A 55611-nucleotide genomic window follows, 5' to 3' on the forward strand; every position below is an offset into this window, starting at 1 on the left:
GCTTCCGCACAACTGGCACCCCGCGCGCTGAGCACGCGCCGCTACCGCAGCGATCCTCGTCCGCCCGTCAACCATGGGACGGCCAGCCGCTTACGCGGCACCGGTTTGGGCGCTCAACAATCGGTTCTTCATCGGATTTTGACCATGAAAAGCAGTCAACCACTCGCCGTACTCATCACTCCCGCAAATCCAGCACTAGATGAACTTGAACGATCCTGGCGTACTGCGATCTACACCGACCAGGACGGTATAGGCCCTATGGGAGCGCTTCACGAGGCTGGAGACGCATTGGTCGCCGTGGCGCAGATGAATGATCACGCGACGACCGTTCTAGGAAGCGGAGTGATGATTGGGCCAGGACTTTTGCTCACTGCCACCCACGTGCTCGATGAGTTTCCATCCACAGAAAGTGGGCCGGTATTTCTCACGTTCTTGCCGGATGGCGCTCGCGCGTGGCTTCCAATCGATGCGACGAATCTGGTTGGCCCAAGTGCCTTCAGCCAAGAGCGCAAGGTACGTTCTGACCTGACGCTAGTGAGTTGTACTCTGAACTCAGATGCGCAAGAGCGCCGCCCTCTCATGCTTGCCCCGCTGCACATAGCACTTCCTCTAGTAAATGATCGCCTGTGGGCCTTCGGTTATCGCCACGGAAGGGTTGACGGGACGGTCGCCGGAGTCATTCCCTACGTCTCATCGGGGCTCGTTACGGCTGCATTCCCGGATGGTCGCGGTGAACGTCTTCCGTCGCCGTGCATCGAGGTTGCTATGGACACGGTTGGCGGAATGAGCGGCGGTGCAGTGGTGAACTCAAACGGTGACCTCGCAGGCATTGTCTCGTCGTCGTTTGAAGGCGGGCCGACCTATGTCACCCTGATCTGGGATGCCCTGCGTCTAAAAGTGAAAAGTGCGGTTCGTCCTCTAGTGAATCGTGGCGCAATCAGCTTGTTCTCTGCAAAGAACTCAGGATTTGTACGAATCAAGGGAAAGATCAAGCGTCGCAGGACTGGCGACATTGTGATGGATCTGTCGTCAGCGGAAATGGATCTTCTTGCCCAGTCGGTCCATCCAAGCGCAATTCAAAGAACTAATCTCGACGGCGAAATACTGTTGAGTGAAGCTGAGGTAGAACAGTTCGAGGAGCAATGGGGTGACGAACTAGAGACGGAGGCCCTTGATGCGGCCGTAACATATCTGGAGGCGCTGCCGCTTGCAGCCGTACAACAGAGATTTCTATCCGAGTTCGATGCATCACAAGGATGGCTAGAGTCTGTGCGGGCTGTCACCGTTGAGGATTTCCAGGGGTTGGAAGATCCAGAGATACTTTCTGTGCGCACAAAGGACCAGTCGGCTGTCGTCTCGTATGCCTTTGAGCTCCTATCGGTCGTATGGACGATCCAAGTCCCGAGCGCAGATTTCCCTGCAAACGCGGCGGCTTTCAGCGAGCACTTTGTCAATGTTCAAGTGGATGGAGAGATCACCAGCATGGATGTGATTCAGCGCCTCTACTTTGAAGCTGAGCTTGTCATTGACTTGATTTCTCGAGAGCACACGCAAGTCTCAATTTCCAAAGTAGGCGTGTTTCGAGAATGCGGGTAGCCGACCCTGCACGTGTGCTGGAAGCCGCGAAGGATGAAGTGGAGGCGCGGGAGTCGCCCGTTGAGCTGGCGCAATGACGCGATCACCCAGTCGCCCGCGGCGCCGCGACCTTAGCGACTGAACCGCCCCCGTCGCGCCGCTGTAGCGTGACTACTATTGCCCCCGGGGCCCTTACTCGACTTCGTTCGCCGGCAATAGGGCAGGCCGTTGGTATGCGTCCGGCAAACCCATCTTGAATGCGGCTTCGGAGCAAAGGATGCTCGTATCCACTACGACTGTTGGTGGACACGTGCACACTATTGCTCCTCAGGCGTCGGGGGACCGGCGACGTCGCCGTTTACATAGCGACGAATTCAAGGCCCATGCGGTCGCTTCAGCCGCCCAGCCCGGTGTCTCCATGGCATCCGTGGCGATGGCGCTGGGCATCAACGCAAACCTTCTGCGCCGCTGGGTGCGTGACGTGGAGGGGTCGCCTGGCGGAATGGCGGAAGGCACCGCTCGCAAGGCTTTGCCCAGTTCTGGGGCCGCGTCGTCGTCCTTCGTGCCCGTGCAACTGCCTGCGCCGGTCACACCGGCGAGCGAGATTCGCATGGAAGCCAGGCGAGGTTCCACGACCGTCGTGGTGACCTGGCCGGCGGCACTAGCCACCGAGTGCGGCACGTGGCTGCGCGAGTTGCTGCGGTGATTCGCATCGACGTCATCTGGCTGGCGGTCGAACCGTTGGACATGCGCGCCGGCACTGAGGCGGCATTGGGCCGCGTGGTGAAGGTGTTCGGCGAAGCCCGTCCGCATCACGCCTACCTGTTCGCGAATCGGCGAGCCAACCGCATGAAGGTCCTCGTGCATGACGGCATCGGCGTGTGGCTGGCTGCCCGACGACTTAACGCGGGCAAGTTCGTCTGGTCGAGTGACAGCGCGCATACCCTAAGTCTGAGCCGAACGCAGTTCGATGCGCTGGTGTTGGGCCTGCCGTGGCAGCGCTTGGGAGAAGCCGGCATCATCCGCGTGATCTGAGCCAAGACCCTCGAGGCTTGGCAATTGCTGGATATGCCGATGTGATCGGCGCAGGGGTGCGAGACGATCACACTCCATGATCAGCGCGCAGCAGCTGGAAGCCTTGGACCCGCAGGTGCGGCAGGCGATGTTGTCGTTGATGGCCGAGGTGGCCGCGCGCGACGAGCAGCTACGCGCCAAGGACACGTTGATCGAGCAGCGCGAGCGTGACGCGGCGTTCAAGCAGGCGCTCATCGACAAGCTCACCCACGAAGTGGCGGTGCTCAAGCGCATGAAGTTTGCCGCGACGAGCGAGAAGTTCGCCGGCAGCGCCGAGCAGAAGAGCCTGCTGGAGGAAACGCTGGACGAAGACCTGGCCGAGCTCTATCGGGAGATCAAGAGGCTGGGTGCCGACGGCGATGCTCCCGGTGACAAGGCTGGCAAGAAGACGCCCAAGCGGCAGGCACTGCCGCCGTACCTGCCGCGACGCGACGTGCACCACGAGCCCGAGTCCACGGTGTGCGGTTGCGGCTGCCAGATGCAGCGCATGGGCGAAGACGTGGCCGAGAAGCTCGACTACCAGCCCGGCGTCTTCACGGTGGAGCGCCACGTGCGCGGCAAATGGGTCTGCCGCCACTGCGAGACGCTCGTGCAAGCTGCCGTACCGGCGCATGTGATCGACAAAGGCATCCCTACTACGGGCCTGCTGGCCCAGGTGCTGGTAGCCAAGTTCCTGGACCACATGCCGCTGTACCGCCAGGAGGCGGTCTTCGAGCGCGCCGGTCACCTGATCGCCCGTTCGACGCTCGCGCAGTGGGTGGGCGAGTGCGGCGCGCAGCTCCAACCGCTGGTGCAGGCGCTGGCCGACGAGCTGCGCAGACACGCGGTGCTGCACGCCGACGAGACACCGGTGGCGATGCTCAAGCCGGGCAACGGCAAGACACACCGAGCCTATATGTGGTCTTACTGCACCCCGAGCGGCAACCCGACGAAGGCGGTGGTGTTCGAGTTCAGCGAGACACGCAGCGGGGAGAACGTCCGCGAGTTCCTGCAGCTGGAAACCCCGAGCGCATGGAAGGGCACCCTCGTCACCGACGGGTTCAGCGGCTACCGAGCTTGCTTCGACAAGGGAGTGACCTCGGCGCAGTGCATGGCGCACGCGAGGAGGAAGTTCCACGAACTATGGGCCAACCACAGTAGTGAGGTGGGGCGCCAGGCACTGCGCTTCCATCAAAGCCTGTTCCGCATCGAGCGCGAAATCGAGAACAAGCCGGCCGAAGAGCGAAGACGAATACGGCAGCGCAAGTCGCGGCGGGTGCTTGCCGTGTTCCACCGCTGGCTGGTGGCGCAGCGCCAACTGGTGCCGCCGGGTTCCGCGACGATCAAGGCTATTGACTACAGCCTGAAGCGCTGGGGCGAGCTCACGCACTTCGTCGATGACGGTGACGTGCCGATCTCGAACAACTGGGTGGAGAACCACATCAGACCGATCGCTCTGGGTAGATCGAACTGGCTGTTCGCCGGCAGCCTGCGCGCGGGTCAGCGGACGGCGGCGATCATGAGCCTGCTGCACTCAGCGCGCATCAACGGGCACGAGCCCTATGCGTATCTCAAAAACGTGCTCGAGCGGCTGCCGACTCAATCGGCCAGCCGAATTGAAGACCTGCTGCCGCACCGCTGGAAGCCGTCTGACTGAGCGCAGTCACTGGCTATACGCTCGCCCGCTCGGCGCAAGGTGACTAGACGCATACGAAGAGGTGATGACGCTACTTGAGCGATCATCGTCCCGTGACTCCCTGGCGTTTGAGTGCTCTATTCACGAAGCCGGATGCCTTGCGGTCCTCGATAAACTGTGAAATAGCCGACCGTACGCAGCCGTCGAAGGCTGTCGCGCACAAAAGCCAGCAACTCAACAGTCTCACTACGGGTTGCTGCCATTTCATGGCGTGCGATCTGAGAGCGGCGGATGGTCGCTCTGCATTCCGCGATGAGTTCAGCGGTGGGCCGGGAGAGAAGAACAGCAGCAAATCGATCCATGCAAGCATTCGTGAAAAGTGCTTGGCGGAAAGACTGCGCGTTGGTGTCAGCAGAGGCACTAAGAGGGCTGACGTGCAGATCGCCCCATTATGCGCCTCGTGGTACGCAACAAGCTTGAGCGGTTGGAATCCCCGAGGTTGCAGTAGATGCGAGCTGAACTGATCGCGCTAGCTGCCCGCCATGTTCTGGCAAGCGTACGTCGTCAAGATGCCTTTGCCGGACGCGTACGGCCGTTGGGCATGGGCGGAGACCGTCGGACTACAGTCATTCAGGCTCTTCATGGCGAACGACCGCAAACGCTGCGGTCCCGCGGCTCAGTCCGGCCAGGAAGAGGATGTGTCGCAAACCGGTCACTCGGCAGGCGGCAGGCTCCGGCACCGCATCGCTAGCCGTGGCACTTCTTGTACTTCTTGCCCGAGCCGCATGGACACGGATCATTGCGGCCGACCTTCTTGTCCGTCGCGCGCTTGCTGACACGGGGAGGCTGTACGAACTGAGTAATCCGGTCCTCGTGCTGCTTCAAGTCCGGAGTCTCAAAGAAGTTCCAGTTCTTGTTCAGCTCCGTGTAATAAGCTCGTTGCTCCGCAGTCCAGGTTTGACACGGCATCAGGATAAAGTCTTCCGCGTTGGTGCCGTCTGAGAACTTTGGCGCTTCGATTCCAATCCCGATGACCTTCACCAGGTCCGGGAATTTGTTCTTCGCAGCGCCGCACGCGATCTCCAGGATTGCCAGTCGCTTTTCGCGGAAATCTGGCTCGGATCGGAGCGGCTCGGGCACGCGGAGTTGCAGAAGGATGTAGGCGACGTTCTTCTCGAACGAAGGAAGAAGGGTGACCTGCCGCGTAAAGGATCCGGTGTCCGGGAACCGCTCGACGGCGGTCAGCATCTTGTCGGCGAGGCCGCGTCGCATGAAGCGCGGTTCTTTCACCATCTCGTAGATGGCACTTTGCCCGCGCAGAATGTCGGAGTTACCGCCAAGCGTTCCGTCGACGCTGTTTTGGCAGGTGCGCTGGATTAGCTCGTCCCAGAAGTAGGAGATGCGATCCTCTTCCTTCGTATTCTTGTAGACACCGCTATGAGAGAACCCGCGCCACTCTCCCTCACCGATCATTACGCCGGTCAGCTCCTGCTTGGTTGATCCGATGACTTGACGCTTCGTTGTGTCGTCGTAGTTAAGCAGATAGTGGCCAAGTAGATCTTCTTCCCCGCAGTAGCTCAGGTAGTCCAGCGCTGAGGCGGCGCGCACCTTCTCGCGTAGGTAGGTCGCGAAGTCGCTCACAGTGTCCAACTCGCTTAACACGATCGGCATGTTGTGGCTGTCGAGTATGTGGACGGGGTTTCGCTTATCAATCTCGATGTGGAAAGGTGCAGATGGCCCACCGTCGCTTTGGGCATAGGTAATGGCGAGGCTGCCGTAAACGTTTTGCGGTGATGCGCGCTCGCAGGCTTCCTTGGCTCCGTGAGCAACGATGATCTTGTGGACGGCGACGAGTTTCCTGTCGAACTCGAAGGGAAACGCCTTCTCTCGCTTTCCGTCTAGGAAGATTGTCCGGCCGCTGCGGATGTACCGCTCTGCTCCATGCGCGGTCTTTACTTGGCGGTCGATAACGTTGCGCTTCCAGCGGTCCCAGAGGACCAAGGCATCCTTATCGGGATCGTCGGGCAGCGCGGCCTCGCGGTCGAAGAAGATGAAGACGTCGTTGTCAAATACGGCAAGCAGGTCGCACAGCTCATGGCCGTCGTCCTTGTACGGATTTGGATAGCTCCAGAGCTTCAGGAAAGACCGCTCGCAGAAATCAGCGAGCATTCTCTCTGTTGTAGTGACTCCGGTCGACTTGTTGGTCATAGTGGGCTCGCCCTATCTGGCTCAGCGGCCTGGTTGCGAATCGTGGTTTGTAACCTACCGATGGCCGGAGCGACGGCCTAGCAAGTGGCCGAGTGGCTTCCCTGGGCCCTAACGCGACTTCTGAACTTGGCCAACCGGCGTGGGCGACGGCAATGACAGGAATGCACCGGATTGCGGGCGCTCGCCTCGCGAGCAGGGAAGGACAGCTTTCGCTGCAGTCCCGTAGTCCGGCCTCCGCTCCAGTAGCCGGCGCTCAACCCCCAGATAGTAGTGGGAGCATTCCGATCTGTTGATACAACGACATGAAGTCGAAGCAGTTCCAGCCTTCCTGGATCTGGCCTCCTTCGATGGCTGCAATCACCACCCCCTCCATCTCAAACTTCGAACCGCTGGGCGATACGCCCAGATCTGGCCCAAGATGCGTGCCCGTCACGTTGCAGTGATACACGACAAGGTTTCCTTCGCACACTATGTGAAGCGCACGGATCTTCAAATCGGGGAAGGCTTGCCGGAACTGCCGAACAAACGGCTTGAACGCAGTGGGTCCGAAGATCGGTCCTCCATCTGGGGACGGTAGCCCGTGAATCTTCGCAGTCTGCGCCATGAGGCGATCGATCGCTGCTTCATCCCCGGCTTCCCAAACCTGGTTAAAGAACGACACCACGATCTCTCGATTCGAGTTGCTCATGTCTTCCACCTGTCTGGTCAATGATTGACACGCCGATCTTGTTGATCGGGCAGACGGTCATCATCCTCTCTTTGGGGGATGTTTTTCCGAGCAACGTCGCAGCGGCTGCGAAAGTCTGCAGCGCGCTAGCTTGCAGTCGTCCAACCCAGCGAGTTCAGAGGACCGCAATCGCCGCCCAACTGCCAGAACCAGTACTCGCCAATCAACCGCTTGAGTCACCCCTAGGTCCGCTGCAGCACCGCCTGGTTTCATCCAGTCTGGCAAGGCAATCCCGCGCCATATCAACACATGCTCGCGCGCTGCATCGCCTGCCAAGTGCGATGATTGGCTCCGCACGGACACGGAGGACAGGATGCCCACGCTTGAACGTCGTCGAGACCTTATCGTTGTCGCCGCGGCATTCCTCGCACCGTCACTTTCCGTCGCGACTCAAGCTGGCGAACGAACGATAGCGTGGCGCGGGGAGTTCGTGTACTTCGCCGATTCCGCAGTATTCACTGATTGCGCGTCAGGAAGGCGGTGGCCAGTCGCCATGGAAGAAGACTACGCGGCGATGGAAAAGGCTTACCTGAACTCAAAGTTGCAGCCGAAAGCGCCCCTTCTCGTCAGTCTCAAAGGAAGGCTCGAGATGCGAAAGCCGATGGAGGGTCCGGCGCGTGAACACCTTGTCGTGGAAAAGCTCGAGGGCTCCAAGGTTGGCTCTGCCTGCAAACCACCTCAGCAGAAGAGCGAGCACCTGCGATGAATCAGCCGCCGGTGCACGCAACCGGCATGGCGCGTCCCATTGCCCACGACATGCGGCCCTGGTCGATGATCAGCGTTTGGCGCCCGTTAGAGAACCTGGTCCCAGAGTCTCCCATCGCCGGAAGATCGACGGCAGCCGCACCGTCAACGGAGACCGAGGCGCTTTCGCCCTTCAAGCGCACGGCCAATCGCGTCCCGTCGCAGACGTAGTTACTCACCGGATAAGGATTGCCGACACCGATCGACGGGCCTGGCGTCGGTTGGCTGCACGCCGCCAGCGTCATGGCAAACGCGCCGACGATGGAAGAAGAACAGTACTGCATTCATTCCCTCTCGATCGGATCTGCGGCAATGTGCCCACGTCGTTGTTCGAGCCAAAGCGTAAAGCATGCGACGACAACCCACAAGCAGCGGCGTCGGCCTGCAAGACCCTTCGGCGTGAGCACTGCACACGGCCAGTGGGGTTCTCCATTGCCTGCTTGGCCGAAGCAGCTCGACTGCGCGCAGGGTGAAGTGCGCTCTTTTTCTGGCGCGCCGGCTGGCCAGCCGCCACCCGAGCCAACGCCGCCTAAAGCGACCCGCCGGCCGCCGACTGGATCGCCGACCAGGTTTCCTCGGTCTGGGCGATCGCCGTGTCCAAGGCGGCCACGACCGGCATGGCTGCTGCCCGATCCTCGGCCGCAAGTGCTGGCGCGAGCTCCAACTCCAGGAGCTCGTTGATCCGCCCCAGCTGGTCCGACATCAGTGCGCGCAAAGGCTCGAGCGAGGCCGGATCGGCATGGCGCTTGAGGATGAGGGCGTCGATTTCCTCGAAGAGATCAAGCACCTGCCCCAGTCGCTCGGCGAAGTCGAAGGCCGACTCGCGCGCCCAGGACAACCTCGAGCCCTCGACGGTGCGCTGCACCTCCTCAAGCTTGCTGCGAAGACGCGAAAGCGAGGCTTCCATCTGCACCTCCGGGTTGCACCCAGGGACCTGCCCGTCGGGAGGCTACCGCGGCGCGCGGTGCCGCACAAGCCGTTGATTGCAGCTCGAGTGCCGCGAAGCCTTTCCGGATTCCACCGCTCGCATCGAACGCCCTGTCGTCCGAGGAATCAATAAGCCCGCTCGATCCCACTCGAACGACCCGCTGCCAAGTGCGAAGGCCTTGCCTCTGCAATCCCCTCGCGGTTACCCTCCCCCTCCCGTGTCATCTCCTCGTCACAATTTTTCGGCCGCGCTCGTCCAAGCCGACGCACAGGTGCTGTCGTGGTGGCGGACGCTTCGCGCGCTGGCCGTGCTGAATGTCTGCCTCTGGCTGGCCGTCTGGCACCTGGGGCGTGCCAGTGGTGTCCATGGGGAACTGCAGCTGGCCTTGTCCGGGGTGTACGTGCTCGTTTGCGCCTACCGCTCGATGTTTCCCCGGGTGGACCTCGAGCGGCTCGTGGTCGTGGACACGCGCCTGTCCAGCATCTTCCTGGGCCGCGCCGCTGCCACGGTCGCCGAGATCTGCTTTGCGATGCAGCTGGGGCTGCTGGTCCATCAGCTGGGCGTGCATGCAGCCATGCCCTGGGTACAGATGGCCGCGTGGGTGGTCCCCGTCTTCATGGTGGTGGCCCAGGGCTTCTGCTGGCACAGCGTGCTGACGCTCAATCACATCACCCAGGCGGTCGAGTCCATGCTCTGGGCGGCGGGCTTCTCCTGGATGGCGGCGCTGCTGGGCGTGATCGCCCTGGACAGCAGCGGCTGGGTCCGGTCCCTGGCCATCTTCGGCATCCTGGGCTCGATGTGCTTCGTCGCCTATGTCCTGAGCGTGGACGTGCCGATGTACTGGCGCCGCTACCAGCACGGCCGCGCGCGCGGGCAGGCCTACATGCGCCTGGACCAGGGCGCGCACGACGCCTGGCACCGCCGCGTCCCGAGCGGCAGCTGGGCGGCCTGGAAGGCCGATGCGCTCTGGCTGACGCCCTACTTCAGCCTGGGCGTCTGGATCAGCATCGCCATGGTGTGCGTTCCCGGCGCCTGAGGGCCCTGGAAGGCCCCGCCCTCGGCGTGCCCTCGCTCAGTCGAGCGAAATGCTCGCCTTCTTCGCCAGGTCCGCGTAGCGCGCGGCCTCGCTGCGGAAGAACTTCGCGGCATCCTCCGGCGAGCTGGGCTTGACGATGTTGCCCTGCTTGTTCATCGCGTCCACCACGTCGGGCATGGCAAAGGCCTTCACGAAAGCATCGTGCACGCGCTTGACCTCGGCCGCGGGAAGCTTGGCCGGCCCGACCACCGCGAACCAGCCCTCCACGTCGTAGTTCGGCAAGCCCTGCTCCGCGATGGTGGGAATCTCCGGCGCCGCCGGCGATCGCGTGGCGCCGCACAAACCGATGGCCTTCACCGAGCCGCTCTTGATGTGCGACTGGATGGCCGGCAGCGCGACCACGCCGAACTGCACCTGGCCGCTGATGATGTCGGTCACCATCGGGCCGGTGCCCTTGTAGGGGATGTGCCGCGCCTGCACGCCGGCCTGGTCCAGGAAGAGCATGCCGGCCAGGTGGATGATGGTGCCGTTGCCGGACGAAGCCAGGTTGTAGTCGTCCGGCTTGGCCTTGAGCAGCGCGATCAGCTCCTTCACGTTGTTTGCCGGCAGTGATTTCGTGGCGACCAGCACCAGCGGCGTCGCGCCGATCACGCTGATGGGCGTGAAGTCGTTGACCGCGTCGAAGGGCATCTTCTTGTAGACAGCCGGATTGATCACGTGGTTGTTGGAGAACAGGCCCAGCGTGCTGCCGTCCGGCGCGGCCTTGGCCACCGTCGCTGCGCCAGTGATGCCGCCCGCCCCCGGCAGGTTCTCGATCACCACCGGCTGGCCCATCGTTTTGGTCAACGCCGGCGAGGCGGCGCGGGCGATGGTGTCCACGCCCGAGCCGGCGCTGATGGGCAGCACCAGGCGCACCGGCTTGTCGGTCTGCGCGAACGCGGGCAGCGAGGCACCGGCCAGCGAGGCCGCGCCCAGGGCGATTAGGCTGCGGCGGTTCAGCGTGAAGTGATCCAGCGTGTTCATGTCTCTTGTCTCCTTCGTATGTTGTGCAGGACGAGGCTCAGGCAGCGTGCAGCTTCGGCCGCAGCGCGCCGAGGATCTCCTCGGTGTGCTCGCCCACCTTGGGCAGCGGCATGCGAACGCCGGGGCGGCGTCCGCCCATCAACAGCGGCAGCAGCACGACGCTGGTGCTGCCGCCGTCGTCGGTCTGCATGGGCGCCAGGCCGCCGCTTTCCTTCAGGTGCGGGTCGTCCACCAGCTGCTCGGGGCGGGCGATGGGCGCATAGGGAATGCCCGCCGTTTCCAGCTTGGGCGCCAGCTCGTCGCTGCGATGCGCGGCCAGGATGGCGCCCAGCTCGGCCAGCAGTTGCGGTCGCACCGCCACGCGGGCCGCGTTGTCGACGTACTCGGGGCGCGCCAGCAGGTCGGTGCGCTCCAGCACGCGGCACAGCGTGGCGAACTGCTTGTCGCTGACCGCGCCGATGAACAGCTGCTCGCCACCGGCCAGCGCGAACACGTCGTACACGCTCCAGGCCGACACGCGCGATGGCATGGGTGGCGGTGGCTCGCCGGTCATCAGGAACTGCTGCATGTGCTGCGAGCTCAGGAACACGCAGTTCTCGAACAGCGCGCTCTGCACTTCCTGCCCCTTGCCCGTTCGGTCGCGCTCGCGCAGCGCGGCCAGCACGCCGATGGCGCCGAACATGCCGCCCATGATGTCGTTGACCGAGGTGCCTGCGCGCAGCGGCCGGCCCACCGGGCCGGTCATGTACGAGAGGCCGCCCATCATCTGCACCACCTCGTCCAGCGCCAGGCGCTTTTCGTAGGGGCCGGGCAGGAAGCCCTTGTGGCTGACGTAGATCAGGTGCGGGAAGCGCCTGGACAGGGTCTCGTGGTCCAGGCCCAGTTCCTTCATCAGGCCGGGGCGGAAGTTCTCCAGCACCACGTCGCACTGGCCCGCCAGCTCGGCGGCGGTCACGCGGCCCTCCTCGCTGGTGATGTCCAGCACCACGCTCTTCTTGTTGCGGTTGAAGCTGCGGAAGAAGCCGATGCCCAGGCCCGGCAGCTTGCGCGTGCGGTCGCCCCCGGGCGGCTCGACCTTGATGACTTCGGCGCCCAGGTCGGCCAGGATCATTCCGCAGGTGGGGCCCATCACCATGTGGGTGAATTCGAGGACGCGGATGCCGGCCAGCGGCAAGGTGGGTTCGTCGTTGTTCATGTGGCTTGCGATGTGAGGAGGGATCAGGCGGCCTCGGCGGCCAGCGTCTTGGGCAGGCCGGCGCGCCACAGCGTGCCGTGCAAGGTCTCGCCCTGCAGCCAGCCGGCCACCTGGGCGCGCAGCGCCAGCAGGGCCTGGATGTCCAGGCCGGTCTTCACGCCCATGGTGGCGAGCATGAAGGCGAGGTCTTCGGTGGAAGCATTGCCGCTCGCGCCCGGCGCATGCGGGCAGCCGCCGATGCCGGCCAGCGTGGCGTCGAAGCGCGCCACGCCGGTCTCCATGGCGGCGTAGACGTTGGCCAGCGCCAGGCCGCGCGTGTCGTGGAAGTGGCCGCACCAGAAGCTGTCGCCGGCAATGCGGCGTGCCTGCTCGAAGAGCTCGCGCACCTCGCGCGGGCCGCCGTAGCCGACGGTGTCGGCGATGCTCACGCGGTCGGCACCGGCGTCGAGCAGCGCCTGCATGCAGCGCAGCACCTCGGCAGGTTCGACGCGGCCCTGCAGCGTGCAGCCGAAGGCGGTGCCGATGCCGCCCTCGATGACCATCTTCGAGCCGGCGGCGTCGCGCGCGGCGCGCATCCTCGCCACCTCGGCCACCACCTCGTCGGGCGTCCTGCGCAGGTTGGCCAGGCTGTGGGCATGGCTGGCCGAGAGCGGCACCAGCATCAGGTCGGCGCCCGATTCGATGGCGCGCTCGGCGCCCTTGAGGTTGGGCACCAGCACCGAGACGAACAGGCCCGGCAGCGTCTTGGCGAAGGCCACCAGCTCGGCCGTGTCGGCCAGCTGTGGCAGCAGGCGAGCCGGCACGAAGGAGCCCACCTCGATCTCGCGCTGGCCGGCGGCATGGGCGGCGCGGATCCATTCGATCTTGCGTTCGGTGGGCAGCACGGTCTGGATGCTCTGCAGGCCGTCGCGCAGCCCCACTTCGCGAATGACGACCCGCTCGGGTAGCGGGGGCAAGGTCTCTGGCATCGGGGGTCTCCGTTCTGGCTGTCTGGTTCCAACTTTAGGATGTCCCTCCAGGAAGCTGAAGCGCTAATATTTCGGCTCAGCGTTTCCATTTTGGAAAGTCTCGAGCCATGCGCGACCTGGACCTGACCACCCTTCGCCTTTTCGTCGCCGCCTGCGAGCACCGCAACATCGCGCGCGCCGGCGAGCAGGAGCACATCGGCGCCTCGGCCATCAGCAAGCGCTTCGCGCAACTGGAAGAGCAGGTGCATGCGCCGCTATTCGAGCGCCACCGCCGCGGCGTGGTGCCCACCGCGGCCGGCGAGATCCTGCTGGAGCATGCGCGGGCCATGCTGGCCAGCGCCGACCGGGTGGCACGCGACATGGCGGCCTACCGGCGCGGCATCAAGGGGCAGGTGCGGGTGCTGGCCTCGGTGTCCTCCATCACCGAATCGCTGCCCGACGACATCGCCTCCTTCCTGCAGCAGGGCGCGCATGCGCAGATCCGCGTGGACATCGAGGAGCGGCTCAGTTCGGACCTGGTTCGCGCCATCCGCGAAGGCATCGCGCCGGTGGGCGTGTGCTGGGACGCGGCCGACCTGGAAGGGCTGCAGACCCTGCCCTACCGCAGCGACCACCTCGCGGTGGTGGCACACCCGGACCATCCGCTGGCGAAGAAGAAGCGCATCAGCTTCGAACAGACGCTCGCGCACGAGCACGTGGGCCTGCCCGCTTCCACGGCGGTGCACACCATGCTGGCGCGCGCCGCGGCCATCATCGGCCAGCCGCTGCATTACCGGGCGGTGGTCTCCACTTTCGACGCCGCGCTGCGCTGCGTGCGCGCCGGGCTGGGCATTGCGGTGGTGCCGCGCGAGATCGCCCAGCATTTCGGCGGGGGCGATGCGCTGCGCATCGTGCCGCTCACCGATACATGGGCGAAGCGGCGCTTCGCCATCTGCTTCCGCGACGAGACGCACCTGTCGCCGGCGGCGAGGCTGCTGGTGAAACATCTCTCCGGGCTGCCGACCGGAAACTGAGGTCTGCCCCCTGTGCAGGGTCGACGCCTTCGCCCTAGACTCCACGGCAGGTCGCGTCCCCCAAGCAACTAACCGCTGATGGTGAAGGCACTCATGGCAGAGTTCCGGTCCCGCCGCCCGTCCTCGCAAGCGCGGCCCGCCGGGCCGAAGCGCGCCCCGTCTTCCCAACTTCCTTCGCGCCTGATCGATGCCGCGCTGCGGCTGGCCGGGCTGCATGACGCCGGCCAGGTCTGCGCCGTGTTGGTCGACGAGGTCGTGTCGCAATTGGGCGCCCAACGCGCGATGCTGGTGCTGGAGACCGCGGACGGCCCGCACGCTGCCGGCGCGCGCCTTCCGCCCGGCGAGAGTGCCGTCGCCCTGCTGGAGGCCATCACGCCCTGGCTGGACGAGGCACGCCGCGCGCAGATGCCCCGCCTGCGCCACGGGCCCGCCGGCGCCCCGCCCGCAAGCCAGCGCTCCTGCCTGGTCGCTCCGCTGGTGGGGCACGGCGAGCTGCTGGGCCATCTGTATGCCGACGTTGAAGGCCACCTCGGCCGCTACGAAGCGTCGCACCTCGACGGCCTGGCCGCCTTGGCGCGCCTGGGCGCAGCGGCGCTGGCCGGCGCCCGGCAGCGTGACGGCCTGGATTCCAGGGCCGCCGGCCAGGCGAGGCAGCACCAGCGCGAGCTGCAAGAGGCGCTGGCCCATCGCAGCGCCACCGCCGAGGTGCTGCAGGTCATCGGCAGCTCCCTGTCCGACCCCGGGCCGGTCTTCGACAAGATCATGGAGTGCTGCGAGCGCCTGTTCGACGGCAGCTCCTTCGTCTTGATGATGGTGGACCCGCAGGGGCAGCTTGCGCTGGGCCGCTGGAAGGTCACGCCGGCGGCGCTGGCCGAGGTCGGCGCGCAGCGGGTGGCCGAGATCGCGGCCGGCATCGAGGCGAACTACCCGATGCCGCTGGCGGGCACGCAGGCGGAGCTGAGCTTCCAGACCGGCGAGGTGCTGGAGTTCGCCGACGTGCTGGCGGACCCGGCCGCGCCGAAGACGCTCAAGCGCAACGCCCAGCAGCTGGGCCGCAGTTTCGCCAACCTGGCGGCGCCGCTCATCTGGGAAGGCCGCGGCATCGGACTGCTGAGCATCCAGCGCACCCGGCTCGGCCCTTTCAGCGCGGCCGAGCGGGAATTGCTCAAGACCTTCGCCAGCCAGGCGGTCATCGCCATCCAGAACGCGCGCCTGTTCAACGAGGCGCAGGAAGCGATGCGGCAGCTGGAGCTGCGTGGCGTCGAGCTGACCGAATCGCTCGAATACCAGACCGCGGTGAGCGACGTGCTGCGCGCCATCAGCGAGTCGCAGACCAGCGTCACGCCGGTGTTCGAGGCCATCCTCGACTGCACCATGTGGCTGTACGAAGGCCCGGCCTCGGCCATCTTCCTCTACGACGGCGAACAGGTGCGCCTGGCGGCCACGCGCAACTGGTCGGCGCAGGCGCTGGAAGCGGCGCGGGAGGTCTGGCCCTGCCCGCCCAACATGCACCAGCTCAACGGCCGCGCCATCCTCACGCGCTGCACGCAAAGCTCCGACGACGCCTGGGCCGACCCCGGCTACGACCCGCGCCTGGCCAACTCGGGCGACCGGCGCCGCATGATCGGCGCGCCCATGCTCAAGGACGGCGTGGCCATCGGCGCGATCACCACCGCCTGGCCCCAGCCCGGCAAGACGCCGCAGCGGCAGATCGACCTGCTGAAGGTCTTCGCCGACCAGGCCGTGCTCGCGATCGAGAACGTGCGCCTGGTCAACGAGAACAAGGAGGCCCGCGCCGCTGCCGAGTCGATGAACGAAGCAAAGAGCGCCTTCCTGGCCACCATGAGCCACGAGATCCGCACGCCCATGAATGCAGTGATCGGCATGAGCGGGCTGCTGCTGGACACGCCGCTCAACCCCGAGCAGCAGGACTACGTCGCCACCATCCGCGACTCGGGCGATGCGCTGCTCACGCTCATCAACGACATCCTCGACTACTCCAAGATCGAGGCCGGCCGGGTGGACCTGGAGTCGCATCCCTTCGACCTGCGCGAATGCGTGGAGTCGGCACTGGACCTGGTGAGCACGCGGGCCATCGAGAAGAACCTGGAGATGGTCTACCTGTTCGAGGGCGAGGTGCCTCCCGGCGCCAGCGGCGACCTGGCGCGCGTGCGGCAGATCCTGCTCAACCTGCTGTCCAACGCGGTGAAGTTCACCGCGGCCGGCGAGGTGGTGCTGACCCTGCGCGGCGAGCCGCTGCCCGATGGCCGCACGAAGCTGTGCTTCGCGGTGCGCGACAGCGGCATCGGCCTGTCGTCGCAGGGCATCAGCCGGCTGTTCCAGTCCTTCTCGCAGGCCGATTCGAGCATCACGCGCAAGTTCGGCGGCACCGGGCTGGGCCTGGCCATCAGCAAGCGCCTGGCCGAACTCATGGGCGGCAACATCTGGGTGGAGAGCGATGGCCCGGGCACCGGCTCGACCTTCTTCTTCACGGTGGAGCTGGCCGTGGCCGAGGTGCCGCCGCGCAAGCGCCCGCCCATCACCGGCGTGCAGCTGGACCTGCAGGGCAAGCGCATCCTGGTGGTCGATGCCAATGCAACCAACAGGCGCGTGCTGGCGCTGCAGACCGGCAAGTGGGGCATGGAATCGCGCGACACCGAGTCGCCGGTCGAGGCGCTGCGCTGGCTGGAACAGGGCGAGCGCTTCGACCTCGCCGTGCTCGACCTGCACATGCCGGAGATGGACGCCATCGACCTGGCGCGGCACATCCGCGCGCAGCACCCGACCTTGCCGCTGGTGCTCTTCAGCTCGCTGGGCCGGCGCGAAGCGGGCAAGGTCGAGGCGCTGTTCAACGCATTCCTGGCCAAGCCGCTGCACCAGTCGCAGCTCTTCGACACCCTGGTGGGCCTGCTCGCCCACGAGCCGCCCGCCAAGCCCGCGCCGGCGAGCAGCGCCGCGCGGCCGCAGCTGGACCCGGGCATGGCGCAGCGCCATCCCCTGCGCATCCTGCTGGCCGAGGACAACGCGGTGAACCAGAAGCTGGCCATGCGGCTGCTGCAGCAGATGGGCTACCAGGCCGACCTGGCGACCAACGGGCTGGAAGCCGTGGAGTCGGTGCAGCGCCAGCCCTACGACGTGGTGCTGATGGACGTGCAGATGCCCGAGCTGGACGGCCTGGACGCCACCCGCCGCATCTGCGACCTGCTGACGCCGTCGCAGCGCCCGCGCATCGTGGCCATGACGGCCAACGCCATGCAGGGCGACCGCGAGATGTGCATCGCCGCCGGCATGGACGACTACCTGACCAAGCCCATCCAGGTCCTCCGTCTTGTGGAGGCGCTGAACAACGTGCCCGAACGCCAGGCGTTTTCCGCCGGACCAATTGTCGACGCAGCTAACAATTGAGCGTATGCTAGAAAAAGGTGCTACACGCGGTGAGCAAACCGGTTTCAGCACACCCCCCATCGACATCGAGTTTGCGGAGACCGAATGGACCTGCGAAGCGAGCAACTGGCTGAGGGCGTCGAAAAAATCAGCCTGGTCGGACGGATGGACAGCCTTGGCGGGCACGACATCGACCACCGCTTCTCGGCGCTGGTGGCTGCCCGCAAGCTGCTGGCCGTGATCGACATGTCGGAAGTCTCCTTCCTGGCATCCATCGGCATCCGGACCTTGGTGATCAACGCTCGCGCGCAGTCGCAGCGCGGCGGCGGCATGGCGCTGGCCAGCCCGCAACCCCAGGTGGCCGAGGTTCTCAAGATGGCGGGCATCGACACCATCATCCCGGTCTACCCCGACGTCGACTCCGCCTTCAGCGCACTGATGGCGGGCGCCACCGAAGGCCGATGACATGTCCACGAACGGCGGGGAGGGTGAGGCCTCCCTGATCGTCGGCAGCCAGTTGCGCGAGCTGGCGCGCGTGAACGCCTGGGTGCACGACTGGGCCGAGCGCCAGCACCTGCCGGCGGCCGTGGCCCGCAACCTCGACCTGTGCTCCACCGAGGTCGTCACCAACATCATTACCCACGGCGCGCCCGACACCGCGCAGAGCATCCACCTGCGGCTGGGCTGGCAGGGCGAGACGGTGGCGCTGGAAGTGGAAGACGAAGGCGCCGAGTTCGATCCGCGCCAGATCGCCCCCCCGCCGCGCGCCACCAGCCTGCAGGACGCGCGCATCGGCGGCTGGGGCATTCCCATCGTGCGGCATTTTTCCGACGGGCTGCGCTACCACCACGAAGGCGGGCGCAACCACCTCACCCTTCTCTTCCACGCGGCAGCGCCACCCTGAGCCGCTGCTGCCGCCACCCGTCCGTCCGATTCACAACGAGGAGTGATGCACATGGCAACCCCAGCCAAGCCCCTTTCGATCGATACGCAGACCGCCCTTGCCGCCACGGCCGCGCTCGCCGCAAGTGCCAAGCCCAACGGCGGCGGCGCCGAGGCCTCGGGCGTCGACAAGATGCGCGAACTGCTCTTCGGCAACCAGATGCAGGACTACGACAAGCGCTTCTCCATCCTCGAAGAACGCTTCGCCCAGCGCATGCGCGACATGGAGGGCGAATCTGCGCGCAGCCTGACCAACCTGGAAGCCACCATCAAGAAGCAGCTCGAATCGGTGGCCGGCCAGTTCCGCGAAGAAAAGGACCTGCGCGCCGACGGCGACAAGGAGCTGGAGCGCAACCTGCGCGACCACACGCAGGCGCTGGAGAAGCGCGTGTCGCAGCTCTCGGACCAGCTGGCCCGCCAGGAGCGCGACTTCACCGATCGGCTGAGCCACGAGGTGCAGGCCCTGCGCGACGAGATCCGCCGCCGGCAGGACGACTCGCGCGCGACCACGGAGCGCATGTTCTCCGAGCTGAGCAACGTGAAGACCGACCGCAACCTGCTTGCCGGGCTGTTCGTCGAGATCGCCAAGTGCCTGAACCAGGACGTGGCGCCCAAGAGCACGAACGGCTCGGGCGCCTGATCCGCGCGTCATGAGCCCCTGCCCGGCCGCTCCCCGCCATGCGGAGCGCAGCCATCGGCTGTGCGGGGCTCGCATTGCGGTGCGCAGCGCCGGGGTGATGCCGTGAGCGCCCTGCTCTCGCTGGCCTCGTCGAACGACAAGCCCGGCGGCCCCCCGCGGGAGGACCAGAGCGCCCGCCTGGCCGGCCTGCTGTTGGAGCTGGCGCGCTGCGTCAACCCGGAGCTGGCCAAGGAGGTTCCCAGCCGCCTCGCGGAAGACCCGCGGCTGGACGCGATGCGTGGCGTGCTCATCGAGCGCGAGCGCGTCGCGCTGGAAGCGCTGCAGCGCAAGTTCGACGATCCGGAGGAATTCGCCAACGCGGTGGGCGCGATCCTCCCCGCCGCCTTCGCCATCGCCTCGCGGGACGAACGCATGGGCCACGCGGTGGCGCCCACCGTGGAGAAGGCCACGCAGGCCTCGATCCGCAAGAACCCGCGGACCATGGTGGACATCCTCTACCCGGTCATGGGTCCGGCCATCCGCAAGGCGATCGCCGAGACCATGGACGGCACGCTGCAGTCGCTCAACCAGGCCATCAAGCACAGCCTGTCGTGGCGCGGCCTGAAGTGGCGGGTGGAGGCCTGGCGCACCGGCAGCACCTTTGCCGAAGTAGTGCTGCGGCACACGGCGGTCTACCAGGTCGACCACCTCTTCCTCGTCCACCGCAAGAACGGCCTGCTGCTCGCGCACGTGGCGCGCGAGGACGCGAGCACGCAGGACCCGCAGATGGTCTCGGCCATGCTCTCGGCCATCCAGGACTTCGTGCGCGACTCCTTCGACGAGAAGGAGTCGGGCGCAGGCGGCATCGACAGCCTGCGGCTGGGCGAGCTGCTGCTGTGGTGCGAGGAAGGGCCGCAGGCCTTCCTGGCCGCGGTGATCCACGGCAACCCGCCACCCATGCTGCGCAACCGTCTGGTCGACGCACTCTCCGCCGTGCACGACCAGTGGCGCGAGCCGCTGGAGGCCTTCGACGGCGACACCGTGCCCTTCGAAACGGTCGACGAACGGCTGCGGCCCTGCCTGCTGTCGCAGTCCAACGAGGCGCGCCGCCGCTACTCGCCGCTGATGTGGCTGATCCCGCTGGCGCTGCTGGCGGGCCTGGGGTGGTACATCGGGCAACGGGTGATCGAGCACCGCCGCGTCAACGCCTACATCGCCGCGCTGCAGGAGCAGCCCGGCATCCTCGTGACCGCCGCCGACCGGCGCGACGGCAAGTGGGTGGTGGCCGGCCTGCGCGATCCGCTGGCAGTGAGGCCCGAGGAACTGCTGGCCAAGACCAAGGTGGACCCGACGCACATCACCAACCGCTGGGAGCCCTACCAGGCGCTGCACCCGGCCATCATGCTCAAGCGGCTACAAGCCACGCTCAACCCGCCAGCTTCGGTCGTGCTCACGCAGGACGCCAACGGCATCACTGCCACCGGCAGCGCGCCGCAATACTGGATGGACAGGGCTCGCGCCTACCTGCTCACGCTGCCCGCCGGTGCGCCCAAGGTGGACCTGAGTGCGCTGCAGGACGTGCAGGACCCCGACTACGTGCGGCTGCACGACGCCATCCAGGCCCACATCATCTACTTCGAGAACAACGTGGCGCGGCCGGCGCCCAACCAGGAGAGCGCGCTCGATTCGGTGGCCGCGGAAATGCGCGAGTTGATCCAGGTCGCGCGCACGCTGAACTTCCCGGTGAAGGTGACCATCGTCGGCCACGCCGACGCAACCGGCAAGGAGAACTCCAACCTGGCGCTGAGCCTGGGGCGCGCGGAAGTCGTGCGCTCGATGATGCGCCAGCGCGGCGTCGACCCCACTATGCTGGCGGTGCGCGGCGCCGGCCCGCTGGAGCCGCTCAAGCCCGGCGCCAGCGAGGCCGAGCTGCAGGCCAACCGGCGCGTCTCCTTCGTGGTGACCACCGGCGAATAAAACGAATGCTGCAAAAGAAGATCTGCCTGCTCGGTGCCTTCGGCGTCGGAAAGACCAGCCTGGTGCGCCGCTATGTCGACACCATCTTCTCGGACACCTACCTCACCACGGTGGGCGTGAAGATCGACAAGAAGGTGATGGCCGTGGGCAGCGAGGAGGTGGCGCTCATCATCTGGGACATCGCCGGCGAGGACGCGGTGGCCGCTGTGCGCGTGAGCTATCTGCGCGGCGCCGCCGGCTACCTGCTGGTGGTGGACGGCACGCGGCCCGAGACGCTGGAGACCGCTGCCTCCATCCAGGGCCGCATCACCGCGGAGATCGGGGCGGTGCCCTTTCTGGCCTTGCTGAACAAGGCCGACCTGGTGGACGACTGGGCGCTGCCGCCCGAGCGCATCCAGGCGCTGGAGGCCGAGGGCTGGACCTTCAGGCGCACCAGCGCCAAGACGGGCGACTCGGTGGAAGAGAGCTTTGCCGAACTGGCCACGCTGGTGACGGCCAAACAGCAGTGAGCGTTGCGCCATGCTCGAGCTGCCTGCGCGCATTTCCGATTCGCTGCTCTCCCTGATCGAGGCGCAGCGCGTGGTCGCGCACATGGTCATCGACGGCTCGCAGGTGCTGGTGCAGGCCGGCGGGCACCTCGAACACTACGGCCTGTCCGGGCTGGAATTCGGCGGCCCGGCCTCCGACCAGATCCCACTGCTGGAAGGCATGCTGCCGCTGGTGGAGACGCCCTTCCTCATCCGCTCCATGACCATGCCCAGCGGCCGCGTGGCCGACGTGCACTTCTTCGCCGACGAGAGCGAGGGCACGGTTTGGGTGCTGCTGCTGGACGTGACGGCCGAGCACGAGGAAGCGCGACTGGTGCAGCAGAAGGCCTACGACATGACGCTGCTGAGCCAGCGCGAGGCGCGGCTGATTGCGCAGCTGGAAGCGGCCAACGAGGAGCTGACCCGCGCGCACCGCGAGCTCGCCGAATCGCAGGAGCGGCTGCGTTCGGAACTGCGCGATGCCGAGCACTACGTGCGCGCCGTGCTGCCCGCGCCCATGACGCAGCCCTTCGAGGTGGACTGGCGCTTCGTGCCCTCCACCGAGCTGGGGGGCGACTCCTTCGGCTACCACTGGGTGGACGACGAGCACTTCGCGATCTACGTCATCGACGTGTGCGGCCACGGCGTGGGCTCGGCGCTGCTCACGGTGGCGGTGGGCAACACCTTGCGTTCCGAAGGGCTGCCGGGCACGGACTTTCGCCAGCCGGCGAAGGTGCTGGCCGCGCTGAACGACGCCTACCCGATGGAGCGGCACGGTGAGCTGTTCAGCACCGTGTGGTACGGGGTGTACCAGCCCACCAGCGGGACGCTGCGCTATGCGACGGCGGGGCATCCCTCGCCGATCCTGCTGAGCGGTCCGCCGAACGGCGAGTGCGACGCCCGCGCGCTGCCGGCCAGCGGTGCCTGCATCGGGCTGATGCCGCATGCCCGCTATGCCGAGGCGCAGTGCGCGCTGCAATCGCCTGCGCGGTTGTTCGTGTTCAGCGATGGCGCCTACGAGGTGGAGCGGCCGGACGGAAGCATGCTGAAGCCGGAAGACCTGATGCAGACGCTCGCGAGCCCGATGGCCGAAGGGCAGTCCGAGCTGGATTGGGTGCTGCAGGTTGCGCGGCAGGCGCATGGGCCGGGTGCGCTGGAGGATGACTTCACCATACTCAAGTTGGCGATCTGACGCGCTTGTGATCGCGTACGTCCTCCGTGTGTCTTGCGTGGGCCGCCCGGTCTGCGCTGCCCGCCGGTGGCCGCCACTGGGCCGGTCGGCGCTGCGCGCCGACTCCCCTGCGGTGCTCGCGAAGCCGGCCGCACTGTGGAACTCGCTACGCTGCTGCGCAGCTGCGCTCAGACAGCCACAGTGAGTCAGATGTTGAAGCGTGCAAGGTGCCCTTGCACGCAGGCCGGCTCCACTGCGCTCCTCGGCGGCCCAGAGGCGACCACCGGCGCGCAGCACAGACCGGGCTCAAAGGGGGTGAACGAACAACGGGCCCTCTGCTTGCCCGAAACCAGAACGCGGTTATCGCTGAACCGCGACAGAGACCGACACGAAGCGGTCGCTCAAGGCGCGATGGGGAACCGCACAAGGCGATTGCTGAAGGCCAGCAGAACCGGCGCGATGGGTTCGCTGAGTGGGGGGCAGAAACCGTCACACCGTTCCCACTGCGTCGGCGGGCGGTGCGCGCCGGGGGGCGCCTCGATGTCGCCGAGGCGCGCAGCGGGGGCGGCCTGCACGCAAGGGCACCTTGCGTGCTTCAACATCTGACTCACCGCGGCTGTCTGAGCGTAGCTGCGAAGCAGCGTAGCGAGTTCCGCGGTGCAGGCCGCCCCCGCGAGCACCGCAGGGAAGCCCCGAAGGGGCCGACATCGTGGCGCCCCCCGGCGCGCACCGCCCGCCGACGCGGCTCCCCCGACGCACAACCCCAAAACCGCACCGCAGAATCAAAGGCCCACAGGAATCTCCAGGCTCTCCTTCACCTGCTCCATCACCACGTAGCTGTGCGACTGCGCAGGCACCGGCAACTTCTTGAGGATGCTGCCCAGCAGGTTGCGGTACTCGTCCATCCCGCCCAGGCGCGCCTTCACCAGGTAGTCGAAACTGCCGGAAACGAGGTGGCATTCCTGCACCTCGGGCATCAACTGCAGCTCGGTGCGCACCTTGTCGAAGACATCCTCCGACTTGGACGACAGCGTGATCTCCACGAACACCAGCAGCTCGCGGCCCAGCGCCGCCGGGCTCACCCGCGCGTGGTAGCCGGTGATGACGCCGCCGCGCTCCAGTCGTTTGACGCGCTCCGAGCAGGGCGACATCGACAGCCCGACATGCTGCGCCAGCTCCGTGTTGGAAATGCGTCCCTGCGCTTGGAGAAGGGCGAGGATCTTGCGGTCGATTCGGTCGAGTTCGAGCATTTGCGGCAGCGCGCCCTACCGGGCACTTTCGTCAGGAGCATTCACTCCGATAGTGCCGATTTTCGGTGAATTTTCCTGCTCGTGAAACCCTAAAGTTCACGAATACACCAGCAGATCAGCGGAGCACCGGAAATGAAGGTTCTTGTTCTTGGCGGCGGCGTCATCGGCACCACGACGGCCTACTACCTGGCGCGCGCCGGCGCCGAGGTGACCCTGCTCGACCGCCAGGACGGCGTGGCGCAAGAGACCAGCTTCGGCAACGCCGGCCAGGTCTCGCCCGGCTATTCCACGCCCTGGGCCGCGCCCGGCATTCCGATGAAGGCCCTGAAATGGATGCTGCACCCCAAGCACGCACCGCTGGCCATCCGCCCTGACGGCAGCCTGTTCCAGCTCAAGTGGATGGCGCAGATGCTGCGCAACTGCTCGCCCGAGCGCTACGCCGTCAACAAGGAACGCATGATGCGCGTGGCCGAGTACAGCCGCCGCTGCCTGCAGCAGCTGCGGGCCGACACCGGCGTCGCCTACGAGGAGCGCACCGGCGGCACCCTGCAGCTGTTCCGCACCGCCGCGCAGGTCGAGGCGGCCCAGCGCGACATCGCGGTGCTGGAGGAATGCGGCGTGCCCTACGAACTCCTCACGCCCGAGCAACTGTGCACGGTCGAGCCGGCCCTGGCCAAGGCGCGCGACCGGCTGGCCGGCGGGCTGCGCCTGCCCAAGGACGAGACCGGCGACTGCCACCTGTTCACCCTGTCCCTGGCCCATCTGGCCAGCGAGCTGGGCGTCACCTTCCGCTTCGGCGACACGGTGCAGGAACTGCTCTACGAAGGCGACCGCATCAACGGCGTGCGCCTGGCCAACGGCGAGGTGCTCAAGGCCGACCGCTACGTGCTGGCCTTCGGCAGCTACTCGCGCCAGGCCGTGTCGCAACTGGGCATCGACATCCCGGTGTACCCGGTCAAGGGCTACTCGCTCACCGTGCCGCTGGTCGACGCCGAGATGGCGCCCCGCTCCACCGTGCTCGACGAGACCTACAAGATCGCCGTCACCCGCTTTGAGGACCGCATCCGCGTGGGCGGCATGGCCGAGCTGGCCGGCTTCGACAAGCGCCTGGACCCGCGCCGCCGCGAGACGCTGGAGATGGTGGTGCAGGACCTCTTCCCCGGCGGCGACGTGAAGCGCGCCAGCTTCTGGACCGGCCTGCGCCCCATGACGCCGGACGGCACGCCCATCGTCGGCGCCACGCCCTACTCGAACCTGTTCCTCAACACCGGCCATGGCACGCTCGGCTGGACCATGGCCTGCGGCTCCGGCAAGCTGGTGGCCGACTTGATGACAGGCCAGCATCCGGAGATCAGCATCGAGGGCCTGGCCATGAGCCGCTACGCGCGCCCGGCGCGCCAGCGCTTCTCGCCCCGGCCCGCCGCGGGCCACGCCTGATCCAGGCGGCCGCGGCCCACAGCGCCTGCGGTGAAAGTCCTGCGCGACAAGCGCAGGGCTTCGCAGCAGAATGCCGCGATGACGAACCTGCGCATCCGGCCCCTTGCGATCGGCACCGTCCTGGCGGCCCTGAGCCTGGGCGCTGCGGCCCAGCTCACGCCCCAGCAGCGCTACGAGCGCCAGATCGCCGAATGCAACAGCGGCAAGCTGCCCGACCCGCAACGCAATGCCTGCGTGCGCGACGCCGGCCGCATGCTGGACCAGTCGCTGGGCGGCACGCCGCGCAACCAGGCTACCACCTCGGAAGACGGCCGGGCCACCATCATCGGGCCGGCCGGTTTGCCGCCGCCCAACAGCGGCTCGAACGACGTGACCTCGCCCGACGGGCGGGCCACCATCGTGCTACCCGCCGACCAGCAGCAACTGCCGCAGCAGCGCCCCTGACCGGGGGTCGTCTTGGCAGCGGCCCTCAGGCCGCGTGCAACGCCTTGCGCTGCGCCATGCGCTTGGCCAGGCGCGGGAGCACCAGCACGGCGACGATGATCACGATCAGCACGATCGACATCGGCCGCTGCACGAACACCGCCGCACTGCCCTCACCGATCGACACCGCATTGCGCAGTTGCGCCTCGGCCAGGGGGCCCAGGATCATGCCGACCACGACCGGTGCGGTCGGGAAGTCGAAGCGGCGCATCAGCACGCCCAGCACGCCGATGCCATAGAGCAGGAACAGGTCGAAGGAGCTCTGGCGCATGCCGTAGGCACCCACCGTGGCGAAGATCAGGATGCCGGCGTACAGCTGCGGCTTGGGGATCTTCAAGAGCTTGACCCACAGGCCCACCATCGGCAGGTTCAGCACCAGCAGCATCACGTTGCCGATGTACAGCGAGGCGATCAGCGCCCACACCAGCGCGGCCGAGGTTGTGAAAAGCTGCGGCCCCGGCTGGATGCCGTAGTTCTGGAAGGCACCCAGCAGGATGGCCGTGGTGTTGGAGGTGGGAATGCCCAGCGTGAGCAGCGGGATGAGCGCCGCCGTCACCGTTGCGTTGTTCGCCGCCTCGGGGCCGGCCACGCCTTCGATGGCGCCCTTGGTGCCGAACTCGGCCCTGTCCTGCGGGTCCTTCACCAGCTTCTTCTCAGCGGCGTAGCTCAGGAAGGTCGGGATCTCGGTGCCGCCCGCGGGGATGCAGCCGAATGGCACGCCGATGGCGGTGCCGCGCAGCCAGGCCGGCACGGAGCGGCGCCAGTCGCGCTTGGTCATGTGCACGCGGCTGAGCTTGTTCTCGCTCTCCACCACGCGGCCTTCGAAGAGCACCGCGTACAGCACCTCGGCCACCGCGAACAGGCCCACGGCCACCAGCACGATCTCGATGCCGTCCAGCAGTTCGGGAACGCCGCCGGTGTAGCGGCCCTGGCCGGAGATCTGGTCCAGGCCCACGCAGCCCATGGCCAGGCCGATGAACAGCGCCGTCATGCCGCGCAGCGTGCTCTTGCCCAGCACCGCGCTCACGGTGGTGAAGGCCAGCATCATCAGCAGGAAATACTCGGGCGGGCCGAGCTTGACGGCGAAGTCGGCCACGTAGGGCGCGAACAGCGTGACGATCACCGTGGCGATGGTGCCGGCGAAGAAGGAGCCGATGGCCGCGGTGGCCAGCGCCGCCCCGGCGCGGCCGCTCTTGGCCATCTTGTTCCCCTCCATGGCCGTCACCATGCTGGCCGTTTCTCCCGGCGTGTTGAGCAGGATGGAGGTGGTCGAGCCGCCGTACATGGCGCCGTAGTAGATGCCCGCGAAGAAGATCATCGAGGCGGTGACGTCCACCTTGGCGGTGATGGGCAGCAGCATGGCCACGGCCACCGCCGGGCCGATGCCCGGCAGCACGCCGACCGCGGTGCCCAGGGCACAGCCGACCAGGCACCACACCAGGTTGGCCGGCGTGATCGCCAGCGAGAAGCCGTGCAGGAGTGCGTTGAGGATTTCCATGGTGTCTGTCGGGTCAGAGCCAGCCGGTGTTGGTGAGGCCCGGCAGGTTGATCGCCAGGAACTTGGTGAACATCCAGAACACCGGCGCCGAGATGACCAGGCCGGTGAAGATGTCGACGAGCCAGGTGCGTGGCCGGCTGGCCGCCGCCTGCCCGCTGGCGCGGCGCAGGCCCTGCACCGCCAGCAGGTAGCACAGCGTGCAGCTCAGGATGAAGCCCAGCGTGGTGATGAGCGCGGCGTTCAGTAGCAGGCCCGCCGAGACCCACACGAAACCGGGCCAGTAGGCCTTGTCGCCCGAGGGCGCTTCCAGTTCGCGGAAGCCCCCGGTGCGGGCTTCCCAGAGGATCCAGGCGCCGCAGATCGTCAGCGCCACCGACACCAGCCAGGGCAGGAAGTTGGGGCCGACGCCGCCGTAGCCGGCCTCGGAGGAAATGCCGATGGCGCCCCACGCGAGGGCCAGGCCGGTGAGCAGCACGCCCAGCCCGACCAGCGTCTGCGGCAAGGCGGACGCGGGCGGCGTGGGCGGCTCGAGGGATGCGAATTCGCTGTTGTAGGACATTGTTCTTGACTCCTCTCCGGTAGACCGGCCGGCCCACGGGGCCGGCGATGAAAAAAGGGCACGCCGGAAAGGACGTGCCCTGGTGCGAAGCGCCCCGGGTTCAGACCATCCCGGACTTGGTCATGGTGGCCCGCAGGCTGGCGAACTCGTCGTCGACGAACTTCGCGAAGGCATCGCCGGACAGGACGGCAGGCGTCCAGTCGTTCTTCTTCATGGCTTCGGCCCACGAAGGCGTCTTGATGGCGGCCAGCACCAGGTCGGTGAGCGTCTTGCGCTGCTCGGCCGTGATGCCGGGCGCGCCGTACACGCCGCGCCAGTTGCCGATCTCGACGTTGATGCCCTGCTCCTTCAGCGTGGGCACGTTGATGCCCGGCAGGCGCTGGGCCGAGGTGACGGCGATGGCCTTCATCTTGCCGGCGCTGATGTACTCGGCGAACTCGCTGTAGCCGCTGCCACCCACCGTGACGTTGCCGCCCAGGATGGCCGCGGTGGCCTCGCCGCCTCCGCGGAAGGCCACGTAGTTGATCTTGGCCGGGTCCGCGCCGACTTCGCGGGCGATCATGGCCGCGGCGATGTGCTCGGTGGAGCCGCGCGAGCCGCCGCCCCACTTGACGCTGCCCGGGTCCTTCTTGAGCTGCTCGACCACGTCCTTCATCGACTTGAAGGGCGAGTTGGCGGGCAGCACGAACACGTTGTATTCGCTGGTCAGGCGCGCCAGCGGCGTGGCCTGCGACAGGCTCACCGGTGGCTTGCCGGTGATGATGCCGCCCAGCATGACGGCGCCCATCACCATGAGTGCGTTCGGGTCGCCCTTGGAGCCGTTCACGAACTGGGCCAGGCCCAGCGCACCGGCGGCGCCGCCCTTGTTGTCGTAGGTGACGGTGTCGGCCAGCTTGCCATCCATCAGGGCCTTGCCCAGGGCGCGGCCGGTGGTGTCCCAGCCGCCGCCCGGGTTGGCGGGAATCATCATCTTGATGTTGGCGGCGGCCCAGGCCGACATCGGGAGCGCGCCCGTGGCGGCCAGTGCGGCCAGGGACTTCAGGAAGGTATCGCGACGCATGCAGTCTCCTCGGTTCTTGAACAAGCTTTCATTTGGCCTTCGATGCCAATGACGGCCTATCATGCGCCCCCCGGCTGTCAATTGGCTGTCCGGCGAACTGGGGAAAACACCGAACGCCGCCATGAAGCTTCTGCTCGTCGAGGACGATCCGACCATGCAGACCACCCTGCAACGCACCCTGGGCCGCCGCATGATCGACGTGCGTGTCTGCGGCGACGGCGCGCAGGCGCTGGCGCAGTGGCGGGCCCTGCAGCCCGACGTGGTGGCTCTCGACCTGAACCTGCCGCATCTGGACGGCCTGCAGGTGCTGGCGCAGGCGCGCGCCGCGGGGCTGACCACGCCCGTGCTGCTACTGACCGCCCGCGGCACCGTGGGCGACCGCATCGTGGGCCTGAACGCCGGCGCCGACGACTACCTGCCCAAGCCCTTCGACCTGGACGAGCTGGAGGCGCGCATCCGCGCCCTGCGCCGGCGCCACCAGAAGAGCGAGTCCGAGACCGAGGCGGCCCGCCTGCCCGAGGTCGGCGGCCTGCGCGAGGAGCCGGCCAGCGGCGCCATCTACCACCGCGGAGAGGTCATGGACCTGACGCCGCGCGAGGCGGCGCTGCTCAAGGCGCTGATGGTCAAGCCCGGCCACGCCGTGACCAAGGAGCGCCTGTTCGAGCTGGTGTTCCCGGGCGAGACCGACGTGCAGTACGAGGCGGTGGAGGTGGTGGTCTACCGCCTGCGCAAGAAGCTGGCCGGCACCGGCGCGGCCCTCATGACCTTGCGCGGCCTGGGCTACCTTCTGCGTGAAGAAGCCTGAGCGCGTGGCCCAAGGCGCGAGGCCCGGCAAAGCGAGCCTGCGGCGCACGCTGCTGATCGGCATCCTCGCGCCGATCGCGCTGTTCATCGTCATCAACAGCATCAGCCTGTACCGCCAGAGCCTGGTGGCCGCCACCACCGCCTACGACCGCACCCTGCTGGCCTCGGCCAAGACCATCGGCGAGCAGCTGGACGTGCGGGGCTACGACGAGGCGGCCCAGCTGCGCGCCACCGTGCCCTACGCGGCGCTGGAGGCCTTCGAGGCCGACAACCAGAGCCGCATGTACTACCGCGTGTCGACGCAGGACGGCGTGCTGGTCTCCGGTTTCGAGGAGCTGCCGGCCTGGCGCGGGAAGATCCCGGCACGGCCACCCTACGCCGCGCTGGTGGATTTCTACGACGGCAGCTTCCGCGAGCAGCCGGTGCGCGTGGCCGTGCTGCTGCAGCCCGTCGCCAGCGCCCAGGGCCGGGGCATGGCGGTGGTGCAGGTGGCCGAGACGCTGGAGCTGCGCGAGACGCTGGCGCGCAAGCTGCTCATCGACATGCTGTGGCGCCAGCTGCTGCTGATGGGCGTGGTGGCCGGCGTCACCGTGCTGGTGGTGCAGCGTGCCACGCGGCCGGTGCGCGCGCTGGGCGAGGCCATCGAGGCGCGGGCGGCGGACGACCTCTCCCCCATCGACGCGCCGGATGCGCCGCGCGAGCTGCGCCCGCTCATCGACGCCACCACCGCGGTGATGCGCCGGCTGCAGGGCCTGCTGGACCACCAGAAGCGCTTCGTGCGCGACAGCGCCCACCAGCTGCGCACGCCGCTGGCAGTGCTCAAGGCGCAGGTGCAATCGGCCCGGCGCGGCGACGTGCCGGCCAGCCAGGCGCTGGAGGAAATCAACCTCACCGTGGACCGCGCCACGCAGCTGGCCAACCAGATGCTGTCGCTGGCCAAGGTGGAGCAGCTGCGCCAGCAACCCGAGTCGGCCACGCTGGACTTCGCCCAGGTGGTGCGCGGCATCGTGCTCGACCTTTCGCCGCTGATGGCCGACAAGGCGCTGGACGTGGGCATCGACACCGAGCCTGCGCCGGTGCATGCCCACCAGTGGATGCTGGCCGAGCTTTCGCGCAACCTGATCCACAACGCGATCAAGCACAGCCCCGAGGGCGGCCAGCTGTCCATCGAGCTGCGGCCGCATGCCGGCATGGCGGTGCTGGTGGTGCACGACGACGGACCGGGCATTTCCGACGAGCTGCGCCAGCGCCTGTTCGCGCCCTTCGCCGCGGGCGACGTGGCCAAGGGCTCCGGCCTGGGCCTGGCGATCTGCAAGGAGATCGTGGTCACCCTCGGCGGCAGCCTGACGCTGGACAATCGCCCTGCTGGCGGCCTTGATGCCACTGCACGGCTGCCGCTCGAAGGACAACAATAGACCCCACGATGGAAAGACTGCGCATCGACAAGTGGCTGTGGGCCGCGCGCTTCTACAAGACCCGTTCGCTGGCCGCGGACGAGATCGGCAAGCACCGCGTCCAGGTGAACGGCGAGGTCGCCAAGGCCTCGCGCGAGGTCAAGCCGGGCGACCGCGTCACCCTGCGGCAGGGCCCGGTGGAGCGGACGGTGCTGGTCAAGGGCCTGAGCGGCCTGCGCGGGCCGGCGCCGGTGGCGCAGCTGCTCTACGAGGAAACGCCCGAAAGCCTGGCCGCGCAGGCGGCCGCGCGCGAGCAGCGCCGCCTGGGCAGCGAGCCGGCCCTGGCCATCGAGCAGGGCCGACCGACCAAGCGCGAGCGGCGCAAGCTGGACGAGGCCTCGGGCGGCTGGGGCAATCGCTGGAGCGCCAGCGTGGACGACGAGAAGGAAGGCTGAGCGCCTTCCTCAGCCGCTAAAAGCCGTACAGCCCGGCGGGGTTGTCCGCCAGCATCGCCTTCACCCGCGCTTCATCGCCATCCATCAGCGCGAGCGACCAGTCCAGCAGCGCCTGTTCGTCGGGCACCGGCTTCACGTTGGGATGCGGCCAGTTGCTGGCCCACAGGCAGCGCTGCGGAAAGCGCCGCGCCAGTTCGCGCGCGATGGGCTCCACGTCAGCATAGGCCGGCGGTCCGGTGCGCGAGGTCTCGTAGGGCGCGGACAGCTTGATCCAGGCCTTTCCGCCATCGAGCACGCGGCACAGCGACTGGAAGGGCGCGCTGTCGAGCGTCACCGGGGCGAGGAACTTGCCGATGTGGTCGATGACGAGGCGGCAGGGCAAGGCCAGCAGGCGCGCCTCGTGCTGCGCGAAGTCGCGACCATCGAACTGGATGTCGGCGTGCCAGCCGCGCGGCGCCAGGCGCTGCGCCAGCGGCTCCAGCGCGGACCAGGGCAGCACGCCGGCGGGCAGCATCATGAAGCGCACGCCGCGAATGCCGCCGGCATGCAGCCGGTCCAGTTCCGAATCGGAGACTTCGGGCGGCACCACGGCCACGCCGCGCGCGCCCTCCCCCAGCTCGGCGATGGCCGCCAGCGTGCAGGCGTTGTCGAAGCCGTAGCCCGTGGGCTGCACGACGACCACGCGCGAGAAGCCCAGCTTGCGCTGCACCTCGCGGTAGGCCGAGGCCGGCGCGGGCGGCGGCTGGAAGGTGGCCGTGGGCGCCAGGGCGAAGCCGGGCGAATAGACGTGCACGTGGCAGTCGCAGGCCTTGTCGATCATTGGTGTCCCCATCCGGCTTCTTTCAGGCGCGTGGCCTGTTCGGGATTCACTGCGCCCACCGGCATCCGCCCCTCCAGCAAGGCGGCGAGTTGCGACACGGTCTCCAGCGCCTGGTACTCGATCGCCGGCGGCGTGAGGCCGCCGATGTGCGGCGTGGCGATGACGTGCGGGTGGCGGGCCAGCGCCATGCTGGGCATCTGGTCGGGCGCCATGCCCACGTCGAGGGCACAGCCGGCGAGCCGGCCGCTGTACAGCGCCTCGAGCAGCGCGGCCTCGTCGACCAGTTCGCCGCGCGAGGCATTGATTAAAAAAGCACCCGGCTTCATGGCCGCGAAGGCCGCGGCGCCGAAGAGCCCAGCGGTGCTCGCGTTGGCCGGCGCCAGGCACACCACGAAGTCCGAGCCGGCCAGCAGTTCGGGCAGCTCGACCTGCCGCATGCCCTCCTGCGCTTCGATGCGCTGCAGCGTGGTCACCAGCAGCTGCATGCCGAACGCGCGGGCCAGTGCCGCCAGCGTGCCGCCGATGCCGCCGAAGCCCACGATGCCCAGCGTCGACCCGCGCAGCTCGCGACCCATCACCGGCGCCGGCTGCGTGCCGCGCTGGTAGGCCTGCACGTAGCGGCTGGTGCCGCGTCCCAGGTCGACCATGGCACCCACGATCCACTCGGCCACCGCGGCGTTGAAGCCCGGCCCGGCCTGCGTTACCAGCACGCCGCGCGCGCTGGCCGCCGCCACGTCCACGGTGCGGATGTCCATGGCGCAGCGGATGAAGGCCTTGAGCCGCGGCATCGCCTCGAAGAGTTCGGCCGGCCCCGGCGTCTGGCGGTAGGCGATGAGCGCGTCGCAATCGGCCGCGGCGGTGACCAGGGCGCCCGTCGGCAGGTCGCGCTCCAGCGGGTTCAGCCGCACCTCGGCGACCTCGCGCAAGGCGTCGAGTGCGCGCTGGCCGAAATAGCTCTGCAGCTTGTCGACCGGGTGCGTGACGAAGACGCGCGCCTTCATCGGCTCTTCGCCTCGACCGCCTTGGGCCGGGTGCTGCGTGCGGGCGCGCCCGGCGGCACCGCGACGGATTCGCGCTCGACCAGCTGGCGCGGCGCGAAGACCTGCTCGCGCGCCGCCTGTTCCTCCGTGCGGGCCATGGCCTGCGCCACCATGGCCTGCGCCATCTCGTGCACCGGCAGCTCCACCGTGCTGAGGCCTGGGTTGCTCAACCCCGACAGGTACAGCCCGTCGATGCCCACGATCGAGATGTCCTGCGGCACCCGCACGCCCACGTCGCGCAGACCCGCCATCAGGCCCATGGCCATGAGGTCGTTGAGCGCGACGATGCCGGTGGGCCGCTGCTTCATGCGCGCCAGGCGCGCGGCCATGGCGCGGCCGACTTCGGCAATCACCGCATCGCTGTATTCGTTGAGCGCGCCGCCATCGATCACCTGCGCCTGCTTCGCCAGGCCCGCGGCCTCGGCCGCGGCATGGAAGCCGTCGATCTTGGCGCTGCGGCTCATGGTCAGGCCCGCCACCGTGGCGAAGGCCAGGTGCCGATGGCCCCGGGCGATCAGGTGGGCGGTGGCCATGCGCGCCGCTTCGAAGTTGTCGGGCATCACGTGGCCCACGCGCGAGCGCTTGCCGGGCGTGGCGCCGCGGTCGTAGCTGATGACCACCATGCCGCGCTCCACCGCCTGCTCGAAGTGCCGCTCGTCGGCCAGCGAGGAGATGACGATGACCCGACGCACGCCGTGCGCCGCCAGGTCCTCGAAGAAGGCGCTCTCCTTCTCGCGGTCGCGGTAGGTGCTGCCGATGAGAAGCCGAAAGCCATGCTCCTGCTGCGCCGCCGTCTCCACCTCGCGCGCGATGTGGCCGTACATGGGGTTGGTCAGCGATGGCACCAGCAGGCCCAGCAGCGGCGTCTGGCCGGTCTTGAGCTGCTGCGCCAGCTTGCTGGGCCGGAACTGCAGCGCCTCGATGGAGGCCCGCACCCGCGCCAGCGTGTCGGGCCGCATGCGGTCGACGCGGCCGTTGAGCACGTTCGATACCGTGCTCACCGACACCTGCGCATGTCGCGCCACATCCTGGATGGTCGTCGTCATCTCTTCTTCAGTTCAATCTCGTCCTACAGGCCCAGCCGCAGCGGCAGCCACAACGAAAACGAGGGTACCAGCACCAGCACGAGCAGCGCGAGCGCCAGCACCGCCAGGTACTTGGCCATGGGCCGCGCCACGTCCTTCACCTGCGTGCCGGTGATGGCGCAGGTGGCGAACAGGCCCAGGCCGATGGGCGGCGCGAACAGCCCCAGGCCCATGGCAATGACCATCACCGTGCCGAAGTGCAGCGGGTGGATGCCCAGCTGCTGCGCGATGGGCGTGAGCAGCGGGCCGAAGATGATGAGCGCCGGCGCTCCTTCGAGCACCGCGCCGAACACCACCATCATCACCACCGACAGCACGATGAAGCTGATGCTGCCGTACTGGTGCGCAAAGCTCACGATGCTGGCCGACACCTGCTGCGGAATCTGCTCGATGGTGAGCGCGAAGGACAGGCTGGAGGCCGCCGCCACGATGAACAGGATGCTGCCCGCCATCGACGCCGACTTCATGAACAGCCGCGCCAGCCCCGCCAGGCTCAGTTCGCGGAACACCACGCTGCCGGCCACCAGCGCGTACATCACGGCGAAGGCCGAGACCTCGGTGGAGGTGGCCACGCCCGAGGTCACGCCCTTGCCGATCATCGCCACCATGATGATCGCCACCAGCGCGCCGCCCAGCAGCTTGAGCATGGGCGTGCGGTGCTCGAAGGCGTCGTCCGGGTTGATGCGCCCGCCCACCGCAATGGCCAGTGTGGCCAGCGCCAGCGCCATCACCGCCGCCGGCACCAGCCCCGCCATGAAGAGCCCGGCAATCGAGATGTTGGCCACGAAGCCCATGATGATCATGTTGATGCACGGCGGAATGGTCTCCGCCATGACCGCGGTGCAGGCCAGCAGGCCGGCGGCCTCGTTCGGGTCCTGCTTCGTTCGCCGCACCGCCGGCATCACGATGCCGCCTACCGCCGCGATGTCCGCCAGCTTGGAGCCCGACACGCCCGAGAAGAAGGCGGTGGCCGTGATGGTGATGAGCCCCAGCCCGCCGCGCACGCGGCCGAACATGCGCAGCAGCAGCTCGATGAGCCGCGCCGACATGCCGTTCTGCTCCATCAGCAGGCCGGCCAGCACGAAGAAGGGAATGGCCAGCAGCACGAAGTGGTCGCTGCCCGCCATCACCTGCTGCGAGTAGATGAGCAGCGGCAGCGACGGGTCGGCCAGGAAGTACAGCAGCGAGGCGAAGGCCAGCACGAAGCCGATCGGCACGCCCAGCGCCAGCGCGCCGAAGAAGCCGAGGGCCAGCAGCAAGCCGCGCGGCACGGCGTGCGCGGGCATGAACGCGTTCCAGCCGTACACGACGCCCAGCAGCACGAGCGAACCGACCAGCGTGGCCCACACCAGCCGAGCCGGCCCATCCAGCGCATGCGCCACCGCGAACATCGTCATGAAGCCGCTGCCGAAGACCACCGGGAAGACGTAGAGCCACTGCGGCAGGCCCAGCGGCGTGGTCTGGCCCCAGGTGTCCACCAGCAGCAGCACCGAGGACACGAAGAGGCTGGCCGACACGCCCGCGATGATCCAGTGGCCGACCTGGATCAGCGCCGGCTGCCAGTGCGCCGGCAGCATGTGGCGGAACAGGTCGACACCCACGTGCTGGCTGCGCGCCAGCACCGAGGCCGCGCCAAAGAACACCAGCACCAGCATCAGCGCGCGTGCCACCTCCTCGGCCCAGTCCACCGGGTCGTGCAGCGCGTAGCGGTAGATGACCGACAGGAACACCATCAGCACATCCACCGCCAGCACCACGGCGGACAGCACTTCGATCCAGTGCGTGAGGCGGGACAGCAGGCGCCCCGACTGCGTGCCTGCCCTGGAGCCCCAGGCCGGCAAGGCCGGTGCCTTCGTGTCGATGGCGACGCTCACCGCTTCAGCCCCGCGCGGCGGCGATGTCGGCGAAGAGCGGCGCCGTGCTCGGGTACTGCTTGGCGAAGTCGGCCCACAGCTTCGCTTCCATCTCCTTGCGCACCGCGGCGCGCTCGGCCGGGGCCATGGGGAAGAAGGTCATGCCCTTCTTCTTGAGTTCCTCGATGGCGGCGGCGCCCTTCTCGCCCGCCAGGCCGCGCTGCTGCGCAGTCGATTCGGCAACCGCCTTCATGAAAGCGGGGCGAAGGCTGGCCGGAATCTTGTCCTGGCTGCGCCTGCTGATCACCACCACCATGGGACTGAACAGGTGCTCGGTCATCCAGCAGGACTTGGTCACCTCGTTGAGCTTGCTGGCCAGCACCGTGGCCGCGTCGTGCTCGAAGCCGTCGACCACGCCGGTCTGCGCCGCCATGTAGAGCTCGCCGAAGGGAATGGGCGTGGGGATGGCGCCCATGATCTTGAAGGTCTCGATGAAGGCCGGCGTGGGCAGCACGCGCAGCTTCACGCCTTTCACGTCGGCCAGCGACTTCACCTGGTTCTTGGTGTAGACGCTGCGCGGCCCGAAGTGCGAGGTCCAGGTGAGCACGGTGCAGCCGGCGCGCTTTTGCAGCATGTCGTCCAGCGCGGCGCCGGCCTTGCCGTCCATGGCGCGGGCCACGTGGGCGTAGCTGTCGAAGAGGTAGCCCAGGTCCAGCATGCCCAGTTCGGGCAGCACCGTCGCCCAGATGGACGAGCCGGTCACCATCATGTCGATGGAACCCACCTTCACCTGCTGCACCACGTCGCTTTCCTTGCCCAGCTGGTTGTTGGGGAAGTAGTCGAGGCGGATCGCGTCGCCCACCGAGGCCTTCAGGTTGGCCTGCAGGCGCTGGTACCAGACATAGTGCGCCGCGTTGTCGTCCGCCGTCATCGAGGACGAGAAGCGCAGCGCCACCGGGCTCTGCGCCCACGAGAGCGCCGGCGCGGCGAGCGTGGCCGCGGCGGCCGAGGTGGACTGGACGAAGCGGCGGCGGGTCAGGTTGGCGGTCATGCGTTGTCTCCTCGCGGCGATGTGGGCCGATCTGGTGTATCGGTTTAGTGAACCGGTTTACTGTATCGATACATCGGTCTCGCAGGATCGGGGTTTGACCTGAGTCCCGGCGCCGCCGGGCTTGCCCGAAGCCATGCGAGGCCCTAGCCTTGCGCGCAACTCAACTCATCGACCCCACGCACCGATGGCCAGTTTCAAGCCCTACTGCGTCCCTACCAAGGGCTCCGACAAGTTCAAGCTCTCGAAGATCGACCCGCACGACACGCCCTTTGCCAGCGGCAGCGAGCAGTCGCAGCGCGAAGAGCTCGAAGCGCTCGCCACGGAGCTGGACAAGCTGCAGAACCTGCTGCATGCGGAGGGGCGGCGCAAGCTGCTGCTGGTGCTGCAGGGCATGGACACCAGCGGCAAGGACGGCACCATCCGCTGGGTGTTCTCGCGCACCTCGCCGCTGGGCGTGCGGGTGGTGCCCTTCAAGGCGCCCAGCGAACTTGAGCGCTCGTACGACTACCTCTGGCGTTGCCATGCCGTGGTGCCCGCCACAGGCCAGCTCATGGTGTGGAACCGCAGCCACTACGAGGACGTGCTGGTGCCGGTGGTGGAGGAGTACATCGACAAGGCCGAGGTGCAGCGGCGCTACCGCCAGATCAAGGACTTCGAGCGCATGCTCACCGAGACCGGCACCACCGTCATCAAGTGCATGCTGCACATCAGCAAGGACGAGCAGCGCGAGCGCCTGCAGGAGCGCATCGACACGCCGGGCAAGCAGTGGAAGTTCTCGCGCGCCGACCTGGAGGTGCGCAAGAAGTGGTCGGCCTACCAGCGCGCCTACGAGAAGGCCCTGGCCGCCACCTCGACCGAGTACGCGCCCTGGCACGTGGTCCCAGCCGACAGCAAGGCGCACCGCAACCTGATGATCGCCAAGCTGCTGATCAAGACGCTCAAGGACATGAAGCTGAAGCTGCCGCCGGCGGACCCGGCGCTGAAGGGGCTGGTCGTCGAATAGGTCGCGGTCAAGGGCCAGTAGACAGTCTCGGGCCCAACGTGAACAAATCCCTTCTGTTTTCGGTCGGATGATTCTATAAACCAAAGTATTCAAATAATGCTTTGGAGGAGTTCACCATGACCTCTCGCCTCATGGGCATCACCGTCGAGCGCCCGCAGGACGGTTGCTATTTCTGGGTCATCCACGAAGACGTGCAGCACGACGGCCACTACGAGACCCTGGAGCGCGCCCCGCGCGCCAGCACCTCCTATTCCGAAGCCCTGGCCGACGGCTACTGGATGCTGCAACGCATCAACGGCCGCAAGTACGGCCTGCACGAGCTGCGCCACGCGCGGCCGTCCTAGGCACCAAGGCGCCGGCTGGCGCCTCGTGTAAGGTCCGCCCTTTCCGTTCCTGGCGGGAGGATTCGAGCATGGCGGACTACGAGCTTCACTACTGGACCGGCATTCAAGGCCGCGGCGAATTCGTGCGGCTGGCACTGGAAGCGGCCGGCGCCTCCTACGTGGACGTGGCGCGCGGGCCCGAGGCCGAGGGCGGCGGCGATGGCGCCCTGATGCGGCGCCTGCGGCACGCGTCCAACCCCACGCCCTCCTTCGCGCCGCCCTTCCTGGTTCACGGCGACTTCTGCATCGGCCAGACCGCCGCCATCCTGATCTACCTGGGTCCGCGCCTGGGGCTGGTGGGCAAGACCGAGCGCGACGTGCTGTGGACGCACCAATTGCAGCTGACCATCGCCGACATGGTGTCCGAGGCGCACGACAGCCATCACCCCATTTCCTCCTCGCTTTACTACGAGGACCAGAAGGACGCAGCGCTGGAACGCGCGAAGGACTTCTGCACGCACCGCATTCCCAAGTTCCTGACCTGGTTCGAGCAGGTGCTGGAGCGCAACGACGCGCCGGGCACGCACCTGGTGGGCGCTCAGCTGAGCTATGCCGACCTGTCGCTGTTCCAACTGGTCGAGGGGCTGCGCTATGCCTTTCCGAAGGCGGCGGCTGCTGCTCTTTCCGAGAGGCCGCTGGTGGCGCAGTTGCACGACAACGTTCGGCGCCTGCCGCGCATCCGCGACTACCTCAAGAGCCGGCGGCGCCTGGCCTTCAACGAGCAAGGCATCTTCCGGCGCTATCCGGAGCTGGACGCGGGCTGATTCGCGCCGCAGACCGCGCGCAGCCCGTCAGGCCGAAGCGACGACCTCGCCCAGCGCCGCGCGCGTGCCGGCGGTCTCGATGCGGCGCAACCAATGCAGCACGCGCGGTGCCCAGCGGGGGTCGTCCGCACAGCCCGCCGGCCAGACCGACGCCACCGACAGCAAGGCTCGCACGGTGCCTTCGGCATCGCCCGCGTGCTCCCCGGCAAGCGCCTTCAATACATCGGCCTGCGGATCGGACATCGCGTACGCCTGCCCGGCTTCGTCCTCGCCGCGCAGGTAGCGCATCCATGCGGCGCAGGCCAGCGCCAGTGGTTCCAGCTCGCGGCCGGCTGCCAGGCCTTCCGCCAGCGCCGGTCCCCAGCGCAGCGGGATCTTCAGCGAGCTGTCGCTGGCGATCTGGTGCGCACGGTGATGCAGGTGCGGATTGGCGAAGCGCTCCAGCAGCGCGTCGCGGTACGCGGGCAGCCCGGGCCGCGCGAGGCCGGGCATGGCCACGCGCGTGATGAAGGCATGCACGAAGCGGCGCACTTCCGGCAGCGCCATGCCGTCGGCGATCGTGGCCCAACCCTGCACCGCGCCGATCATGGCCAGCGCCGTGTGGCTGCCGTTGAGCATGCGCAGCTTGGCGTCCTCGAAGGTCTTGACCTCGTCCACCACCGTGACGCCGACACTGGCCAGCAGCGAGGCATCCGACGGGTCGGCCATGCGCCGCTCGATTACCCATTCCCAGAAGGCCTCGGTGCTGAGGGCGCCCTGGTCCTCGACGCCCAGGGCCGCCCGAGCCGCGGCATGCTGCGCCTCGGTGGATGCCGGCACGATACGGTCGACCATGCTGTTGGGGAAGGCACATTGCGACTCGATCCAGCCGGCCAGCTTCGCATCGCGCGATGCCGCCTCGACGAGGCACAGCGCCTGCAGCTTGCGGCCGTTGTCCGAGAGGTTGTCGCAGGAGGCCACGGTGACGCCGGGCAGCCCCGCCGCCCTGCGCTGCGCCAGGCCGTCGACGATCAGCGCCGCCAGGTCCGGCGCATAGCCTTTCTCGGTCACGGTCAAGGTGATCCATCGGGTCGAAGGCGCTGAGATCGCGCCGACCACCTGCTGCCGCTCGCGCGCCGCCACGCAGGTGCGCAGCAGCGCGCCCGGCACCTGCCAGCGCACCGATCGTGCATCCGCGATCTGCACCGAGTACAGCCCGTCCTGTGCCGCCAATGCGTCCGCGAGCTGCGTGCTGCGCATCGCCACGCCGACCACGCCCCAGCGCAGGTCGCCACCGGCGATCAGTCGCTCGTAGACCAGCGCCTGGTGGGCCCGGTGGAAGGCGCCCAGCCCCAGGTGCACCACACCTGCCTGCACGCCAGCGCGGCCTGAATCTGGTAGGACCACTTCAGCGCCCGTGTCGAGCGCCCGGGCAGGCAGTAAGCTCAGACGGCAAGAATCGAGAATAGGCAAGGACATGGGGCAAAACCGGCGTTGGAGAGCTGAGACGCAGATTAGATCGCCGGACCGACCAATCCTTGTTCTGGTAAACCACTATGGGCCTTATGGCCCACCAATCAAATAATTGGTCCAACCACTTCCGAACATGAACCTCAAGCTCATTCCCGGCAATGCGCAGGCGGACGGCCCTTCCAAGGTGGGCGAGCGCTCCTACCTGCGCCTGGCAGCGCAGATCATGGAGCTGGTCCGCCAGGGCGAGATCAAGCCGGGCGAACGGCTTCCGGCCGAGCGGGTGCTGGCCGAGCGCTTCGACGTCAGCCGCACGGCGGTGCGCGAGGCCACCATCTCGCTGGAGATCCAGGGCGTGGTCGAGGTGCGCGGCGGTTCCGGCGTATACGTCTCGCAGACGCCCGGCAGGAACCCGGTCGTCACCCCCTTCATGCCCGCCACCGAGCCCGGCCCCTTCGAGCTGCTGCGCGCGCGCTGCCTGATCGAGGCCGAGATCGCTGGCCAGGCCGCCGAGGTGCGCAAGGACTCGGACCTGGACCGCATCTTCTCGGCGCTCACCGAGATGTACGAGCAGATGGACAACAAGGAGGCCAATGCCGAGGCCGATCGACTGTTCCACGTGCGCATCGCCGAATCCACAGGCAACAGCGTGCTGATGCAGATGGTCACGGCGCTGTGGGCCCAGGCCCGCGGCCCCATTTGGACCAAGATCGAGCACCACTTCCACACGCCCGAGCTGCGCCTGGCCTCCCACGCGGACCACCAGCGCATCTTCAACGCGCTGCTCGCGCGCGACGCGGATGCATCCCGTGCCGCCATGCGCGCGCACATCGAGCGCGTGATCACCGAGTTCACCCAGGCCTGGCGCTGAAGAGACAAGAAGCCGCGCGCCCAGGCCGATTCCCAATTCCAACAGGAGACAAGCCGTGCCTTCCATTGCCCAGCCTGACCGCCGCCTGCGCCTGCGCCGCGCCCTCGCCTGCGCCACCCTGGCCTTCGCGGGCGCCGTGCCCCTTCTTGCCACAGCCCAGACGCCTCCTGCGGCCGGCGCCAGCCCGCGCATCGACGCCATCCGCAAGGCCGGCGAGCTGCGCGTGGGCGTGCTGCAGAACGCGCCCTGGCTGCTGGAGAACACCAGCGGAAACGGCGAGCCCTGGAGCGGCCCGGCCTGGCTGCTGGCCAACGAGTACGCGCGCCTGCTGGGCGTGAAGCTGCGCACCGTGGCCGTGTCGCACGAGACCAAGGTGCCGGTGCTCGCGGCCAACCAGGTCGACATGACCATCAGCCCGCTGGGCGAGACGCCGGAACGGCTCAAGGTGGTGGACTTCGTCCTGTACTCCAGCACCAGCATCTGCATGTTCGGCCGCGCGGACAACGCGCGCTTCTCCAAGGCCACCTCGGTCGACGAGCTGAACAACCCCGAGGTGACCATCGCCTACTTCACCGGCGGCGCCGAGGAGAACTGGGTCAAGGAGCGCTTCCCCAAGGCGAAGCTGCGCGCGGTGGCCAGCTCGGGCGCCACGGCACCCGTCGAAGAGGTCATGGCCAGGCGGGCCGACGCGGCGCCCATCAACCGCGTGCCGTGGGTGGGCCTGCAGCGCAAGGTGAAGGGCCTCGCGGTGCTCCCGCAGGCCGACAACTGCCAGCACAGCACCGAGAAGGCCTCGCCCGTGGGCCTGGCGGTCGACAAGAACCAGGGCGCCTACCTCGAGTGGCTGCGCCAGGTCGCCAAGACCCTGAAGCCCAAGCTGGACGCCGACGAGGCGCGCGTGGTCCAGGCCCAGCCCTGATGCGCGGGGGCGCCTGCCCCAAGCCATTCACTTCAAGACAAGCCAACAGCGGCGCGTGCCGGCGCTGAGGGACAGCCTCACCCATTTTTTCCAAAAGGGAGACTCACGTGAAGACAACAAGCAGCATCACCCTGCGCGCCATCGTCTCGGCCGCACTCGCCTTCGCCGCTACGGCGGCCATGGCGCAGACCCCGCCGGCGCCCGGCGCCAGCCCGCGCATCGACGCCATCCGCAAGGCCGGCGTGCTGCGGGTGGGCGTGGTCAACAACCCGCCCTGGCTCACGCAGAACACCACCGGCAGCGGCGAGCCGTGGTCGGGCCCGTCGTGGACGCTGGGCAAGGAATTCGCCAAGCTCCTGGACGTGAAGCTCGAGCCGGTGATGGTCAGCCACGAGACCAAGGTGCCGGCCCTGGTGGCCAACCAGATGGACGTCATGATCGGCCCGCTGAACGAGACGGCCGAGCGCGCCAGGATCATCGACTTCGTCACCTTCTCCAACACCGGCGTGTGCATGTTCGGCCGCGCGAACAACCCGAAGTTCACCGGCGCGAAGTCGCTGGAAGACTTCAACAAGGCGGACGTGACCCTGGCCTATTTCTCCGGCGCCGGCGAGGAGCCGCTGATGAAGCAGACCTTCGGCAAGGCCACGCTGCGCGGCGTGACCAACTCCGGCTCGGTGGCGCCCATCGAGGAAGTGCTGGCCGGCCGCTCCGATGCCGCGCCGCTCAACCGAATGCTCTGGCCCAACATCAGCAAGAAGGTGAAGGGCCTGGCGGTGTTCCCGTCGGAGAACGACTGCCAGGACAGCAAGATCTTCCAGCTGGACACCGGCATGGGCGTGGCCAAGGACCAGAAGGTCTACCTCGACTGGCTGCGCGCGGTGGCGCAGCGCATGCAGCCCGCGCTCTCGCAGGAAGAGCGCGAGGCGACGAAGAACCTCAAGTAGCATGGACCTCGACTTCTCCCCCATCGCGGACAACTGGCGCTTCTTCGCCAGCGGGCTGGGCGTGACCATCGCGCTGAGCATCATCAGCGCGCTCACCAGTCTGCTGGCGGGCCTGTTCATCGCACTGGGCCGGCTGTACGGGCCGAACTGGCTGCGGCGGGTGCTGGTGTTCTACATCGACACCATGCGCGCCATCCCGGTGCTGGTGGTGCTGGTGTGGATGTACTTCGCCTTCCCGATCCTGATCGGCATCACGCTGCCGCCCTTCTGGGCGGCGCTGGTGGCGCTGACGCTGCACATCGCCGCCTATGCGGCCGAGGTGATGCGCGCGGGCATCGAGTCGGTCCGCCCGGGCCAGACGCGCGCCGCGCTGGCGCTGGGCATGTCGCGCGCGCAGCTGCTGCGCAAGGTGGTGCTGCCGCAGGCGACCATCCGCATGCTGCCGGCCTTCGGCTCCATCCTCACGCTGGCGATCAAGGACACGGCCATCGCCACCGTGATCGCCGTGCCCGAGCTGATGCACAGCGCCGAGACCGTGGCCGGCCAGAGCTACCGGCCGGTGGAGGTGTTCACCGCGGTGATGGTCGCCTACTTCTGCATCCTGTTCCCGGTCACCCGCGGCGTGGACCGGCTGTACCAGCGCGTGGCCCACCTGGGCCGCTCCTGAGGCGAGGACGAACACCATGCAATTCGACTGGTCCGTCGTCTGGACACACCGCGAGGCCCTGCTGCACGGCGCCGCGCTCACCGTGGGGCTTACCGTGGCAACCATGCTGCTGGCGGTGCCGGGCGGCATCGTGCTGGCGCTGATGCGCCTTTCGGCCAACCCGCTGCTGCGCAACCTGTCGCTCGCCTTCGTGGAGTTCTTCCGCAACCTGCCGCTGATCCTGGTCATCTACTGGGTGTTCTACGTGTTGCCCATGGCGGCCGACGTGCAGTTCTCGCCACTCACCACCGCACTGGTGGCACTGGTGTGCAACGTGTCGGCCTACAACGCCGAGACCTTCCGGGCCGGCATCAACTCCATCCGCAAGGGCCAGATGGAAGCAGCCCTGGCCATGGGCATGTCGCGCCGACAGGCCATGTTCAAAGTGGTGATCCCGCAGGCGGTGCGCCGCATCCTGCCGGTGATCGCCAGCACCTGGATCTCGCTGTTCAAGGACACCTCGCTGGTCTCGGTGATCGCCGTGGGCGAGCTGGCCTACAGCGCCATGCAGGTGCGCGCCCAGACCTTCCGCGTATTGGAAATGCTCACCGCCATGGCCGTCATCTACTGGCTCATGGGCTATCCGCAAGCCAAGCTGGTGGACTGGATCCACCGCCGTTATGGAGTGAAGGAATGAACGCCAACGCTGCTGCCGCCTCCGCGGCCCGCAAGAATGCCGACCAGCCGCCGGTGCTGGTCTACGAGAAGGTGCGCAAGCTGTACGGCGACTTCGTTGCGCTGCAGGGCGTGTCGCTGCAGGTGCACAAGGGCGAGGTCATGTGCCTGATCGGGCCCTCGGGCTCGGGCAAGTCCACGCTCCTGCGTTGCACCAACGCGCTGGAGACCATCGACGGCGGCCAGGTGCTGGTCGACGGCGTGCCGCTGCCCAAGCGCGAATCCGAGGTGCGCCAGGTGCGCCGGCGCATGGGCATGGTGTTCCAGAGCTTCGAGCTCTTCCCTCACAAGTCGGCGCTGGACAACGTGGCCATGGGCCCCATCACCGTGCTGGGCATGCGCGAGGACGAGGCGCGCAATCGGGCGCAGGCACTGCTGGAGAAGGTAGGCCTGGGCAGCAAGGCCGGCAACTTCCCGGCCAACCTCTCGGGCGGGCAGCAGCAGCGCGTGGCCATCGCCCGCGCGCTGGCCATGGAGCCGGAGGTGATGCTCTTCGACGAGCCCACTTCCGCACTGGACCCCGAGACCGTCGGCGAAGTGCTCAGCGTGATGCAGAAGCTCGCGCAGGAGGGCATGACCATGATCGTCGTCACCCACGAGATGGGCTTTGCGCGCCGCGTGGCCGACTGGGTGGTCGTGTTCGAGTCGGGCGCCATCATCGAGCAGGGCCCACCGTCGCAGATCTTCGACAACCCCACGGTCGAGCGCACGCGCGACTTCCTGGGCCACCTCGGCTGGAACGGCTGAACGAACGAATCCTCCTCCCCCCAACACTTCGAATTGCCATGAAGATCACCAACGCCCGCGTCATCGTCTGCAGCCCCGGCCGCAACTTCGTGACGCTCAAGATCGAGACCGACGAAGGCCTGACCGGCATCGGCGATGCCACGCTCAACGGCCGCGAGCTGTCGGTCGCCTCCTATCTCAGCGACCACGTCATTCCCTGCCTGATCGGGCGCGACGCCCACCAGATCGAGGACATCTGGCAGTTTCTCTACAAGGGCGCCTACTGGCGGCGCGGCCCGGTCGCCATGAGCGCCATCGCCGCGGTCGACACCGCCCTGTGGGACATCAAGGCCAAGGCCGCCGGCCTGCCGTTGTACCAGTTGCTGGGGGGCAAGAGCCGCACCGGCGTGATGGTCTACGGCCATGCCAACGGCAGCGACATCGAGCACACCGTGGACGAGGTGCTGCGTTACGCCGACGCCGGCTACAAGGCCATCCGCGCGCAAAGCGGCGTGCCGGGGCTGGAGAAGGTCTACGGCGTGGGCAAGGGCACGCTGTTCTACGAGCCGGCCGATGCCGACCTGCCCTCCGAGCACGACTGGTCCACCGAGAAGTACCTGCGCCACACGCCGCAACTCTTCGAGCGCATCCGCGAGAAGCTGGGCTTCGACCACCACCTGCTGCACGACGTGCATCACCGCCTCACGCCCATCGAGGCCGGGCGCCTGGGCAAGGACCTGGAGCCCTACCGCCTGTTCTGGATGGAAGACGCGACGCCGGCCGAGAACCAGGACGCCTTCCGCCTGATCCGCCAGCACACCACCACGCCGCTGGCGGTGGGCGAGATCTTCAACAGCATCTGGGACTGCAAGGGCCTGATCGAGAACCAGCTGATCGACTACATCCGCACCACCGTGGTCCACGCGGGCGGCATCACCCAGCTGCGCCGCATCGCGGACCTGGCCTCGCTCTACCAGGTGCGCACCGGCTGCCACGGCGCGACCGACCTGTCGCCGGTGTGCATGGGCGCCGCATTGCACTTCGACTTGTGGGTGCCGAATTTCGGTATCCAGGAGTACATGCGCCACACGCCGGAAACCGACGCGGTGTTCCCGCATGCCTATACCTTCCAGGACGGCATGCTGTACCCGGGCGACGTGGCCGGCCACGGCGTGGAAATCGACGAGGCGCTGGCGGCCAAGTACCCCTACAAACGCGCCTACCTGCCGGTGAACCGGCTGCAGCACGACGGAACGCTCTGGAACTGGTGAGCTGTGTGTAGAGTCGGGCTCCCGCCTTCTCCAGGAGTCGCGATGAAATTGATGAGCTCGAAGTCCGCACGCGTCCGGAAGTTGCCCGCTGTCGCGACGGGCGCCCAGGCCATCGGGGCCGCCGCCACGGGTTCGCTCGCGATGGGTGCGGTAGCCGCCGGTGCCCTGGCCATCGGTGCGCTGGCCATCGGCCGGCTGTTCATCGGGCGGGTGCGGATCCGGCGCCTCGAGATCGACGAACTGGTGGTTCGCCGCGTTCGCGTGGTGGAGCAACTCTCGCTTCCGCCGGCGGAGCCCGCCAGCGTGATCGACGAGGCGTTGCCGGCGTCGGACTCGACCTTCATCGAAGCCGCGGCGGCGCCGAAGCCATAGACCTGCTCGGCCCGGGGCTTCGCCCTGCACAATGCAGCGCATGACCCAGTCGACGCTCCTGACCGAGGTGGGCGATGGCGTGATGACGCTGACGCTCGACCGCCCCGACAAGCTCAACGCCATCGACAACGAGCTTGCGCAAGCCTTGCTCGATGCACTGGATGCCGCCGCCAAGGACCCCGAGGTGCGGGCACTGCGCGTGCGCGGCAACGGCAGGGCCTTCTGCGCCGGCCGCGACGTGAGCGCGCCACCGACGGAACGCGACCTGGTGCTCGTCCAGGCCGTCTCCGCCGCCCTCGTGCGGCTCGACAAGCCAGTGCTGTTCGCAGTCCACGGTTGGACCATCGGCGGCGGGTTCGAATGGATGCTCAACGCCGACATCGCCGTCGCGGCGAGCAGCAGCCGCTTCAAGCTGCCGGAAGCGTCGCTCGGCGTGTTCGTCACGGGCGGGCTGAGCGCCACCCTCCCCGCCTACGCCGGCCTGTCACGCGCCAAGGCGCTGACGCTGCTGGGCGAGGAGTTCAGCGCGGAGCAGGCTTGCGCCTGGGGCCTGGTGTGGAAGGTGGTCGCGCCGGAAGAACTGGAAACGGCCTCGGACCTGATGGCGAAGAAGCTCGCGTCCTTGCAGCCGACAGTCGCGAGCAAGTTCAAGCGCGTCTTGAACCAGGTCGGCCTGTCGAACTTCGATGAAGCGATACGCCTCGAGAACGAGGCGCAACGGTCCGTCGGCGCAGGGCGCCAAGGCGCTGCGAGCTAGCTGAACTTTTGCGCGATCGCCTCGCGCATGTCGGCCGGCACCTCGATCGCCTGATGCGTCTGCAGCGAGGTGCACACCAGCACCTGCCGCATCTGCATGCGCAGCTCGCCATCGTCACGGCTGGTGCAGCGCGAGTCCAGCGTGATGGAGCGGCTGCCCAGGCGCTCCACGCTCAGCGCGAGTTCGACGCGGTCGCCCATCCGGCTCACGGCGCGGAAATCCGCCTCCAGTCGCACCGTCGGCAGGCCGGTCCGGCGCTCGATCACGAGGCGGCGAAAGCCGATGCCCAGGCCTTCGTCGACCCAGTCTTCCACCAGGCCGTTGAACATCACGAAGTACTGCGGATAGAAAACGATGCCCGCCGGGTCGCAGTCGGAAAAGCGGATCAGCCGCTCGCGCGCGAAGACCGGCTGCGTCACATCACTTCTCCGCCCGAGACCGAGATGGACTGCCCGTTGATGGAGCCCGCCGCGACACCGCACAGCCAGAGAACCGCATCGGCCACTTCCTCGGGCTGCACGATGCGCTGCTGCGGGTTGCCGGCGGCGAACTCGGCCATCGCTTCTTCCGGGCTGCGGCCGGTCTTGGCCACCACGTTGGCGATGCTTTCGCGCAGGATGTCGGTCTCGGTGTAGCCGGGGCACACGGCATTGACCGTGACGCCCTTCTTCGCCACCTCCAGCGCCAGAGAGCGCGTGAGGCCCACCACGCCGTGCTTGGCCGCCACGTAGGCGCTGACGTAGGGGTAGCCCTTCTGCCCCGCGGTGCTGGCGATGTTGATGATGCGGCCCCATTTCGCGTTCAGCATGTCGGGCAGCGCAGCCTGCGCGCACAGGAAGCTACCGGTGAGGTTCACGGCGATCATCTGCTGCCACAACTGCAGCGAGGTCTTGTGGAAGGGCGCGCTCTCGGCCTGGCCGGCGTTGTTGACCAGGATGGCCACGGGGCCCAGCGCGGCGCGTGCCTGCGCGAAGGCGGCGCTCACCGAATCCGCATCGGCCACGTCGGCCATCACCACGGCGTGCTCGCCGGGCAGGGTGTCGGCCAGTTGCTGCAGCGGCTCGCGCCGACGGCCCATCAGGCTCAGGCGCGCGCCTTCGGCCGCCAGGCTGCGCGCGATGGCCGCGCCGATACCGCGCGCCGCGCCGGTCACGACCACGTGCCGACCCTGCAGGCCCTTGCTTGTCTCTGTCATGGCTTGTCTCTCCCTAGGCCGCGCGGGCTGCGGGCCTTCTGGCCGCGCCGCCGGGCGTGCGGTCCCAGGTGCTGGGCGTCACGCCGCGTTCGCGCAGCTTGAATTTCTGGATCTTTCCGTTCTCGGTGCGGGGCAGTTCGTCCACCACATCCACGTAACGCGGAATGGCGAAGTAAGGCAGGCGCGCCTCGCAGTAGCGGGCCAGCTCCTGCGGATCGATGCGCTCGCCAGGGCGCGCGATCAGCGAGGCCATCACCTCGTCTTCCGCCAGCTCGGACTGCACGGGAAATACCGCCACCGTGGCCACTGAAGGATGGCTCAGCAGCACCTGCTCCACTTCGTACGAAGAGATGTTCTCGCCGCGCCGGCGGATCGCGTCCTTGGTGCGGTCGATGAAGCGGAATGCGCCATCGGGCTCTCGCACCACGCGGTCGCCGGTGTGGAACCAGCCGTTGCGCCATGCCTCTTCGGTCTTGTCCGGCATGTTGAAGTAGCCGCTGGCGAAGACGAAGGGCTCGCTGGCGCGCAGCAGCAGCTCGCCCGCCTCGCCGTCCGGCAGCGCGCCGTCGTCTGCATCGCCCACGCGGGCCTCGAAGCCGGGCTGCAGCCAGCCCATCACGCCGCCGCGCGGCGCATCGGGGCGGCTGGCGATGACGAAGTTGGTTTCGGTGGAGCCGTAGCCTTCCAGCAACTGCACGCCGCAGCGCTGGCGGAAGGCCTGGCCGGCCGCGAGCGGCACGCCCGGGCCGAGGCCGATGCGCACGCGGTGGCCGCGCTCGCCCTCGCCTTCCGGCTGCGCCAGCAGGATCGGCACCATCGCGCCCAGCAGGTAGACCACGGTGGCCCCGCAGGCCTGCATGGCCGGCCAGAAGCCCGAGGCCGAGAAGCGCGGCAGGAACACCACCTCGGCGCCGGTCAGCGCTGCCTGCGCATAGGTGTTGAGCGCGTTGATGTGGAACAGCGGCAAGGTGGTGGCCAGCACGTCGCCGCCCTCCACGCCCAGGATGCGCGCGGTGTTCTCGCCCCACCAGTAGAACTGCGCATGCGGGCAGGTCACCCCCTTGGACGGTCCGGTGGTGCCCGAGGTATAGAGAATGGCCAGCAGGTCGCCAGGGCCCACGTCCGCCGCCTCGGCTTCGGGCACATCGGCCGCGTCCGGATAGCTGCCCTTCTCGCCCACCACCCAGGTGGTCTGCAGCGCGCACTGCGACAGGTCGGCAGCGTCCAGGCGCTCGACGAAGGCATCCTCGATCAGCAGCAGGCGTGCGCCACTGTTGGCCAGGAAATATTGGATCTGCGGCCCCATGGCGGCCGTGTTGATCGGCACCGCCGCCGCGCCCATCCAGCCGCAGGCCAGGAAGGTCTCCAGGCATTCGACACGGTTGCCGCACATGAGCGCCACACGGTCGCCGCGCTGCACGCCGGCGCGCTGCAGCAGCGCGGCGCGGCGCGCCACCTTCGACACGGCCTGCGCATGGGTCCAGCGCAGCTCGCCGATGGCCATGGCGGGCCGGTCGCCGAAGCGCGCGGCCTGCCGGCGCAGCATCCCGGGAATCGTGCGCCGCGCCGCCGGCAGGACGTCGTAGTCAGTCATCGTCGTGCGTGGCCCCGCCCAGGTAGGTGGCCTGCACGCGCGGGTCGCTTGCCAGTGATTGCGACTGCCCGTGCAGCGCGATCTCGCCGGTCTCCAGCACATAGCCTTCGTCCGAGCTCTCCAGTGCGGCACGCGCGTTCTGCTCCACCAGCAGGATGGAGACGCCGTCGTCGCGCAGCTTGCGCACGATCGTGAGGATGTCCCGCACGATCAGCGGCGCCAGGCCCAGGCTGGGTTCGTCCAGCATCAGCAGGCGCGGCTGCGACATCAGCGCGCGGCCTACCGCCAGCATCTGGCGCTCGCCGCCCGAGAGCGTGTTGGCCCGTTGCGAGCGGCGCTCGGCCAGGCGCGGGAAGCGCTCGTACACCCACTGCAGGCGCTTGCGCAGCGCGTCGCTGGACAAGCGCTTGGAATAGGCACCCAGCTGCAGGTTGTCGAGCACGGTGAGTTCGCCGAAGAGCTCGCGCTTCTCCGGCACCAGGCACAGGCCGCGCTCCACGCGCGCTTCCACGTCCAGGGTGTGCAGGTCCTCGCCTTCGAAGCGCAGCACGCCTTTGGAGGGCAACAGGCCCATGGCCGCGGCCAGCAGCGTGGTCTTGCCCGCGCCGTTGGGGCCGATCACCGAGATGATCTGGCCGGCATTGAGCGACAGCGACACGCCGCGCACCGCGTCCACTTGGCCGTAGGAAACATGCAGGTCGCCGATTTCCAGCATCGGCGTGCTCTTCTTGTCGTTGGCGCTCATGCCACGCTCCCCAGGTAGGCGGCCTGCACACGCTCGTCGGCGCGCACCGCGGCCGGCACGCCCTCCACGAGCTTGGAGCCGAAGTTCATCACCACCAGGCGGTCCACCAGCCTCATCACGAAGTCCATGTCGTGTTCGACGATGAGGATGGTCACGCCCTCCTCGCGCAGCTTGCGCAGCAGGTCGCCCAGCGCCATCTTCTCCTTGCGGCGCAGGCCGGCGGCGGGTTCGTCCAGCACCAGCAGCACCGGGTCGGCGGCCAGCGCGCGAGCAATCTCCAGGATGCGCTGCGTGCCCAGCGGCAGGCTGCCCGCCAGCTCGTCGGCGCGGTCGCCCAGGCCGATGCGGTCCAGCTGGCGCCTGGCCTCGTGCAGGATCTGGCGCTCTTCCTCGCGGTCCAGGCGCAGGCCGGCCTTGAGCATGCCCGAGCGGGTGCGCGAATGCGCGCCCAGCGCCACGTTGTCCAGCAGGCTCATGTGCGGGCGCAGCTTCACGTGCTGGAAGGTGCGCGCCAGGCCCAGCCGGGCCACGTCGCGCTGCGGCATGCCGGCGATGTCGCGCTCCAGGAAGCGCACCTTGCCCGAGCTCATGGGCAGCGTGCAGGTCAGCAGGTTGAACATGGTCGACTTGCCCGCGCCGTTAGGGCCGATGAGGCCCACGATCTCGCCCGCGTTCACGTCGAAGCTCACGTCGTTCACCGCCACCAGGCCGCCGAAGCGCTTGACGACGCCCTGCACCGACAGGATCTGCGTGCCGCGCCTGGGCAGCTCGCGGTGCGCCAGCGGCGCGGCAGGCTCGCCCAGCTTGTCGGCCGACTGCGGTGCCTGCAGCCGCCCCTTGGTGATGCGGCGCAGGAAGCCCATCAGGCCGCCGCGCGCGAAGTGCAGCAGCAGGATGAACAGCGCAGCGAAGGTGATCGCCTCGAGCTGGCCGGCACGCTGCGTGAGCAGCGGCAGCACGTCCTGCAGCGCGTTCTTGGCCACCAGCACCAGGGCCGCACCCACCACCGCGCCCGCCAGCTGGCCGAGTCCGCCGGCCACCGCCATCAGCAGGTACTCGATGCTGGCGCGCACGTCGAAGGGCGCCGGGCTCACGAAGCGGTTCATGTGCGCGTAGAGCCAGCCGGCCAGGCCCGCCAGGATGGCGGCCAGCACGAACAGCGACAGGCGCACCTTGTAGGCATCCGCGCCCACGCTGGCCAGCAGGATCGAGCCGCCGCGCAGGCTGCGGATGGCACGGCCCGGCCGCGAGGCCATCAGGTTGTAGCTGAACAGGAAGGCCAGCCCCACGATGAGCCAGATCAGGTAGTACATGGACCGCGCGTCCGCCAGCGAGAAGCTGCCGATGGACAGTGGCGGAATGTTCGAGAGGCCCGTGTGCCGGCCCAGCGCATCCACGTTGCCGAACAGCATCGCGATGGACAGCCCCCAGGCGATGGTCGACAGCGGCAGGAAGTGCCCGCCCAGCCGCAGCGTCAGCATGCCGATGGCCAGCGCCGACAGGCCGGTGAGCGCCAGCGCGAAGGCCAGGCCGATCCAGGGCGACATGCCGTGCGCGGTCGTCAGCCAGGCCGTGGAATAGGCCGCGATGCCCACGAAGGCCGCCTGCCCGAAGGAGGTGGCTCCGCCCACGCCAGTGAGCAGCACCAGCCCCAGCGCCACCAGGGTGCCGATGCCGATGTCGTTGAGCAGCGAGACGCTGAAGTTGCCCAGCACCAGCGGGGCCAGCGCAATCGCGGCGACGACCAGCGCGATCAGCATTCGGAAGCGGGAGATTCGATTCATCTTGTTTTCTCCCCCGGCTTTTGTGTCGGGCACCATGCCCTGTACAGGCGGTTGTACGGCGCTCATTGGTCCACCTCTTCTTCGTCTTCATCCGCATGCACGGTGAGGAAGCTGCGCAGCATCAGCACCGGGATCAGCAGGCTGAACACGATCACGTCCTTGAGCGCGCCGCTCCAGAACGACGCGAAGCTTTCCACCAGGCCCACGGCGATGGCGCCGACGGCCGTCATCGGGTAGCTCACCAGGCCGCCGATGATGGCGGCCACAAAGGCCTTCAGTCCGATGATGAAGCCCGAGTCGTAGTACATGGTGGTGACCGGTGCGATCAGCACGCCGATCAGGCCCGCCAGCAGCGAAGCGCTGCCATAGGCCAGCATGGCGGTGCGCGCCGGGCGGATGCCCACCAGCCGCGCGCCCACGCGGTTCACCGCCGTGGCGCGCAGCGCCTTGCCGGCCACCGTGCGCTCGAACACCAGGAAGAACAGGCCGCTGAGCACGATGGCCGAGGCCACCATCAGCATCACCTGCCCGCTCACCGTGAAGCCGTCGCCCAGGGCGAGCGTGCCGCTGGCCAGCGGCGCGGTGCGCGAGCCTTCGGGGCCGAAGAACAGCAGGCCCAGGCCCGACAGCAGGAAGTGCAGCGCCAGCGAGACGATCAGCAGCACCAGCACCGAGGCATCGGCGATGGGCTGGTAGACCACGCGCGCCAGCAGCGGCGCGATGGGCACCACCAGCAGCACGGTGGCCACGATCTGCAGCGAGGCCGGCACGCCGGCGCGCGCCGCCAGCCAGGCCAGCAGGCACGGTACGGCGGGAAGCACGCCCCACAGCAGGAGCGCCTTCGGAATCTGCCGTTGCTCGCCGCGGCGGATCAGCGACCCCACCTCGGTGAGCAAGGCCAGCACCGCCAGCGTCAGCACCAGGCCGATGGTGGGCGGCATGCGGTTCGTTTCGAACGCCGCCAGCGTCAGCGCGGCAAAAGCCGCCACGTCGCCGAAGGGCACGAAGACCACGCGCGTCACCGAGAAGATGAGCACCAGTCCCAGGCCGGCGAGCAAGTAAACGGCACCGTTCGCCAGGCCATCGATGCCCAGGATGAGTGCCACGTCCCATGTCATTGCAAATCCTCTCGTGAGTCAGGTCGTTGCGTCTGTGATCACGCTCAGGGAGCGAGCTTCCACTGGCCGTTGTCCAGTTTGACGATCACCCGGGCGCGGTCGTCCACGCCGTACAGGTTCCCCGGCTTGAAGCTGTAGACGCCATGCACGCCCACCACCTCCTTGGTGGAGAAGATGGCGTCGCGCAGCGAAGCGCGGAATTCCGGCGTGCCGGGCTCGCCCTTGGCGCGCGCGGCGGCGTCGGCGAAGACCATCCAGCCGTCGAAGGAGTAGGCCGAGAAGGCGTCCGAGGTGGGCGCGTTGTTGACCTTCTGGAAGGCGTTGCGGAAGTCCAGGCCGATCTTCCTGGTCGGGTAGTCGGCCGGCAGTTGCTCGGCCACGATGATCGGGCCGGTGGGCATCAGCGCGCCCTGACCCGAGGGGCCGGCCACGCGCACGAAGTCGGGGTTGATCAGGCCGTGCTGGCCGTAGATGCCGCCCTTGTAGCCGCGCTCCTGCAGCGCCAGGAAGGGCAGCGCGCCGGGCGTGCCCGCGCCGCCGGTCATCACCGCGTCGGGCTTGAGGGCCACGATCTTCAGCACCTGGCCGGTGACCGAGGCATCGGCGCGCGCATAGCGCTCGTTGCTCACCACCTTGATGCCGGCCTTGGCGGTGGCCTTGTTGAGCGCGTCGTAGACCAGGTCGCCCCAGGCGTCGGTGAAGCCGATGTAGCCCACCGTCTTCACGTTGTTGCGGACCATGCGGTCCACCACCGCGTCCACCATGAGCTGCGTGGGCTGCGCCACCGTCACCACCCATGGGTTGTCGGCCGGGTCGA

Annotated in this window: 56 protein-coding genes (1 of these 56 only partly in view); 31 read left to right on the top strand and 25 right to left on the bottom strand. The window is 67.8% G+C overall.

Annotated features, from left to right (window positions below; genetic code table 11):
- From BM345_RS22315 to BM345_RS22330, 4 genes are all read left to right on the top strand, one after another.
- Positions 1–1596 (top strand): trypsin-like serine peptidase (locus BM345_RS22315; RefSeq protein ID WP_217654020.1); only part of this gene is annotated, 1596 nt, incomplete at its 5' end.
- A 256-nt stretch (positions 1597–1852) separates the two neighbouring features.
- A complete protein-coding gene (locus BM345_RS22320; protein WP_093383858.1) occupies positions 1853–2281 on the top strand; it encodes a transposase in 429 nt (142 codons plus the stop codon).
- On the top strand, positions 2278–2610 hold the full coding sequence (tnpB, locus tag BM345_RS22325) for an IS66 family insertion sequence element accessory protein TnpB (protein WP_093383862.1): 333 nt from the start codon (positions 2278–2280) through the stop codon (positions 2608–2610). Before BM345_RS22320 ends, tnpB begins: the two co-directional genes overlap by 4 nt.
- 76 nt (positions 2611–2686) lie before the next feature.
- Complete coding sequence (locus BM345_RS22330; RefSeq protein ID WP_139237589.1) at positions 2687–4285, top strand: IS66 family transposase; 1599 nt, start codon at positions 2687–2689, stop codon at positions 4283–4285.
- A gap of 116 nt (positions 4286–4401) precedes the next feature.
- On the opposite strand, the gene BM345_RS29835 is transcribed toward BM345_RS22330, so the two are convergent.
- From BM345_RS29835 to BM345_RS22340, 3 genes are all read right to left on the bottom strand, one after another.
- A complete protein-coding gene (locus tag BM345_RS29835) occupies positions 4402–4626 on the bottom strand; it encodes a hypothetical protein (protein WP_139237590.1) in 225 nt (74 codons plus the stop codon).
- Between the two features lie 385 nt (positions 4627–5011).
- Positions 5012–6472: an SEC-C metal-binding domain-containing protein gene (locus BM345_RS30635; protein WP_093383864.1), complete on the bottom strand. Its 1461-nt coding sequence runs from the start codon at positions 6470–6472 to the stop codon at positions 5012–5014.
- Between the two features lie 253 nt (positions 6473–6725).
- The gene (locus BM345_RS22340; protein ID WP_093383867.1) at positions 6726–7160 is read right to left on the bottom strand and encodes an ester cyclase; all 435 of its coding nucleotides are present in this window, start codon (positions 7158–7160) and stop codon (positions 6726–6728) included.
- A gap of 352 nt (positions 7161–7512) precedes the next feature.
- On the opposite strand from BM345_RS22340, the gene BM345_RS22345 reads away from it, so the two are divergent.
- Positions 7513–7905: a hypothetical protein gene (locus tag BM345_RS22345; RefSeq protein WP_093383869.1), complete on the top strand. Its 393-nt coding sequence runs from the start codon at positions 7513–7515 to the stop codon at positions 7903–7905.
- A gap of 1 nt (position 7906) precedes the next feature.
- On the opposite strand, the gene BM345_RS22350 is transcribed toward BM345_RS22345, so the two are convergent.
- Positions 7907–8227 (bottom strand): hypothetical protein, encoded by a 321-nt coding sequence (locus BM345_RS22350; RefSeq protein WP_093383871.1) that lies wholly within the window; start codon positions 8225–8227, stop codon positions 7907–7909.
- A 245-nt stretch (positions 8228–8472) separates the two neighbouring features.
- Entirely contained in the window at positions 8473–8850 is a 378-nt protein-coding gene (locus BM345_RS22355) for an Asp-tRNA(Asn)/Glu-tRNA(Gln) amidotransferase subunit GatC (protein ID WP_093383874.1), read from the bottom strand.
- Between the two features lie 238 nt (positions 8851–9088).
- On the opposite strand from BM345_RS22355, the gene BM345_RS22360 reads away from it, so the two are divergent.
- Positions 9089–9907, top strand: coding sequence for a hypothetical protein (locus tag BM345_RS22360; RefSeq protein ID WP_139237591.1), 819 nt, complete (start codon positions 9089–9091; stop codon positions 9905–9907).
- Between the two features lie 36 nt (positions 9908–9943).
- Here the strand turns inward: BM345_RS22360 and BM345_RS22365 are convergent, their stop codons facing one another.
- Genes BM345_RS22365 through BM345_RS22375 form a run of 3 tightly spaced genes read right to left on the bottom strand, consistent with a single transcriptional unit; the run spans position 9944 to position 13093 of the window.
- Entirely contained in the window at positions 9944–10930 is a 987-nt protein-coding gene (locus tag BM345_RS22365; protein WP_093383879.1) for a tripartite tricarboxylate transporter substrate binding protein, read from the bottom strand.
- 37 nt (positions 10931–10967) lie between these two features.
- Entirely contained in the window at positions 10968–12125 is a 1158-nt protein-coding gene (locus tag BM345_RS22370; RefSeq protein ID WP_093383881.1) for a CaiB/BaiF CoA transferase family protein, read from the bottom strand.
- 23 nt (positions 12126–12148) lie between these two features.
- Positions 12149–13093 carry a hydroxymethylglutaryl-CoA lyase gene (locus tag BM345_RS22375; protein ID WP_093383884.1) on the bottom strand — a complete coding sequence of 315 codons (945 nt, stop codon included), beginning with the start codon at positions 13091–13093 and terminating at the stop codon, positions 12149–12151.
- Between the two features lie 107 nt (positions 13094–13200).
- On the opposite strand from BM345_RS22375, the gene BM345_RS22380 reads away from it, so the two are divergent.
- The 8 genes from BM345_RS22380 (at position 13201) to BM345_RS22415 (ending at position 22747) form a co-directional block, all read left to right on the top strand.
- A complete protein-coding gene (locus BM345_RS22380; RefSeq protein WP_093383886.1) occupies positions 13201–14106 on the top strand; it encodes a LysR family transcriptional regulator in 906 nt (301 codons plus the stop codon).
- 93 nt (positions 14107–14199) lie between these two features.
- Positions 14200–17511 (top strand): response regulator, encoded by a 3312-nt coding sequence (locus BM345_RS22385; protein ID WP_175545117.1) that lies wholly within the window; start codon positions 14200–14202, stop codon positions 17509–17511.
- Positions 17512–17595: 84 nt separating this feature from the next.
- Entirely contained in the window at positions 17596–17955 is a 360-nt protein-coding gene (locus BM345_RS22390) for an STAS domain-containing protein (RefSeq protein WP_093383890.1), read from the top strand.
- 1 nt (position 17956) lies between these two features.
- Positions 17957–18394 carry an ATP-binding protein gene (locus tag BM345_RS22395; RefSeq protein WP_093383893.1) on the top strand — a complete coding sequence of 146 codons (438 nt, stop codon included), beginning with the start codon at positions 17957–17959 and terminating at the stop codon, positions 18392–18394.
- Between the two features lie 51 nt (positions 18395–18445).
- Entirely contained in the window at positions 18446–19072 is a 627-nt protein-coding gene (locus tag BM345_RS22400; protein ID WP_217654021.1) for a hypothetical protein, read from the top strand.
- A gap of 102 nt (positions 19073–19174) precedes the next feature.
- Positions 19175–21028, top strand: a complete 1854-nt coding sequence (locus tag BM345_RS22405; protein ID WP_093383895.1) for an OmpA family protein — start codon at positions 19175–19177, stop codon at positions 21026–21028.
- 5 nt (positions 21029–21033) lie between these two features.
- Positions 21034–21537, top strand: coding sequence for a Rab family GTPase (locus BM345_RS22410; protein ID WP_093383898.1), 504 nt, complete (start codon positions 21034–21036; stop codon positions 21535–21537).
- A gap of 10 nt (positions 21538–21547) precedes the next feature.
- A complete protein-coding gene (locus BM345_RS22415; RefSeq protein WP_093383900.1) occupies positions 21548–22747 on the top strand; it encodes a PP2C family protein-serine/threonine phosphatase in 1200 nt (399 codons plus the stop codon).
- A gap of 761 nt (positions 22748–23508) precedes the next feature.
- On the opposite strand, the gene BM345_RS22420 is transcribed toward BM345_RS22415, so the two are convergent.
- The gene (locus BM345_RS22420; protein WP_093383903.1) at positions 23509–23976 is read right to left on the bottom strand and encodes an AsnC family transcriptional regulator; all 468 of its coding nucleotides are present in this window, start codon (positions 23974–23976) and stop codon (positions 23509–23511) included.
- Positions 23977–24090: 114 nt separating this feature from the next.
- Here BM345_RS22420 and BM345_RS22425 point away from each other — a divergent pair, with 114 nt between their 5' ends.
- Both BM345_RS22425 and BM345_RS22430 read left to right on the top strand, forming a co-directional pair.
- Complete coding sequence (locus BM345_RS22425) at positions 24091–25413, top strand: D-amino acid dehydrogenase (protein ID WP_302847593.1); 1323 nt, start codon at positions 24091–24093, stop codon at positions 25411–25413.
- A 78-nt stretch (positions 25414–25491) separates the two neighbouring features.
- Positions 25492–25857, top strand: coding sequence for a hypothetical protein (locus BM345_RS22430; RefSeq protein WP_139237592.1), 366 nt, complete (start codon positions 25492–25494; stop codon positions 25855–25857).
- A 25-nt stretch (positions 25858–25882) separates the two neighbouring features.
- Here the strand turns inward: BM345_RS22430 and BM345_RS22435 are convergent, their stop codons facing one another.
- From BM345_RS22435 to BM345_RS22445, 3 genes are all read right to left on the bottom strand, one after another.
- Complete coding sequence (locus tag BM345_RS22435) at positions 25883–27394, bottom strand: tripartite tricarboxylate transporter permease (protein ID WP_093383910.1); 1512 nt, start codon at positions 27392–27394, stop codon at positions 25883–25885.
- A gap of 13 nt (positions 27395–27407) precedes the next feature.
- Entirely contained in the window at positions 27408–27953 is a 546-nt protein-coding gene (locus tag BM345_RS22440; RefSeq protein WP_093383913.1) for a tripartite tricarboxylate transporter TctB family protein, read from the bottom strand.
- A gap of 100 nt (positions 27954–28053) precedes the next feature.
- On the bottom strand, positions 28054–29013 hold the full coding sequence (locus BM345_RS22445) for a Bug family tripartite tricarboxylate transporter substrate binding protein (protein WP_093383916.1): 960 nt from the start codon (positions 29011–29013) through the stop codon (positions 28054–28056).
- Positions 29014–29134: 121 nt separating this feature from the next.
- On the opposite strand from BM345_RS22445, the gene BM345_RS22450 reads away from it, so the two are divergent.
- The 3 genes from BM345_RS22450 to BM345_RS22460 are packed head-to-tail and all read left to right on the top strand — an operon-like array spanning position 29135 to position 31666.
- On the top strand, positions 29135–29818 hold the full coding sequence (locus BM345_RS22450; RefSeq protein ID WP_093383918.1) for a response regulator transcription factor: 684 nt from the start codon (positions 29135–29137) through the stop codon (positions 29816–29818).
- A gap of 4 nt (positions 29819–29822) precedes the next feature.
- On the top strand, positions 29823–31232 hold the full coding sequence (locus BM345_RS22455; RefSeq protein ID WP_093383921.1) for a sensor histidine kinase: 1410 nt from the start codon (positions 29823–29825) through the stop codon (positions 31230–31232).
- An 8-nt stretch (positions 31233–31240) separates the two neighbouring features.
- Positions 31241–31666, top strand: a complete 426-nt coding sequence (locus BM345_RS22460; RefSeq protein WP_093383923.1) for an RNA-binding S4 domain-containing protein — start codon at positions 31241–31243, stop codon at positions 31664–31666.
- Positions 31667–31682: 16 nt separating this feature from the next.
- Here BM345_RS22460 and BM345_RS22465 read toward each other — a convergent pair whose 3' ends face one another.
- The 5 genes from BM345_RS22465 to BM345_RS22485 are packed head-to-tail and all read right to left on the bottom strand — an operon-like array spanning position 31683 to position 37515.
- Complete coding sequence (locus BM345_RS22465; protein WP_093383926.1) at positions 31683–32498, bottom strand: amidohydrolase family protein; 816 nt, start codon at positions 32496–32498, stop codon at positions 31683–31685.
- Positions 32483–33487 carry an NAD(P)-dependent oxidoreductase gene (locus BM345_RS22470; protein ID WP_093383928.1) on the bottom strand — a complete coding sequence of 335 codons (1005 nt, stop codon included), beginning with the start codon at positions 33485–33487 and terminating at the stop codon, positions 32483–32485. Before BM345_RS22470 ends, BM345_RS22465 begins: the two co-directional genes overlap by 16 nt.
- On the bottom strand, positions 33484–34572 hold the full coding sequence (locus BM345_RS22475) for a LacI family DNA-binding transcriptional regulator (protein WP_093383930.1): 1089 nt from the start codon (positions 34570–34572) through the stop codon (positions 33484–33486). Before BM345_RS22475 ends, BM345_RS22470 begins: the two co-directional genes overlap by 4 nt.
- A gap of 23 nt (positions 34573–34595) precedes the next feature.
- Entirely contained in the window at positions 34596–36473 is a 1878-nt protein-coding gene (locus BM345_RS22480) for a TRAP transporter large permease (RefSeq protein WP_254789928.1), read from the bottom strand.
- A gap of 16 nt (positions 36474–36489) precedes the next feature.
- The gene (locus BM345_RS22485) at positions 36490–37515 is read right to left on the bottom strand and encodes a TRAP transporter substrate-binding protein (RefSeq protein WP_093383932.1); all 1026 of its coding nucleotides are present in this window, start codon (positions 37513–37515) and stop codon (positions 36490–36492) included.
- 184 nt (positions 37516–37699) lie between these two features.
- On the opposite strand from BM345_RS22485, the gene BM345_RS22490 reads away from it, so the two are divergent.
- The 3 genes from BM345_RS22490 (at position 37700) to BM345_RS22500 (ending at position 39665) form a co-directional block, all read left to right on the top strand.
- The gene (locus BM345_RS22490) at positions 37700–38518 is read left to right on the top strand and encodes a PPK2 family polyphosphate kinase (protein WP_093383934.1); all 819 of its coding nucleotides are present in this window, start codon (positions 37700–37702) and stop codon (positions 38516–38518) included.
- Positions 38519–38634: 116 nt separating this feature from the next.
- Positions 38635–38862, top strand: a complete 228-nt coding sequence (locus BM345_RS22495) for a hypothetical protein (protein ID WP_139237593.1) — start codon at positions 38635–38637, stop codon at positions 38860–38862.
- A gap of 68 nt (positions 38863–38930) precedes the next feature.
- Positions 38931–39665 carry a glutathione S-transferase gene (locus BM345_RS22500; RefSeq protein WP_093383940.1) on the top strand — a complete coding sequence of 245 codons (735 nt, stop codon included), beginning with the start codon at positions 38931–38933 and terminating at the stop codon, positions 39663–39665.
- Positions 39666–39692: 27 nt separating this feature from the next.
- On the opposite strand, the gene BM345_RS22505 is transcribed toward BM345_RS22500, so the two are convergent.
- Positions 39693–41021 carry a mannitol dehydrogenase family protein gene (locus tag BM345_RS22505; protein WP_254789909.1) on the bottom strand — a complete coding sequence of 443 codons (1329 nt, stop codon included), beginning with the start codon at positions 41019–41021 and terminating at the stop codon, positions 39693–39695.
- Positions 41022–41250: 229 nt separating this feature from the next.
- Between BM345_RS22505 and BM345_RS22510 the strand changes: the two genes are divergently transcribed.
- The 9 genes from BM345_RS22510 to BM345_RS22550 all read left to right on the top strand — a co-directional run bounded on the left by BM345_RS22510 (position 41251) and on the right by BM345_RS22550 (position 48358).
- Positions 41251–41985: a FadR/GntR family transcriptional regulator gene (locus BM345_RS22510; RefSeq protein ID WP_093383946.1), complete on the top strand. Its 735-nt coding sequence runs from the start codon at positions 41251–41253 to the stop codon at positions 41983–41985.
- A 118-nt stretch (positions 41986–42103) separates the two neighbouring features.
- A complete protein-coding gene (locus BM345_RS22515) occupies positions 42104–42904 on the top strand; it encodes a substrate-binding periplasmic protein (RefSeq protein WP_254789930.1) in 801 nt (266 codons plus the stop codon).
- Between the two features lie 179 nt (positions 42905–43083).
- On the top strand, positions 43084–43851 hold the full coding sequence (locus BM345_RS22520) for a substrate-binding periplasmic protein (protein WP_093384176.1): 768 nt from the start codon (positions 43084–43086) through the stop codon (positions 43849–43851).
- Between the two features lies 1 nt (position 43852).
- Complete coding sequence (locus tag BM345_RS22525) at positions 43853–44518, top strand: amino acid ABC transporter permease (protein ID WP_093383949.1); 666 nt, start codon at positions 43853–43855, stop codon at positions 44516–44518.
- Positions 44519–44534: 16 nt separating this feature from the next.
- Entirely contained in the window at positions 44535–45194 is a 660-nt protein-coding gene (locus BM345_RS22530; protein WP_093383952.1) for an amino acid ABC transporter permease, read from the top strand.
- Complete coding sequence (locus BM345_RS22535; RefSeq protein WP_093383955.1) at positions 45191–45979, top strand: amino acid ABC transporter ATP-binding protein; 789 nt, start codon at positions 45191–45193, stop codon at positions 45977–45979. The genes BM345_RS22530 and BM345_RS22535 overlap by 4 nt, the downstream gene beginning before the upstream one ends.
- A gap of 38 nt (positions 45980–46017) precedes the next feature.
- Complete coding sequence (gene manD / locus BM345_RS22540; protein ID WP_093383958.1) at positions 46018–47229, top strand: D-mannonate dehydratase ManD; 1212 nt, start codon at positions 46018–46020, stop codon at positions 47227–47229.
- A gap of 42 nt (positions 47230–47271) precedes the next feature.
- A complete protein-coding gene (locus BM345_RS30430; RefSeq protein WP_217654022.1) occupies positions 47272–47601 on the top strand; it encodes a hypothetical protein in 330 nt (109 codons plus the stop codon).
- Between the two features lie 40 nt (positions 47602–47641).
- Entirely contained in the window at positions 47642–48358 is a 717-nt protein-coding gene (locus BM345_RS22550) for an enoyl-CoA hydratase/isomerase family protein (RefSeq protein WP_093383960.1), read from the top strand.
- Here BM345_RS22550 and BM345_RS22555 read toward each other — a convergent pair.
- The 7 genes from BM345_RS22555 to BM345_RS22585 all read right to left on the bottom strand — a co-directional run.
- Entirely contained in the window at positions 48355–48777 is a 423-nt protein-coding gene (locus BM345_RS22555; protein WP_093383963.1) for an acyl-CoA thioesterase, read from the bottom strand. The two genes, BM345_RS22550 and BM345_RS22555, sit on opposite strands and share 4 nt — an antisense overlap.
- Positions 48774–49553, bottom strand: a complete 780-nt coding sequence (locus BM345_RS22560; protein WP_093383965.1) for an SDR family NAD(P)-dependent oxidoreductase — start codon at positions 49551–49553, stop codon at positions 48774–48776. The genes BM345_RS22555 and BM345_RS22560 overlap by 4 nt, the downstream gene beginning before the upstream one ends.
- 13 nt (positions 49554–49566) lie before the next feature.
- A complete protein-coding gene (locus BM345_RS22565; protein WP_093383968.1) occupies positions 49567–51147 on the bottom strand; it encodes an ATP-dependent acyl-CoA ligase in 1581 nt (526 codons plus the stop codon).
- A complete protein-coding gene (locus tag BM345_RS22570) occupies positions 51140–51892 on the bottom strand; it encodes an ABC transporter ATP-binding protein (protein ID WP_254789911.1) in 753 nt (250 codons plus the stop codon). Before BM345_RS22570 ends, BM345_RS22565 begins: the two co-directional genes overlap by 8 nt.
- Positions 51889–53676, bottom strand: a complete 1788-nt coding sequence (locus BM345_RS22575; protein ID WP_093383970.1) for a branched-chain amino acid ABC transporter ATP-binding protein/permease — start codon at positions 53674–53676, stop codon at positions 51889–51891. Before BM345_RS22575 ends, BM345_RS22570 begins: the two co-directional genes overlap by 4 nt.
- A gap of 62 nt (positions 53677–53738) precedes the next feature.
- Positions 53739–54794, bottom strand: a complete 1056-nt coding sequence (locus tag BM345_RS22580; RefSeq protein ID WP_093383973.1) for a branched-chain amino acid ABC transporter permease — start codon at positions 54792–54794, stop codon at positions 53739–53741.
- 44 nt (positions 54795–54838) lie between these two features.
- Positions 54839–55611 carry the 3' portion of an ABC transporter substrate-binding protein gene (locus tag BM345_RS22585; RefSeq protein ID WP_093383975.1) on the bottom strand. 388 nt of this gene lie beyond the right edge of the window, so only the last 773 of its 1161 coding nucleotides appear in the window; its start codon lies beyond the right edge, outside the window; its stop codon occupies positions 54839–54841.

The organism is Variovorax sp. OV329, from assembly GCF_900114785.1.
GTDB lineage: Bacteria > Pseudomonadota > Gammaproteobacteria > Burkholderiales > Burkholderiaceae_C > Variovorax.

Bases quoted from the DNA above. Each gene is read 5' to 3' on its own strand.
- manD (WP_093383958.1), top strand. From the start codon at position 46,018: ATGAAGATCACCAACGCCCGCGTCATCGTCTGCAGCCCCGGCCGCAAC.
- BM345_RS22395 (WP_093383893.1), top strand. From the start codon at position 17,957: ATGTCCACGAACGGCGGGGAGGGTGAGGCCTCCCTGATCGTCGGCAGC.
- BM345_RS22565 (WP_093383968.1), bottom strand. From the start codon at position 51,147: ATGACTGACTACGACGTCCTGCCGGCGGCGCGGCGCACGATTCCCGGG.
- BM345_RS22460 (WP_093383923.1), top strand. From the start codon at position 31,241: ATGGAAAGACTGCGCATCGACAAGTGGCTGTGGGCCGCGCGCTTCTAC.
- BM345_RS22570 (WP_254789911.1), bottom strand. From the start codon at position 51,892: ATGAGCGCCAACGACAAGAAGAGCACGCCGATGCTGGAAATCGGCGAC.
- BM345_RS22465 (WP_093383926.1), bottom strand. From the start codon at position 32,498: ATGGGGACACCAATGATCGACAAGGCCTGCGACTGCCACGTGCACGTC.
- BM345_RS22575 (WP_093383970.1), bottom strand. From the start codon at position 53,676: ATGAATCGAATCTCCCGCTTCCGAATGCTGATCGCGCTGGTCGTCGCC.
- BM345_RS22365 (WP_093383879.1), bottom strand. From the start codon at position 10,930: ATGAACACGCTGGATCACTTCACGCTGAACCGCCGCAGCCTAATCGCC.
- BM345_RS22450 (WP_093383918.1), top strand. From the start codon at position 29,135: ATGAAGCTTCTGCTCGTCGAGGACGATCCGACCATGCAGACCACCCTG.
- BM345_RS22320 (WP_093383858.1), top strand. From the start codon at position 1,853: ATGCTCGTATCCACTACGACTGTTGGTGGACACGTGCACACTATTGCT.
- BM345_RS22375 (WP_093383884.1), bottom strand. From the start codon at position 13,093: ATGCCAGAGACCTTGCCCCCGCTACCCGAGCGGGTCGTCATTCGCGAA.
- BM345_RS22525 (WP_093383949.1), top strand. From the start codon at position 43,853: ATGGACCTCGACTTCTCCCCCATCGCGGACAACTGGCGCTTCTTCGCC.
- BM345_RS22435 (WP_093383910.1), bottom strand. From the start codon at position 27,394: ATGGAAATCCTCAACGCACTCCTGCACGGCTTCTCGCTGGCGATCACG.
- BM345_RS22500 (WP_093383940.1), top strand. From the start codon at position 38,931: ATGGCGGACTACGAGCTTCACTACTGGACCGGCATTCAAGGCCGCGGC.
- BM345_RS22350 (WP_093383871.1), bottom strand. From the start codon at position 8,227: ATGCAGTACTGTTCTTCTTCCATCGTCGGCGCGTTTGCCATGACGCTG.
- BM345_RS22330 (WP_139237589.1), top strand. From the start codon at position 2,687: ATGATCAGCGCGCAGCAGCTGGAAGCCTTGGACCCGCAGGTGCGGCAG.
- BM345_RS30430 (WP_217654022.1), top strand. From the start codon at position 47,272: ATGAAATTGATGAGCTCGAAGTCCGCACGCGTCCGGAAGTTGCCCGCT.
- BM345_RS22485 (WP_093383932.1), bottom strand. From the start codon at position 37,515: ATGACCGCCAACCTGACCCGCCGCCGCTTCGTCCAGTCCACCTCGGCC.
- BM345_RS22530 (WP_093383952.1), top strand. From the start codon at position 44,535: ATGCAATTCGACTGGTCCGTCGTCTGGACACACCGCGAGGCCCTGCTG.
- BM345_RS22400 (WP_217654021.1), top strand. From the start codon at position 18,446: ATGGCAACCCCAGCCAAGCCCCTTTCGATCGATACGCAGACCGCCCTT.
- BM345_RS22340 (WP_093383867.1), bottom strand. From the start codon at position 7,160: ATGAGCAACTCGAATCGAGAGATCGTGGTGTCGTTCTTTAACCAGGTT.
- BM345_RS22445 (WP_093383916.1), bottom strand. From the start codon at position 29,013: ATGCGTCGCGATACCTTCCTGAAGTCCCTGGCCGCACTGGCCGCCACG.
- BM345_RS22475 (WP_093383930.1), bottom strand. From the start codon at position 34,572: ATGACGACGACCATCCAGGATGTGGCGCGACATGCGCAGGTGTCGGTG.
- BM345_RS22370 (WP_093383881.1), bottom strand. From the start codon at position 12,125: ATGAACAACGACGAACCCACCTTGCCGCTGGCCGGCATCCGCGTCCTC.
- BM345_RS22440 (WP_093383913.1), bottom strand. From the start codon at position 27,953: ATGTCCTACAACAGCGAATTCGCATCCCTCGAGCCGCCCACGCCGCCC.
- BM345_RS22470 (WP_093383928.1), bottom strand. From the start codon at position 33,487: ATGAAGGCGCGCGTCTTCGTCACGCACCCGGTCGACAAGCTGCAGAGC.
- BM345_RS22430 (WP_139237592.1), top strand. From the start codon at position 25,492: ATGACGAACCTGCGCATCCGGCCCCTTGCGATCGGCACCGTCCTGGCG.
- BM345_RS22345 (WP_093383869.1), top strand. From the start codon at position 7,513: ATGCCCACGCTTGAACGTCGTCGAGACCTTATCGTTGTCGCCGCGGCA.
- BM345_RS22385 (WP_175545117.1), top strand. From the start codon at position 14,200: ATGGCAGAGTTCCGGTCCCGCCGCCCGTCCTCGCAAGCGCGGCCCGCC.
- BM345_RS22410 (WP_093383898.1), top strand. From the start codon at position 21,034: ATGCTGCAAAAGAAGATCTGCCTGCTCGGTGCCTTCGGCGTCGGAAAG.
- BM345_RS22415 (WP_093383900.1), top strand. From the start codon at position 21,548: ATGCTCGAGCTGCCTGCGCGCATTTCCGATTCGCTGCTCTCCCTGATC.
- BM345_RS22580 (WP_093383973.1), bottom strand. From the start codon at position 54,794: ATGACATGGGACGTGGCACTCATCCTGGGCATCGATGGCCTGGCGAAC.
- BM345_RS22380 (WP_093383886.1), top strand. From the start codon at position 13,201: ATGCGCGACCTGGACCTGACCACCCTTCGCCTTTTCGTCGCCGCCTGC.
- BM345_RS22355 (WP_093383874.1), bottom strand. From the start codon at position 8,850: ATGGAAGCCTCGCTTTCGCGTCTTCGCAGCAAGCTTGAGGAGGTGCAG.
- BM345_RS22560 (WP_093383965.1), bottom strand. From the start codon at position 49,553: ATGACAGAGACAAGCAAGGGCCTGCAGGGTCGGCACGTGGTCGTGACC.
- BM345_RS22420 (WP_093383903.1), bottom strand. From the start codon at position 23,976: ATGCTCGAACTCGACCGAATCGACCGCAAGATCCTCGCCCTTCTCCAA.
- BM345_RS22495 (WP_139237593.1), top strand. From the start codon at position 38,635: ATGACCTCTCGCCTCATGGGCATCACCGTCGAGCGCCCGCAGGACGGT.
- BM345_RS22520 (WP_093384176.1), top strand. From the start codon at position 43,084: ATGGCGCAGACCCCGCCGGCGCCCGGCGCCAGCCCGCGCATCGACGCC.
- BM345_RS22535 (WP_093383955.1), top strand. From the start codon at position 45,191: ATGAACGCCAACGCTGCTGCCGCCTCCGCGGCCCGCAAGAATGCCGAC.
- BM345_RS22490 (WP_093383934.1), top strand. From the start codon at position 37,700: ATGGCCAGTTTCAAGCCCTACTGCGTCCCTACCAAGGGCTCCGACAAG.
- BM345_RS22510 (WP_093383946.1), top strand. From the start codon at position 41,251: ATGAACCTCAAGCTCATTCCCGGCAATGCGCAGGCGGACGGCCCTTCC.
- BM345_RS29835 (WP_139237590.1), bottom strand. From the start codon at position 4,626: ATGGATCGATTTGCTGCTGTTCTTCTCTCCCGGCCCACCGCTGAACTC.
- BM345_RS30635 (WP_093383864.1), bottom strand. From the start codon at position 6,472: ATGACCAACAAGTCGACCGGAGTCACTACAACAGAGAGAATGCTCGCT.
- BM345_RS22390 (WP_093383890.1), top strand. From the start codon at position 17,596: ATGGACCTGCGAAGCGAGCAACTGGCTGAGGGCGTCGAAAAAATCAGC.
- BM345_RS22550 (WP_093383960.1), top strand. From the start codon at position 47,642: ATGACCCAGTCGACGCTCCTGACCGAGGTGGGCGATGGCGTGATGACG.